The organism is Pseudarthrobacter sp. NPDC058196 (assembly GCF_042882685.1).
In the GTDB taxonomy this organism is placed as follows: Bacteria; Actinomycetota; Actinomycetes; order Actinomycetales; family Micrococcaceae; genus Arthrobacter.
Genome location: NZ_JBHVVN010000006.1, coordinates 1 through 56,572 on the forward strand (window position 1 = coordinate 1; position 56,572 = coordinate 56,572).

Here is a 56,572-nt window from a genome sequence, read left to right on the forward strand (position 1 = left end):
CGCGCGCCGCGCCCCCTCGCCCCCCCCAACTGGGGGGCGCCCCGGCACATAAGTGCGGGGACGCCCCCTTTGTTAACCCTGCTACAAGCTATGCCTGCGTGTTTTCCACTTTGCCGGCGAGCGTGTTCCAGCGGGCGGCGAGTCCCCATTTGGTGACGTTGATCATGGCTTCCACCACGATGTTGCCGCTCATCTTCGAGGCGCCCAGTTCGCGTTCGACGAAGGTGATGGGGCGTTCTTCGATCCGGAGGCCGAGTTTGGCGACGCGCCAGGCGAGATCCACCTGGAAGCCGTAGCCCACCGAATCGACCTGGTCAAGGTTGAGCTTTTCCAACGTGCTTCGGCGGAAGGCACGGTAGCCGCCGGTCACGTCCTTGATCCGGAGGCCGAGCATCAGCCGGGCGTAGGTGCTGCCCACGCGGGAAATTGCCTGCCGGTAGAGCGGCCAGTTGACCACGCTGCCGCCGGGGACCCAGCGGGAGCCCATGGCGAGGTCTGCGCCCTGCTCGATGGCTTCAAGGAGTTGCGGGAGCTGTTCGGGCTGGTGTGAGCCGTCGGCGTCCATTTCGACGAGGACGTCGTAGCCGGCTTCCAGTCCCCACTTGAATCCGGCGATGTAGGCCGCCCCAAGGCCTTCCTTGCCCTTGCGGTGCAGGACATGGACCTGGGAATCGTCAGCGGCGAAGCCGTCGGCCAGGGTGCCGGTACCATCGGGGCTGTTGTCATCGACCACCAGCACGTCCGACGCCGGAACAGCCGTCCGCAGGCGCTGGAGCGTCTTGGGCAGCGATTCCAGTTCGTTGTAGGTGGGAATGATCGTAAGGACGCGCACGAAGGGCCTTTCCTGGTGGAAGTGGTCGGAGCACCTGTTGCCGGGCTGGCCGGCGGCGGGCGCAACTCCCCATTATAGGGCGGAAGAATCCCGGCTCAGGAACGCAAGGCCGGGCTGGCAAACAGTTCGGCACCGTCTTTTACGGTTTGGAGGCACACGGGATCCGAACCCGTGTCCAGTGCCGGCAGCAGCGGGGTCCTGGCACGTGGATCTGTGCTCCACGATTGAACCCGCCCGTCAGCCACCTGGACCATGAGCTCTTCCACCTCCCACACCGCGAAACTTGCCGGGGCTCCGGGGACCAGTTGTCCGGCCATCGGGTTGGCGTGCCGGGCGGCCCTCCAGCCGGCCCGGGTGTGGCCCAGGAACGCGGCACGCGCGGAAATTCTTTCGTCCTGGTTGTGGTGTTCGACGCAGGCGCGGACACTGGACCAGGGACGCAGCGGCGTCACCGGGCTGTCGCTGCCAAAGCAGACGGGGACCCCCGCAGCGTAGAACGAGGCGAACGGATTCATGGACCGGCTCCGCTCCCCCACCCTTCGCTCATAGAGGCCGCCCGGTCCGCCCCAGGCTGCGTCGAACGACGGCTGGGCGCTCACGGTCACCGAATAGGAAGCCAGTTTTTCGACGGCCGCGGCATCCACCATTTCAACATGCTCAAAACGGTGGCCGGCGGCACGCACCCGCTGTGCGCCTACCTCTTGGGCGGCACGGTCAAGCGCCTCAAGTGCTACGTCCAGCCCGGCGTCGCCAATCACATGGAACCCGCCCTGGATACCGGCCAGCGAGCAGGCAGCGAGATGGGCTGCGGCCTGCTCGACGTCCAGGTACAACGCGCCGCGTTCGTGGCCCGCGTCGTTGTACCCGGCGCGGAGGGCGGCAGTCCGGGAGCCCAGCGATCCGTCAATATTCAGGTCCCCGGCGAGCCCGCGGATGGCACCACCAAACTGTGCAACGAGGGCACGGGCCTGCTCCTCGGAAGCTACTGCCTCACCCCAGTACGCCAGGATATCCGGAACCGGCCGGGCGGATGCATCCGGTGCGTTCCATGCTGCCGCGGTCCTGAGATCGTCGGCGCCGCCGATGTGGGGCGCACCCATCTCGGCGAGGGCCACGTACCCGTTGGCGGCGGCTTCGGCGAGGGCACGGGCCTGGTGCTGCTTCAGGGCCTCGGCCGGAAGCTTCCGCGTGGCCAGCCGCGCGGCCGCGTGGGCTGCCCGGATGACCCTGGCCCCGCCGTCGAACCCGTCCTGGCCCAGAAGGTCCGCGGACTGCGCCAGCGACGGTGAAACGAGCGCCGAGTGCACGTCAACCCTGGACAGGTAGACCGGCCTGCCGCCGGCCGCCCGCTCCAGTTCGTCCGCCGTGGGCAGCGTGGGGTCCGCCCACGTGGTCTCATCCCAGCCGTGCCCCAGCACGGGGCCTTCACCCCTTGCGCCGGCGACGGCGTCCAAGAGCGCCCGGGCAGACGTCGCTGAGCCAAGCTGCAGGGATTCCAGTGCGATGCCGGTTTCCGTCAGGTGCATGTGCGAGTCCACGAAGCCCGGCGTCACCAGTGCGCCGCGGAGGTCGATGATCTCCATGGAGCTGTCGGCGATGGACGTTGCCGCCTGTTCAGACCCAACCCAGGCGACGGTGTCGCCATCCACCAGCATGGCGGTAGCGAACGGGTCCGCCGCGGTGTAGACGGATCCGTTGCGGTACAGGACCGGGGCGGGACGGGCAGCAGCATCGGGGTGGGGCATGGTGGGCAGGACTCCTGGGGTGTGAACGGGCCGGCACGGGACGGCAGGATACGAGGATCAGAGAACGGACGAGTACGCGACGACGCCGCGGCGGATCAGGTTGATGGCTTCAACGCACAGCCGGGACAGGCGAGGATCCAGGCCGGGAATTTTGGCCAGCTGGTCAAGCAGGTCCACCACCTGCTTGACCCAACGGACAAAGTCGCCGGCGGCGAGGTCGGTCCCGCTCAGGACGTCCTGCAGATGCCGCCCGCGGGCCCACTTGTAAAGCGGCCAGACAAGTCCGAGTTCGGGCTCGCCGGTCAGCGGAAGCTTGTTCTCCTCCTCCACGTCCTCCAGGGCGGACCACTCCCTGACCACAATGTCCACGGACGTTTCCAGGGAGACGCTGGGCATCCGCGGCCGCAGGCCCCGGTCCTCCCGCTTGGCCTGGTAAACCAGCACACTGGCCAGCGCTGCCACCTCTGTGGCGTCAAGGTCATCGAAGGCGCCCAGCCGCAGGGACTGGGAGATGAGCAGGTCCTTCTCGCCGTAAATTCGGCGCAGCCGCTGCCCATCGGGACTGATGACCAGCCGGCCGTCACCTGTGTCTTCCAGGTAGCCGTAGGCTGACAGCACGTCGCAGACCCGGTCGAAGGTTTTGGCGATGGTGTTGGTGCGGCCCTGGATCTGGCGGACCAGGCCGTCCGTTTCCCGCCGCAGCTTCCACCAGCGCTCGGACCACCGCGCGTGGTCCTCCCGCTCGCTGCACCCGTGGCAAGGGTGCGCCCGGAGGGCACGCCGGAGATCCGCAATACGCTTCTCCTGGTTGGGCAGCGCCGCGCCCCGGCCGAAGTCGTGGTTCCGGTTTTGGCCGGGCGCGGGCGGGCGGTTCTCCCGCAGCGCATTCCGCGCCGATGAGGCGAGGTCCCGGCGTGACTTGGGCACTTTGGCGTTAAAGGACTTGGGGATGCGGATCCGGGTTACCGGCGCGATGGGACCTTCGAGGTCGTCCGTGCCGATCCTCCGGAGCTGGTTGTCCAGTGTGAGGACGGCCGGCCGCGGTTCGCGGCTGCCGTGGTCGGAGCTGAGGACGACGGCGGGTCCCGGCGCGCGTCCACCCGGAACGTTGACCACGTCGCCGGGCAGCAATCGGGCCAGCGAGTCGTCGCTGAGCGACTTCTGCACACGGGACTTGGTCCGGGACGTGGCGTTCTCGGCGTCGGACAGTTCCCTCCGAAGCCGGGCGTACTCGGTGAAGTCGCCCAGATGGCAGGTCATGGATTTGGCGTAGCCGGCGAGGGATTCTTCCCTGCTTCGGACCTGCCTGGCGAGACCCACCACGGAGCGGTCGGCCTGGAACTGGGCAAAAGACGATTCGAGGATTTCGCGGGCCCGGGACCGGCCAAACTGCGCTAGCAGGTTGATGCTCATGTTGTAGGTGGGCTGGAAACTCGAGTTCAGCGGGTAGGTGCGCCGGGAGGCGAGGCCGGCCACCGCCGTCGGGTCCGTCCCGGGCTGCCACAGCACCACGGCGTGGCCTTCGACGTCGATTCCGCGCCGTCCGGCGCGGCCGGTGAGCTGCGTGTATTCACCCGCGGTGATGTCCACGTGGGCCTCACCGTTGAACTTGTCCAGTTTCTCCAGCACCACCGAGCGCGCCGGCATGTTCACGCCCAAGGCGAGGGTCTCCGTGGCGAAGACAGCCTTGACCAGGCCGGCGGCAAAGAGTTTCTCCACCACCTCCTTGAAGGTGGGCAGCATTCCGGCGTGATGGGCGGCGAAGCCCCTGAGCAGTCCGTCCCGCCACGTCCAAAAGCCCAGTACATCGAGGTCGTCCGGTGGAATATCCTGCCCGGCTTCGTCAACCCGCTGCGCGATGATCCGCTGTTCGGTTTCCGTGGTGAGCCACAGGCCGGATGCGACGCATTGGGCGACTGCACCTTCACACCCCGCACGGGAAAAGATGAACGTGATGGCCGGCAGAAGGTCCATCCGGTCAAGGCTGGCGATCACTTGGGGACGGCTGGCCCGGCGCACCCCTGCGGGTTCGGCGCCACGGACCGGACGGTCGTCACCGCGCCGGCCTCGTTTTCCCGGGCCTTGGCGGCTCCGGAAGCTTTGCTGGATTTCGCGGCGCGCCACATCCAGCAGTTCAGGGTTGACGTCAAAGCCGCGGGCCTTGGCGTCCTCGCGGGCTTTGTCCTGCGCGGGCGCCTGGTCGTCCCCTTCCCCGCCGGGCAGGGCGATCTCGTCGAAGGTGGTTTCGCCGGCGAAAAGGTCCATGATCCGGCGGCCCACCATGACGTGCTGCCACAACGGTACGGGCCGGTGCTCGGACACGATAATGTCCGTGTCGCCGCGCACGGTGTCCAGCCACGCACCAAATTCTTCGGCGTTGGAGACCGTGGCGCTCAGGGAGGCAACCTGGACCTCGCTGGGCAGGTGGATGATGACTTCTTCCCAGACCGCCCCGCGGAACCGGTCGGCAAGGTAGTGCACCTCGTCCATGACCACGTAACCAAGGTCGTCGAGCGTGGCGGAGTCGGCGTACAGCATGTTCCGGAGGACCTCGGTGGTCATGACCACCACCTGCGCGTCGCCGTTGATGCTGGTGTCACCGGTGAGGAGCCCCACGTTGTCCGCGCCGTACTTGGTGGCGAGCTCGCTGAATTTCTGGTTGCTGAGCGCCTTGATGGGCGTGGTGTAGAAAGCCTTCAGGCCCCGTTGCAGGGCCAGGTAGATGGCAAACTCGCCAACGATGGTTTTGCCGGCGCCGGTGGGGGCTGCCACCAGGACTCCCCTGCCTTCCTGCAGGGAACGGCAGGCGTTCCGCTGGAAGTCGTCAAGCTCGAACTCGAGGGTCCGGGAAAACTGTCCGAGGTACGTGGCGCCCTCAGCCCTGCGTTCAGCGCTGGCACGATACCTTTCAGCGGGAGACAGTTCTTCGGAATCAGTGGGTCCGGTGGAGAACGACCCGGTGTTGGAAGCCATATCCCAAGCCTAGCGGCAGGCTAGAGCTTCTTGAGTTCACTGCTGGGGGTGGCTACGTCAGCGCTGGCCTCGGTTTCGGCAACCTGCTTGGCCTGACGGCGGTCTCGCCTCTTGTCATTCATGATGCAGATCCCGATGGCAGCAAAGAACAGTGCCAGCAGTGGTCCTGCGAGCATGAACATTGAGATGGCGTCCGCGCCCGGCGCGGCAATGGCTGCCAGGACGAACACGAGGAACACCGTGATGCGCCAAGCCTTGAGGATGGTGCGGCCGGAGACAAGGCCGGCCATGTTGACGCCGACCAGCACCACCGGGACCAGGAAGGCGAGGCCCAGCATCAGCACCATGCGCGTGACGAATTCGATATAGGTCCGGGCATCGATGACACTCGAGGAGCCTGCGGGGGTGAATTGCGTCAACGCGTGGACCACCTGCGGAACCACCAGCCAGCCCACCCAGATTCCGGCAAGGAACAGCGGGATGGCGGCGGCCATGTAGCCCAAGGTGTAGCGGCGTTCCTTGGATGTCAGGCCCGGTGTGATAAACGCCCAGAGCTGGTAGATCCAGATGGGGCTGGAAATTACCGCCCCGATGAGGAGCGACATCTGGAGCTTGAAGTCAAAGGGCGAGGCGATGGTTCCGAAGTTGATCGCTGCCAGGCCGCCGGTTTCATCTGAGATCCTGTTGACCGGTTCGGCCAGGGCCTTCAGCAGCGGATCGTAAAGTATCCAGCCCCCAATGCCGCCGATGACGACGCCGATGGCCGACTTGATCAGCCGGTTTTTCAGCTCCTTGAGGTGCTCCCACAGGGACATCCGTCCCTCGGGGTTGGCTTTACGGGCCCGCGACAGTGCCACGGGAGGTCAGGCGCGGGTCGACGGCGGAACGTCAGTGCCGTCTGTCGGCTCAGCGGGCTTCGCCTTGGGATGGTTCACGATGGTGCCTTCCACCGGGCCCGAGGGCTCGGAGGACTCGGCTTTGCCGTCGTTCTTCATTTCCTTGACCTCGGATTTGATGATCCGCATCGACTGGCCCAGGCTGCGGGCCATGGCCGGAAGTTTGGGGGCGGCGAAGAGAAGCAATGCTACAACGATGATAATGACGATTGGCCAGGGGCCATCAAAGAGTCTTCCCACGGGAAATCCTTTCCTCTAAATACATCCTACTTCTATGTGAAGTCGAGATCTCCGAGCGCCTGCGGCTGGCCCCGGTCCTTTTTGCGCTGCACTCGACGGCGGCGGCGTTCTTCCTGCCTGGCCGATTTGGATGCCTCGTAATCATGTCGCATCACGGCGGGTGAGGCAAAAACCGCCGAACCCGGCGCGACACGTGATGGATTGGCGGGCTCCTCCGGCAACCCTGCCGGGCCAAGGCTCCCCAGCCTTGCGGCGGCCTCGCCGAGGTCCTTTACCGTCGCCATGAACTGGCGGTAGAGGCGGATGCCCAACAGGACATAGAACAGCAGGGATACCGCAACAAGCGCTATCCAAATCAGGATCCAGGACCACCAAGGCATGCTGGAAGTCTATCCGCCGTAGGTTGCCAGCGACGCCGCGAGCCATTCGCTCGCCGCACCGGCAAGTTCCGCGGGCGCCAGGATCCTGGCCGTGCCCCCGTGCTGGGCCACGAACATGGGCAGCCACGCTGTGTTGCCAAACCTGATCTCGGCTACCAGGCCGCCGTCGGGCAATTCCGCGGTGCGCTCCGCGTAGTAGTCGTCCGCCAGGCCCCTCCCCTGCCGGGTGAGCTGGATGATCACTGTGGTGTCGTCGTCGTTGGGGGTGAAAAGTTTGGCAGGCACTCCGCCGCCGGGCGTGGCGTGGCCGCCGGCAGGTGCGCCATTGGGGTGCACCGCCTGCACGCGGTCCAGGCGGAAGTTCCGAAGCCCTGCCACACTGTGGCACCAGGCTTCGAGATACCAGGTGTTGTCCAGTGAATAGAGCCGAAGGGGGTCGACATCCCGGACCGTGACCGCGTCCCGCTGGGGCGACAGATACGTCAGCCGGAGTTGGGAGCGGGTTTCAATAGCCTGCCGGACGGTGGCATGGGTTTCGGCGTCTGCGGGTGCCACCTGCGGTCCTGCGATGGAGGCCGCCCGGAGGCCCTCCTCACCGGCTGCGGCGAGCAGCTTGAGGGTGACGGATTCCAAAGCCCCTCCGCCAGGCAGGTCGGGCAGGCCGTTGAGCGTTTCGAGGCCGGTCAGCAGTGCACAGGCTTCCTCCACGGTGAATCGGACGGGCCGCTTCAAGTCCAGATCCTGGGAAATGAAGACGTGGTCGTCTTCCCATTGGATATCAAGCAGGTCATCCGGATAACCCTCGGGCAGCCCGGAGCAGATGAGGATCTGGAGATCAGCCTCAAGCTCCTCGCGGGTGATCCCGAAATGCCTTGCGACATCCTGGATGTGCAGGCCCTGGTTGTGGACCAGGAAGGGGACCAGCTGGAGCATGCGCTTGAGCTGGTCCTCGGAGGTCCGCTTGCGGGCGGCCCGGGCGTGGACGTCGATGAACGTGTAAGCGGGGACGGGTGCGGCGTTGAAGGCGGCGGCGGCCTGAAGGCGGCGGCGCACGGCCGCGGCAAGGTCTTCCGGCTCGACCGCCCGGGCGTCCGGCCCGTAGGAGGCAAGTTCTTCGGCAAGCCCTTCCGGATCGCGGTACTCGAGGACAAGCCGGTCAAAGCCGTCGGCGGGCCCTCCGCCCGGCTCCTGCGTCGCGGCGCCTCCTGCACGGCTGCGCAAGGCGAGGAGGCGCCCCTTCCTGACGTCCACGACGGCGGTGCGCAGCGGCAGTTCCGGCAGCCGGTCCAGTTCGGCGCGGATACTGAAGTCCGCGGGCGGTGCGTACTGGTCTTTGGTCAGTATCGTGACGGCGCTGGTGAACCGCGAGAGGCGGAAATGCCGGGGCGCGTTGCGGGTCCGGTCGTACCCCATCAGGTACCACTGGCCAAAGCGGCTGCCAAGGCCCCACGGTTCCACCACGCGTTCTTCCTCCCTACCCGTGGTACCGGCCAGGTAGGTGAAGCTGACAGGATGCCTGGCATGCATGGCGGCCACTATGTCATCGAAGGCCTGCCCGGCAGGCTTGATCCGGGGCTGGACGCCGGCGGGCAGTCCAACGTCCGACAGCCGCCCGGAGGCCTGGATTTTGCGCAGTGCGCTCTGGGCCGCCGTGCCCAGGGCGGCCCGCTCCCAGAGCTGCGAGGCGAGCAGCAGGACGGTCCATTCCTCTGGTCCCAGCTGGACGTCGGGGAGGGTGTTGGATTCCTTGCCGATCCGGTAGCGCGTGGTGGCAGGGTCGTCTTCGCCCCAGCCGGCGTCGGTGAGGGTCTCGACATCGAAGCCCATGGCCCGCAGGTCGTTCTTGTCGCGCTCGAACATCCGGCCGAACGCGACGTCGTTGCCGGAGGCGTCGTGGTAGACCTTTTCCCGCAGTTCGCTGCGCCGCAGCCCATAGCGGGTGTTCAGGAGCGCGATCAACAGGTTGAGGAGTCGTTCAGTGCGGGAGACGGACACCTTGGCTACGTTACTAAACTCCTGCGCCTTAAACCGAAAGCGCGGCAGCACCGGGAAACATCCCTGTGCTGCCGCGCCTGCGGTTGGTGCGGTGTGCTGAAAGTCAGCGGACCCCGACGAGGTCCACGACGAAGATCAGTGCCTCGTTGGGCTTGATCGCTCCACCGGCTCCACGGGAGCCGTATGCCAGTTCTGAGGGGATCTCAAGGCGCCGCCGGCCGCCGACCTTCATGCCCAGCAGGCCCTGGTCCCAGCCCTGGATGACCTGGCCGACACCGACGCGGAAGTCCAGCGGTGCGCCGCGGCCCCATGAGGCGTCGAACTCTTCGCCGGTGGACCAGGCCACGCCGACGTAGTGGGTGGAGACGGTGTCGCCCGCCTGGGCTTCCCGGCCGTCGCCCTCAATGAGGTCGGTGATGACCAGTTCCGTGGGGACGTCGCCTTCCGGAAAATCGATCTCGGGTTTCTGGCGGTCGAATTCCCGCTGTCCAAACGACATGTTTGCTCCTCTGCGTGAGTGTTCTGGTGGGTGCCGCGAAAGGATGCGGCCTCCTTGTAAGTGTTGCTACTTGACCCCGAGGATGTCCACTACGAAGACAAGGTCACCCTTTGCCTGGCCCTTGCCGGCATCGCCGTAGGCCAGGTCCTTGGGAATGACAAGCAGGACGCGGGAGCCGACGGTCTTGCCGGCCAGGCCCTGGGTCCAGCCCTTGATGACACCGGTCAACGGGAAGGTTTCAGGCTGGCCGCGGTCGAAGCTGGAATCGAACTTGGTTCCGTCGGCGAGGTTGACGCCAACATAGTTCGCCGTCAGCCTGTCGGTTTCCTTGACGGTGGCGCCGGTGCCCTTGATCAGGTCCTGGGACACGAGTGCCGTGGGGGCAGCTGCACCTGCAACGTTGATTTCCGGCTTGCCGTCTTTTTCCGTCACGGTGGGAAGGCCGGGGGGCGGCGTCACGGTCTCGCCCTGGGCCTTGTCCAGGACGGGTGTGGAGTCGGCAGCGGAAATGACCTTGATGATCAGCAGCTGCGTGGGATCAGCTGCCGCGCTCGGGCTGGGGCTGGCGCCGTCGGACGGGCTGGGGCTGGCTGACGGGGCACTTTGCTGGCCCGGGACGGCCAAGGCCAGGCTGGATCCGACCTTTGCGCCAACGAACGCGTTGTAGATGACCGGGCTGCTGGTCTTGAGGTCGTCGGTCAGCTCGAGGCTCTCGGGGTCGCTGGGGAACGTGTCCTCCAGCTGGGATCCGTCCGTGCCGTTCAGGGCCAGGATGGAAATTTTGGCCACCTGGTTTGCCTTGACGGCGTCGCCGCTGCCTTGGGAAACGACCTTAATGGTCGGTTCGGTGACGGACAGGGGCTTGGCGAAGTCCACACCCGGGGCCTTCTTGTCGCCGTTGTCGGTCAGCTTGAGGGAGTCGAACTTTGCAGTCTCCCCGGCGGACTGGCTGGTGGGCTCAGGCTGTGAAGCTGTGCCTCCACAGGCGGTCAGCAGCAGCAGGCCGGGAAGGAGGATTGCTAGTAGTCGGCGCACGTAGGAAACTTTCGTCGGGGCAAGGTGGATACGACATTCCGCATGGCAGCGGACCGTGCCGTGGCAGGTCCCGTTAAAAGGACCTCATCCAGAATAGACCCTGAAGCTGGACGTCAGCCCATAGAGTCCAGCAGGGCATCCACGCGCTCATCCACGCTGCGGAACGGATCCTTGCAGAGAATCGTCTGGTGGGCGCGGTCGTTGAGCTTCAGGTGCACCCAGTCCACCGTGTAGTCCCGTCCCAGCTCCTGGGCCCGGCGGACAAAGTCGCCCCGCAGCTTGGCGCGCGTGGTCTGCGGCGGCGCGTCCACGGCTCCCTTGATGACGGTATCGTCAACGATCCGGCGCACGGCCCCGCGGGACTGCAGCAAATAGTAGATACCCCGGCTGCGGGAAATGTCGTGGTACGTCAGATCGAGCTGGGCAATGCGTGGCGCCTCCAGGCCCAGGCCATGGCGTTCACGGTAGTTGTCCATCAGCTTCTTCTTGATGGCCCAGTCTATTTCGGTGTCGATGCTCCTGGTATCGCCGGTTTCGATCGCGTGGAGGGTGCGTTCCCACAGGTCCAGGATTACCGGAACGTGCGGGTTGTGCGCGCCGTGCTCCTGGACGAAGGCGGTGACCTTGGTGAGGTACTCCTGCTGGATTTCAAGGGCCGTGAGCTGTCGCCCGTTGGCAAGCCGCACCAGTGCCCTGCCACTGAGGTCATGGGAAATTTCGCGGATGCTCCGGATCGGGTTTTCCATGCGCATGTCGCGCATGATCACCCCGGCTTCGATCATGCGCAGCACCAGGTCCACGGTGCCCACCTTCATCAGCGCCGTGGCCTCTGACATGTTCGAGTCCCCGACGATGACGTGGAGCCGCCGGTAGAACTCGGCATCCGCATGGGGCTCGTCGCGGGTGTTGATGATGGGTCGTGACCGGGTGGTGGCCGAGGAGACGCCCTCCCAAATGTGGTCGGCGCGCTGGGAAAACGCGTACGTGGCTCCGTGCGGCGTCTTCAGGATTTTTCCGGCCCCTGCGATGAGCTGGCGGGTCACGAGGAAGGGAATCAGGATCTCGGCGAGGCGGGAAAATTCTCCGCGCCGCGGGATGAGGTAGTTCTCGTGGCTGCCGTAGGAGTTGCCGGCCGAGTCCGTGTTGTTCTTGAACAAGTACACGGTGCCGTTGAAGCCCTCTGCCGCCAGCCGGGCCTGGGCCTCGTCCACGAGGTCGTCGAGGATCAGCTCACCCGCGCGGTCATGGGCGATCAGTTGGGCAAGGTCATCGCATTCGGCGGTGGCGTACTCGGGGTGGGATCCAACATCGAGGTAGAGCCGGGAACCGTTGGTGAGGAACACATTGGATGAGCGTCCCCAGCTGACCACCTTCCGGAAGAGGTACCGCGCCACCTCTTCCGGAGCAAGAGGCCTCGAATCGGGGCTTGAATACGAGATCCCGAATTCGGTTTCGATACCGAAGATTCTCTTGTCCATGTGGTCCTCCTAGGCCAGCAATGCCGTAATGTCCGCGTCGTTCAGCCTGCGGAAGGCGCGCCGTGACCCGCGGGAGCTTTCGGAAAGCCTGTCCAGGACCGCCACCTCGAGGGCGCTTGCGGGCAGCGGCGTGGCCGGTTGGTCCGTGTCCGCGGCAGGTGTCAGCCCTTTCAACGCCAGGCGGACGGCGTCGGCGAATCCCAAGGAGGCCTGCCAGCCGGCGTCGATGGCGGAGGAGACTTTCTCGGCCTGTCCACCCATGACGACAAAGCTGTGTTCGTCTGCGATCGAGCCGTCGAAGGTCAATCGGTACAGGTGGTCGTCGGCTTGGGTGGGGCCCACCTCGGCAACGGCAAGCTCCACCTCGAAGGGCTTTTGCTCGGCGGTGAAGACTGCTCCGAGGCTTTGGGCGTAGACGCTTGCCAGGCCGCGGGCGGTGACGTCCTCGCGGTCATAGGAGTAGCCGCGCACGTCGGCGTAGCGGACACCGGCCTGGCGGAGGCTCTCGAACTCGTTGTATTTGCCTACGGCGGCGAAGGCGATCTTGTCGTAGATTTCGCCGATCTTGTGCAGTGACGGGGAAGGGTTCTCGGCGACCAGGGCGATGCCGTCGGCGCAGCTGATCACCACCACCGAGCGGCCACGGGCGATGCCCTTCCGCGCGAAGTCTGCGCGGTCCTTCATCAGTTGTTCGGGTGAGACATAGAACTGCTGCGTCATCTCAGGCCTCCCGTCCGGCGATCGTGCGGGACTCGATGACGTTCCGCGAGGCGGCCGAGAGTTCGGCGTCCGGAACCCGGCGGGCACCTGTCCTGTCCACCGTATAGACCACCGGCCACAACTGCCGGACAGTATCCGGGCCACCGGTGGCGGAATCGTCATCGGCGGCGTCGTAGAGGGATTCCACGGCGACGGACAGCGCCTCGGCAGCGGTGAGGTTGGGGCGCCAAAGCTTCTTCAGGGCGCCGCGGGCGAAGACCGAGCCCGATCCCACCGTATGGTGTTCGTGTTCCTCATACCTGCCCCCGGTGACGTCATAGGAGAACAACCGGCCCACATTGGCGCTGGTATCGAAACCGGCGAACAGTGGCACCACCGCCAGGCCCTGCAATGCCATGGGCAGGTTGCCCCTGATCATGGCGCCCAACCGGTTGGCTTTTCCCTCAAGGCTGAGCTGGGTGCCCTCGATCTTTTCGTAGTGCTCAAGTTCCACCTGGAAGAGCCGGGTCAGGTCGATCGCAATGCCTGCGGTCCCCGCGATACCCAGGACCGAGAACCGGTCGGCGGGGAAGACTTTCTCAATGTGCCGGCTGGCGATGACATTTCCCATGGTGGCCCGCCGGTCGCCCGCCATCAGGACACCGTCGTTGTAGCTCAGGGCAACGATCGTGGTGGCGTGGGGAACCTGCACGGGGGCAGCCGCTGACGCACTACCGGAGAAGGACCGGCTAAAGGGCAATAGCTCGGGCCGGTCCCGCTGCAAATGCTCGGTAAAGGACGAGGTGGCGTTGGCGGCTACCTGGTTGGCGGTTGATTCCTGCACTCATCACTCCTTGAACGTGGTACTTCAACGTCGGTACAGATTCCGGCCGGCCGCGGCTTCCGCCACCCATCGGGTCCGGGTTACTGGCCGCCCTTTTGGACGAATGCCCGGACGAATTCTTCGGCGTTTGATTCCAGGACGCCGTCGATTTCATCCAGGAGGTCGTCCACGCCCTCTGTAGATGCCGACGCCTGCGCCTCGGGCGGTGCCGGGGGTGCCTCGGGAATGTCGTCTTCGACCTGGCTGTCGCGTGACTGCGGCTGCTGTTGCTCCTGGCCTGCCATTGGGTTCCCTCCTCGTGCTTCCGGCGGATCCGGCGGATCCTCCGATATCCCCATCCTGCCACGGGACGGGCATTCCAGCGCGGTTTACGCCGCAGGCGGAGTGCTGCTGTGTCCCAGCAGTTCTCCCAGGAACGGTCCGGCTTCCCGGTAGCGCTCGAATAACGCTCCGGTCAGCTCTTTGGTTCCCCGCAAGGGTTCCCGGGTGGGCACGCGTTGGAGCCGTCCGTAACCCGGTACGTCGAAGATCACCGAATCCCAGCTGGCGCCCACGACGTCTTTCCCGAAGCTGCTGATGCACTTTCCGCGGAAGAATGCCCGTGTGTCCTCCGGGGGCTCCGCCACGGCGGCGGCAATGGCCGCGTCGTCCACCACGCGCTGCATCCGGCCTCTGGCCAGCATGCGGTGGTACAGGCCTTTTTCAGGCCTGATGTCGGACCATTGCAGATCCACCAGGCCCAGCCGGGCATCACTCCATTCCAGTCCGTCCCGCTGGCGGTAGCCTTCCAGGAGGGAGAGCTTTGCCAGCCACTCCACCGACCCCGCGGCCGCCGTCCGGTCGTTGTCCAGCTGCGTCAGGACGGTGGCCCACCTTTCCAGGACGTCGTGGGTGTGGCCGTCGCCGTCCACGGCGTCACCCACACCGGTGTCCTGCGCAAGTTTGGCAGCGGCCTCGTGGTACATCCACTGAAGGTCCAGCGCCGTCACCCGGCGGCCGTCCAGCAGGCGGAGCTTTGCGGTCAGCGAGGTGTCGTGGCTGACCGTCTTCAGTGCGGTGACTGGCTCGTAGACCTCAATTTTAGGCGCCAGTCCGGCTTCGATCAGGCTGAGGACCAGGGCGGTGGTACCGAACTTGAGGTAGTTGGATACCTGGCTGAGGTTTGCATCCCCAATGATCACGTGCAGGCGCCGGTACTTGTCCGCTGTGGCGTGGGGCTCATCCCTTGTGTTAATGATGGGCCTGCGGATGGTGGTTTCCAGCCCCACTTCTGCCTCGAAAAAGTCGGCCCGCTGGCTGACCTGGAAGCCGGGGGCGGAACTGTCCTGGCCGAGTCCCAAGCGACCGGCTCCGCACACCACCTGCCGGCTGACGAAGAAGGGAGTCAGTCCGCGGACAATGTCGCCAAACGGCACGGACCGGGGCATGAGGTAGTTTTCATGCGACCCATAGGAAACGGACTTGTTATCGGTGTTGTTCTTGTAGAGATTGACCGGAGGCAGGGCAGGGTCAGCTGCGAGGCGCCGGACCGCGGCCAGGGCAACCAGGTCACCCGCGGCGTCCCAGGCCACAGCATCGCGCGGATTGGTCACCTCGGGGCTTGAGTACTCCGGGTGGGCATGGTCAACGTACAGCCGGGCCCCGTTGCCAAGGACCATATTCATTAGCAGGGACCCGGACTCGTCCTGGCCGTCGAGCTCAAGTTCCTCACGGCCGTAAGCCAGCGCTACGGACTCGGCGTCAAGCACGGGTGGCTGGTCGGTCAGCTGGCTGGGATGCGCCGATCCTCGGTCCACCGTCCAGCCCCGGGCATCATGCAGGGGTTCTTCGTCCGTATAGTCCCACCGGGTTTCCGCTCCCCCGGCGGCCCGCTGCCGGGTGACCTGGGCGTAGGCCTGGACAACGCGGGCACTCATCATGGTGGCGTTTGCCGAGGGTGCGGATGGAGCATGGATCCCGTATTCGGTTTCCGCTCCCATGACCCGCATGGCCCCGCCGGCTGGGAGGGCGTCCCCGACGGCGGGTCCTGGTGCACCCGTCATAGATACTGTCCCGTGGTGGGCATGGTTTCGATCGACTTTCCGGGCTCCTGCCCGGCCTTGCCCTGGACGATGGTGCGGATGTAGGTGATCCGTTCGCCCTTCTTCCCGGAGATGCGTGCCCAGTCGTCAGGATTGGTGGTGTTCGGCATGTCCTCGTGTTCGCGGAACTCATCCACGACGGCGCGCAGTAGGTGCTCGATCCGGAGTCCCTTCTGGTGCGAGGTCAACAAGTCCTTGATGGCGTACTTCTTGGCCCGGTCCACCACGTTCTGGACCACGGCGCCCGAGTTGAAGTCCTTGAAGTAGAGCATCTCGGTGTCACCGTTGGCGTAAGTGACTTCAAGGAACTCGTTGGACTTGTCCGTGGAGTACATGGCTTCTACGGTGCGCTGGACCATGGCGTCGACCGTCGCCTGGACGTCACCGTTGTGTTCGGCAAGGTCCGATTCGTGGAACGGCAGGTCAGGGGTGATGTATTTGTTGAAGATGTCGGCCGCGGCTTCCGCGTCCGGGCGCTGGATCTTGACCTTCACGTCCAGCCTGCCCGGCCGGAGGATCGCGGGGTCGATCATGTCTTCACGGTTGGACGCACCGATCACGATCACGTTGTCGAGGCGCTCCACGCCGTCGATCTCGCTCAGGAGCTGGGGCACGATGGTGGTCTCGACGTCGGATGAAATCCCGGTGCCGCGGGTACGGAACAGCGAGTCCATCTCGTCGAAGAACACCACCACGGGGCTGCCGTCGGAGGCCTTTTCCCGGGCGCGGGAAAAGATCAGCCGGATGTGCCGTTCCGTTTCGCCCACATATTTGTCGAGGAGTTCGGGCCCCTTGATGTTGAGGAAGTAGCTCTTGAGATCCACGTTCCCGGACCGTTCTGCCGCCCGGGCCGCGAGGGAATTGGCCACCGCCTTGGCAATCAGCGTTTTGCCGCAGCCGGGAGGACCGTAGAGCAGGATGCCCTTGGGAGCCTTCAGCCCGTGCTCCCGGTAGAGGTCCGGATGCAGGAACGGCAGTTCGACGGCGTCGCGGATCTGTTCAATCTGGGGTCCGAGGCCACCAATGTCCTCGTAGGTGATGTCCGGGACTTCCTCAAGGACCAGGTTCTCCACCTCGGAACGTGGAACCTTCTCCAGGGCATACCCGGTGCGTGAATCGATGGAGAGGGCATCACCGACCCGGAGTTTTTCGGCCAGGAGGGCACCGGACAGGCGGACAACGCGTTCTTCGTCCGCACGGCCCACCACCAGGGCGCGGTCGCGCCCCAGCATCTCCTTCAGCGTGGCCAGCTCGCCGGCCCGCTCATAACCGAGTCCGGCGACGATCAGGAGGGCCTCGTTGAGCAGTACTTCCTGCCCGACGGCCAACTGGTTGATGTTGACCAGCGGGCTGATGCCCACCCGCATCTTCCGCCCCGCGTTGAAGATGTCCGCTGATTCCTCGGTGGCGGCCTGTCCGCTGCTGCCCGGGGCAGGTTGCCGTTTGGGATTGAGCTGCAGGATGGTGCCGAAGCTGTACGGCGGTTGCCCTTCCTGGTCCAGGGCGTTCTTGAGCCGCAGGATTTCCGCTTTCGCGGTCTCAAGCATGGTGACCAGCTTGGTGTTGTTCTGGGTTGCCGCTGCGAGCTGGCGGTCGATGTGCCTGAGCTTGTCCCGAAGTATGTTGACCTGGCGGTCAGCAACCGAGAGGTCGTTGGCGGCAGACTGCTCTGCCGGTGTACGTCCGGAGTCCTGGTTTGGAGTCTCCATGATGTATCAGCCCCTTCCTGCGCTTCTGTTAAGACATTAGTCCCAAGAAGGCGGGTAGGGATGGAGACTCCCGAAATATGGACTAGTTCGTAACCTCGGGCGTATCCACGACGTTCGTGCCGGCAATGGCGTCCCGGGCGGCCCTGCGGAGTTTCTTGTCCGACACCGCACGCTCTCCTACGGCGCCGGGCGTCCAGGCATTGACGTCCTCTTCGTTGAATTCGGTCTTCGATGGACGGCGCTTTACGGAGATTCCGGTGACCCCGTCGGCGAGCCGGCGGGTGACCAGGAGGAAACCCGTGTGCGCCACCATGCGGTGGTCGGGGCGTACCGCCAGGCCTTCGAGGTGCCAGCCGCGGACCATTGACTCCCAGGCGTCGGGTTCCGTGAAGCGCCCGTCGGCACGGATGGCTTCGGCCATCCGGGAGAGCTGGGTGACGGTGGCAACGTAGTTGATCCACACTCCGCCGGGGGCGAGGACGGTGGCAACGGCGTCGAGGCATTCCCACGGTGCCAGCATGTCCAGGACCACCCTGTCGACGGAGCCGGGGGCTTCGGCCTTGACCACTTCCTCCTGGAAGTCGCCGAGTGAAATCTGCCACGCAGGGTGCGGTCCGCCGAAGATGGTCTCCACGTTGCCGCGCGCTATGTCGGCGAATTCCTCGCGGCGTTCGAAGGAGTGGAGGTAACCATTGTCGCCTACGGCACGCAGCAGGGAGATGGACAGGGCTCCTGAGCCGACGCCGGCTTCCACCACGCGGGCGCCGGGGAAGATGTCCGCCATCGTGACGATCTGGCCCGCGTCCTTGGGGTAGACGACGGCGGCGCCACGCGGCATGGAGAGGACGAAGTCGGAGAGCAGTGGGCGCAGTGTTTGGTATTGCTGGCCCACATTGTTCACGACGACGGAGCCATCCACCTGGCCGATGATCTCGTCGTGGTTGAGAAAGCCGCGGTGGGTGTGGAAGGCGCCGCCACGCTCCAGGGTGATGGTGTTCATCCGGCCGCGTTCGTCAGTCAGCTGGACGCGTTCGCCCTCTCGGAACGGGCCGCGGCGACGGGCGGCTCCCACCGGCTGCGAGCCGCTGGCGGCAACACCGGATTGTGCTGCGCCCTGGGCGTCGTTGACGGCAGTTTCGCTGCTCATGATTTTTCCTCGCTCCTGTAAACCTGATTGTGCCGCGCTCCCCTGGCCCCTCGGGGCACCAGTTGGCGTTGGCGGCGGCAATGCATGACCGGCAGGTAACTCTACCGGTTCTGGCCCTGAGGATAGCTATTGTTCCGCGGACGCTTGCCTGTGATGGTTGCGAGGACGGCTTCCTGCGTCAACAGTCCGGTGACCTGTCCGTTGTGGTCCACCACGGCATAGTGGCGGCCCTCAACCTGGGAAAGGAACTGGAGCAACTCCTGTCCCTTGGACCACTCCGGAACATAGGCGCCGTTTGCGAGAGGGAAGGAGACGGCATGGATCGGCGTCGAATCCGCCGCGGCTGCGGGGACGGCCTGAAGTGCCTCCGGGTCCACGACACCTTGGGGCCGTCCGTCCGGTCCGCAGACCACCACTGCCTTTCCGCCTCCTCCCGAGAGGCGGAGGGCGTCTCCGACGGTTGCGGTGGCGGGCAGGCCGGCAGCGGGCATGGACAATGCCGCGGCACTGACCAGTGGGAGCCTGCCGCGGAGTGTCCCTTGTTGGATGGATGCCGAGGCGCCCATCCACAGGAAGCCGCCAACGAGGATGGTGATCATCAGAAAGCTGAAGTCCGGGCGGTCACCGGCGAGGAAGGGGCGTACCAGGAACCAGTATGCGATGGCGATGACGATGATCCGGCCGCCCCAGCCGGCGGCCACGGTGCCCTTGGCCTGGCTGCCGGTGGCTTTCCAAACGATGGACTCGACCAGCCGGCCCCCGTCCAGCGGAAGGCCCGGAAGCACGTTGAAGACGCCGATCAGGAAGTTGGCCCACATGAAGATGTTCGTCAGGATCTCGGCGACGCTCCCGGTTGAAGGGTGGGGCAAGAGCACCCACGCGCCGCCGGCCAGGACGAAGTTGGCCGCCGGTCCGGCGAGGGCCACCAGCACTGATCGTCCCGGAGAAGCTGTGAAGCTCTCGAACTGGGTGTGGCCGCCCCAGAGGTTCAGGACGATTTTTTGGGTGGGCCAGCCATAGATTTTCGCGGTTAGGGCGTGGGCCAGTTCATGCACGAGCACAGAGATCAACAGCAGGACGGCATAGGCGAAAGCGACGATGTAGGCAGTGTTCCCGAGCATTGGGTACTCGCTGCGGAGCACAGGGCCGAAGACGACCACCGTGAAGGCTGCAATGACGAACCACGAGTAGGCCAGAACCACGGGGACGCCGGCGATCCGTCCCAGCGGGATACCTTCGCGTCGTCCGGGGGCCTCCTGGCCGGTGCCCGGCTTCGTGCTGTGGTCAGCCACGGGAATCACCCAAAGCGGGCGCCGGATGGCTTTGGCAACCCGCACCCACCAGCAGGGCTTCCAGCTCTCCCAGCGACCGGCCGGCCAGGGAGTCCCAGAGTTCGTAGCTCTCATGATCGGGCAGGGGAACGATGTGCGGGACTGCCACCGTCGCGACCCCGGAAGCAACCGCTGCAGCCACGCCCGGTACGGAATCTTCCAGCGCCACGCAATGGTGGATGCCGAGCTCGGGGTCAGTTTCCTGCAACAACTCCACTGCCGTCAGGTAGGCCTCCGGATGCGGCTTGCCCCGGGTCACGATGTCACCGGTCACCAGCACGTCGAAGTAGGGCCTCGGAAGGTTGGCGACCACCTCCCGGGCCAGTGGACCCTCGGACATGGTGACCAAGGCGCACCGGACCCCCGCCTGGTGGAGCTCTTCCAGGAGCTCACGGGCACCGGGGCGCCACGGCACTTGCTGCTGGACGCTGCTGATGACCTGAGCCGTCAGGGTGTCGATGATGTCGCGGATTTCCAGCTGCACGCCCGCCTGCTGCAGAAGCCCGGCAGAAAAACTCAGCGACTGCCCAACCAGCTGCATCGCCTGCTGGTGGCTCCAGGTTCCCCCGTGGGCCTCCACCAGGGCCCGTTCAGCGGCGATCCAGTAAGGCTCGGTATCCACGATGGTCCCGTCCATATCCCACAGGACGGCTTTGAGTGGTGAGCTGGCGGCAGGTATTGACATATGGCCAGTCTACGGGGCATGGCTGGGCGGAGGCTGTGGGCTACGCCCTTGGCGAATATGACGCGGCAGGGGTGCAACAGTGACGGGTTTACGGGGATTTGCGGCGCTTCAATCCATGCATGACCAAGCCCCTTGGACGTAGGGTGAAGAAATGAATAGCTTCGAGGGAGCCACGGCCGAAGAGGGTGCCGGACCCGAGCGGGAACGGTTCCTCCAGCCGGTGGCAGACGGACAGCGCGTAACGGTGATGCTTGCCGCCTTTGAAGGGTGGAACGACGCCGGCGAAGCGGCCAGCGATTCGTTGCGGTACCTGAACAAATTGTGGGGCGGCAAGAAAGTCGCGTCCATCGATGCTGACGAGTACTACGATTTTCAGTTCACGCGCCCCACAGTCCGCAGGAACGCCGCGGGCGAACGCAAGATCAAGTGGCCGTCTACCCGGATCTACAAAGCCAGCGCGCCAAACTCCAATGTGGATGTCATCTTTGTGCAGGGCACAGAGCCGTCCTATAAATGGCGCGCCTACACCGCTGAGCTGTTGGTCCATGCGGAAGCGTTGCACGTGGACTACGTGGTCTTGGTGGGCGCGCTCTTGGCCGATGTCCCGCACAGCCGCCCGATTCCGGTGAGCACATCGTCTGACGACGCCCCGCTCCGGGAGCGGATGAACCTGGAGGCTTCCCAATACGAAGGGCCCGTGGGCATTGTCGGCGTGCTGTCCGAGGTGTCCCTGCTGGCCGGCATTCCCACCGTGTCCTTGTGGGCTGCCGTGCCGCACTACGTGGCCCAGGCACCCTCGCCCAAGGCCCAACTCGCCCTCCTGCACCGGATCGAGGAACTCCTTCAGGTGCCCCTGGATACCCATGAACTGGCCGAGGAAGCAGACGCGTGGGAGCGCGGGGTGGACGAGCTGGCCACGGAGGACCCGGAGATCGCCGCGTACGTGCGCCAACTGGAGGAAGCCAAGGATACGGCGGATCTGCCCGAAGCGAGCGGCGAGTCCATTGCCCGGGAATTCGAGCGGTATTTGAAACGGCGGGGCCAGGACAGGGGCTGACACCTGATCGACGCGAAGAGGGCCTGGGCCGGAGGAATCCGGGCCAGGCCCTCTTTTGTGCCGCTCGAAGCAGGGTTCTTTACAGCTGGACGCCCAGGAGGGCGTCTACCGCGTCCTTCACCAGCGTGGCGTCGGCGGCGCTGGTGGCCGCGGCGCTGGCGGCAGCTCCGGCGTCGTTCGCTGACCGTGCCCACCGGGAAACTGCGGCAACCGCTGCCGGCGCGTTGAGGTCTGCTGCCAGCGCTTCGCGCATCTCGGCCAGAAGCGCCGTTGCGGACCCCGCGGGGGCATGCTGCAGGGCCTTCCGCCACGCCGCAAGGTCTGCCTTGGCTGCGGCGAACCCTTCGTCCGTCCAGGACCAGTCCGAACGGTAGTGGTGGGACAGGATGGCCAGCCGGATGGCGGAGGGGTCCTCCCCTGCGGCGCGCAGCCTGGAAACGAGCACCAGGTTGCCCTTGGACTTGCTCATCTTCTCGCCGTCCAGCCCCACCATGCCGGCGTGGGCGTAGTGCTTTGCCAGCGGGACTCCAGCCAGCGAGTATGCATGGCCGGCACCCATTTCGTGGTGCGGGAAGATCAGGTCGGAGCCGCCGCCCTGCACGGTAAAAGGCGACGGCAGGTATTTTTGCGCGATGACTGTGCATTCAATGTGCCAGCCTGGCCGCCCCGCGCCGAGGCTTCCGCCGGGCCAGCTTGGTTCGCCTTCCCGTGCCACCCGCCACAGCAACGGATCAAGGGCCTGCCGCTTGCCGGCACGCCCCGGGTCGCCGCCGCGTTCGGCGAAGAGCTCCAGCATGGCGCTTTCGCCCAGGTGGGAAATGGCTCCCAGCGCCCACGCGTCAGGCGCCGTTGACTGCTTGCCCGCTGCCTCGACGTCGTAGTAGACATCTCCGTCGGGTTCGCCGTTGGTGCCGTGCACCGTGTAGGCCAGACCCATGCTGACCAGGCGCTCCACTTCCGGCACGATGAGTCCGATCGACTCGACGGCGCCCACGTAGTGGTCCGGAGGGAGGACGTTGAGGGCTTCCATATCGGTCTGGAACAACTCCACCTGTTCGGCGGCGAGATCCCGCCAGTCCACTCCGGTGGCGGTGGCGCGCTCGAGCAGGGGGTCGTCCACGTCGGTGACGTTCTGGACATAGGACACCTCGCTGCCGGCGTCGCGCCACGAGCGGTTCAGCAGGTCGAAGGCGACATAGCTGGCGGCGTGACCCATGTGGGTTGCGTCGTAGGGGGTGATGCCGCAGACGTACATGGACGGCCTGGCATCCGGTTCGAGGGCCACTTCGCGGCCTGCCGCAGTGTCGAACAGCCGGATGGCGGGCATGTTTCCGGGCAGGGCAGGAACGGGGCGGGAAGTCCAGGATTTCACAGGTAAAGCCTAGTCCTAGGCGCTGATGACGTTGAAACCGAGCAGGAGGTAGAGGGCGAGGCCCAGGAAAATCCGGTACCAGACGAACAACCTGTAGCTGCGCGTGGAGACGAACTTCAGGAACCAGCCGATAATCACGTAGCCCACTACCAAGGCGATCACTGTGGCCAGCGCCGTCTCGGGCAGCCCGAACGGTCCCGTGATGCCTTCCTTGGTGACCACTTTGTAGAGCTGGTACAGCCCGCTGCCGAATACGGCGGGGATGGCGAGCAGGAAAGAGTACCGGGCAGCGGCCTCACGGGTATATCCCATCAGGAGTCCGGCGGTGATGGTGCCGCCGGAGCGGGATACGCCCGGAATCAGGGCCATGGCCTGAGCCAGGCCGTACAGAATGCCGTGCTTGTAGGTCAGGTGGGCCAGGTCCCGCTTCTGGGCACCGATGGCGTCCGCGACGGCCAGGATGAGGCCAAAGACAATAAGCATGGTGGCGACGATCCACATGCTCCGGAGAACCGATTCGATCTGGTCTTGGAAGAGCAGCCCCAGGACGATGATGGGCACGCTGCCCAGGATCACCAGCCAGCCCATGCGGGCGTCCGGATCCTGCCGGGGCACTTTGCCGGCCAGGGACCCTGCCCAGGCTTTGACGATGCGGACAATGTCACGCCAGAAGTAGATCAGCACGGCTGTTTCCGTACCCAGCTGGGTGATGGCCGTGAACGCGGCACCCGGATCCTGCGCGTTGGGAAGGAACTCCCCCACAATCCGCAGGTGTGCGCTCGATGAAATCGGTAGAAATTCGGTCAGTCCCTGCACTAGGCCCAGCAGGGCCGCTTCAAACCAGTTCACGCTAAGACCCTACGGCATGGCGGCGCCGCTTCTGCCCGTAAGCTTGCTGCTATGCAGCAGCGTTACGTCGGCAACAGTGGATTGCGAGTCTCAGCCCTTTCCCTGGGTACCCGGTCCTGGGGTGGGGATACTGACGAGCAGGACGCCTCCGAGTTGCTGCGGACCTTCCTTAATGCGGGCGGCCGGCACGTAGACACATCCGCTTCGTACGCCGGCGGGGGCTCCGAAGCGATCCTGGGTTCACTCCTGGGCGACGTGGTGTCCCGCACGGAGATTTCCATCTCCACCAAAGCGGGAATGACGACGCCGGATGGCCGCCGCGCCGTGGATACCTCCCGCAATGCGATGCTCACAGGACTGGACGCCAGCCTGGCCAGGCTGGGCACGGATTACGTGGACCTTTGGTTTGCCGAGGCGTGGGACGGGAACGTTCCCCTCGAGGAGACGCTGGCCGCGCTGGAGTTCGCCGTCCGGTCGGGGCGGGCGCGCTACGCCGGTATCTCCAATTTCAAGGGCTGGCAGGCGGCCAAAGCTGCGGCCATCAGCTCCGTTCCGCTCGTAGCCGCCCAGGCGGAATACTCGTTCCTTGACCGGTCCGCGGAGTTGGAACTGATGCCGGCCCTCGAAGACGCCGGTCTGGGCCTGATGGCCTGGGGCCCGCTGGGCAGGGGCGTCCTCACGGGTAAATACCGGGGGAGCATTCCGGCCGGTTCGCGCGGTGCCTCTGCGGGCGAAGCCGATTACGTGGAGCCCTATCTGGAGGAGAGGCCGTCCCGCATTGTGGACGCGGTGTGCATGGCAGCCAATGGATTGGGACGCACCCCCCACGACGTCTCGTTGTCCTGGCTGCTGTCACAGCGCGGCGTCGCCACCGTCGTTGTCGGGGCCCGCACCAACGTGCAGTTGAAGGAAATCCTCGACGCCCAGCTCACACCGTTGCCGCCCCAGATCGCCAGGGCGCTGGAAGACGTCTCCGCCTAGCGCCCCACCGCGGTGTGGTCGCCGGTTGGACAGGCTTGCCGTGGAGCTCTATTCGTCGACGATCTCCAGGTCTTCGTCGTCGTCCACGTCGGCTTCATCCTCGTCATCTTCATCGTCGAACACCTGCAACGGGGTCACTTCGTTGTAGGCCTCGTAGAGGGCGTCCTCGTAAACTTCGAAAGCATCTGCCACTGCAAAAAAGGCTGCCTCCACGGAGGGGTCACCGTCTCCGCGCCGGTTCGATGCTGCTATAAGGTGTTCTTCCAAAGCGGTGGTCAGGGACGAAAGCGCGACACGCGGATCGATGCTCATGACTTCACGTTAGCCGGAAAAGGACGAAAATGGAGAGCAAATGAAGGAACAATTTCTCACCAGCTCGGTCCAGCGGGAGCGGGATTATTTACGTCAGTACGAGTACCTCGTACTGACCCTGAGCCCTGATGATTCGTTGCCGGAGGCACGGCGCCGCCTGGTGGAACACTCCGAGTACGGCAAGTGGGAATTGGAGCGCAGCAAGCTGTACATGGGCGGCGGCAGGCGGTTTTGGCTTCGCCGCCGGGTGATGCAGGTTCAGCGGACCGTATAGGGCGTCCCTTGAGGATCCGACAGGAGCCGGACGCTCCGCGGCTGGATTAGTCCTCCAGCGGGCCAAGCCAGGCGTTGGCAACAGTGTTGTGGGCTGACTCATCGTCGGAGGGGTGGAACATGCCGGCAAGGACGTCCCGGTACAGCCGCTCCAGTTCGGAGCCCCTGAAGTAGCTGGAGCCGCCGCTGACCCGGATAGCCAGGTCCACCACCCGTCTGGCGGTTTCGGTCGCATTCACCTTGAGCCCCACCAGCTTGGGGAACCATTGGGACCCGTGATCGGCAAGGGCGTCAACGTCCGCGGCCACGGCGTCCAGCTGGGGGTAAAGCGCGTCCATGGCCATGGCAGCCTCCGCGACTTTCCAGCGGATGTCAGGGTCCTGGGCATAGCTGCGACCGCCGTTCTTGAAAGAAGTGCGCCGCTTTGCCGTCTCCACACCCACCGTCAGGGCACGCTCCCCCAGCCCCGTATAGACGGCGGCGAGGAGCGTTTCAAAGCAGGCGAAGATGGCGAAGATGAGGGGGTCGGCGTTGGGTCCCACCGGCAGCTTCCGGAAGATCCGGTCCGCCGGGACTGCTGCACCGTCCAGCACCGTGGTGGCGGACTGGCTGGCGCGCATGCCCAGCGTGTCCCAATCGTCAAGGATCCGGTAACCCGGCGATTTACGACGGATGAACCCATGGACCAGCTCGCCCTCGCCGTCCCTGGCCGCGGGGTCCTTGCCGAAGATCCCGAGCCGGGTCCAGGCGGGCGACAGGCTCGTGAAGATTTTGGTGCCGGTGAACGTGTACCCGCCGTCCGGGCCCGGCGCCGCCGTGGTCCGTGAGTCAAAGAGGACGGAGTCGTTGCCCGCTTCGGAGTTGCCGAACGCAAAAATTTCGCCCTGCGCAGCTTCCTCCAGGACGAAGGACAGGGAGTCGTCTCCCCGGGTTGCCAGGACATGTGCGACGCCGGTCCAGACCATGTGCATATTGACCGCCAGCGCGGTGGCGGGGGCAGCCGTTGCCAGCCTGCGCTGGCACTGCGCCGCCGCCCGGAGCCCAAGGCCCGGACCGCCGTCGGACGCCGGCACGAAAAGCTTCAGGTACCCCGCCGCCGCCAACTCCTGCAAGTCCTCGTGGAAGAAGGCATTGTCCCGGTCGTAGCCGGCGGCGCGTCCCCGGACGCGCTCCAGGAGAGCGTCCGGCAGCAGCTGTTCCGGAGTCACGGCCGGCCCCTAGTAATTGGTCAGCAGGGTGTTCAACACCCGTGCGCCGAATTTGAGGGAGTCGGCCGGCACCCGCTCATCCACCCCGTGGAACATTCCGGTGAAGTCGAGCTCGTCCGGAAGCATCAGCGGGGCGAACCCGTAACCGGTGATTCCCAGCCGGCTGAGCGACTTGTTGTCCGTGCCACCGGAAAGCGTGTAGGGCAACACTTTGGCCCCCGGGTCCTCCTTGTGGAGGGCATCGATCATGGAATCCACCAGGTTGCCGGCGAAGGGAACCTCCAGTGAGACGTCGTTGTGGACATAGCTGACGTCTACGCCGGTGCCGGCGAGCTCGCGGACGATCTCCAGGACCTGCTGCTCCTGGCCAGGGAGTGTGCGGCAGTCAACAAGGGCTTCGGCCGACTCCGGGATGACGTTGTGCTTGTAACCGCCCTTCAGGAGGGTGGGGTTGGTGGTGTTCTGCAGGGTGGCGCCGACGAAACGGGCCACGGTGCCAAGCTGGTCCAGCAGGAGGTCCGGATTGTCGGCGTCGAACTCCACACCGGTGAGTTCGGTCACGCCGTCAAGGAACTGGCGGGTGGTGGGGGTGAGCTCGATGGGCCACTTGTATTCGCCGATGCGCGTGACAGCCGCGGCCAGGCGGGTGATCGCGTTGTCCGTGTTGATCTGCGAGCCGTGGCCGGCCCGGCCATGCGCCACGAGCCGAAGCCAGGAGATCCCCTTCTCGGCGGTTTGCAGCAGGTAGGTGCGCTGGCCGCCGATGGTGGCGGAGAAGCCGCCCACCTCCGAGATTGCCTCCGTGGCGCCCTCGAAGAGTTCGGGACGGTTGTCCACGGCGTACCGGGCGCCGTAGGCGCCGCCGGCTTCCTCATCCGCGAAGAACGCGAAGATAATGTCCCGCTTGGGCTTCCTGCCGTCCCGGGCGAAGCTGCGCATGACGGACAGGATCATGGCATCCATGTCCTTCATGTCGACGGCGCCGCGTCCCCAGATGAGTCCGTCCTTCAGTTCCGCGCCGAACGGGTCCACTGACCACTGGTCACGCAGTGCGGGGACGACGTCCAAGTGGCCGTGCACCACCAGGGCGCTTGCGGAGGGGTCCTCCCCCGCCATCCGGGTCACAACACTGGCGCGGCCGGGGGCGGATTCGAAGATCTCGGCGTCCAGCCCCACTTCTTCGATCAGCCCTGCAGTGTATTCGGCGGCCGCCCGCTCTCCCGGCCCCGACCCGTCACCGTAGTTGGACGTGTCGATCCGGATGAGTTCCTGGCAGATCCGGACAACTTCATCCTCGGGCAGGACGTCAGGCATTGATAACTCCTTGGTAGGGAATGACTGGGTGGCACGAGCTGAATCGCTGTCCTCAGCCTACCCATTCGGCCCGATTCGTTCTTCCCGAAAAGTCATGTTAGAGTTTTTCTCGCTGCTTCGGAGAGGCGCGAAACGCTGAAAGGCGGGACGGCTTCCCGAAATACCACCTGCGCGGGTGGCGGAATGGCAGACGCGCTAGCTTGAGGTGCTAGTCCTCGAAAGGGGGTGGGGGTTCAAGTCCCCCTCCGCGCACAATGGGAAGCCCCGGAAAATCGCTGATTTTCCGGGGCTTTTCTGTATTCAAATAAACCCCGCGGCCTCCCCGGGTTCTTACGTCGGCCGCCCGCCGCCAATCCCACCGAGAAGAGCAAGCCATGACTACCAGTACCGTCCTCGTCGCCGGGGCCACCGGTGACCTCGGCCAACGCATCGTTCGCGAGCTCCTCCGCCACGACACGCTCATCAGGGTCCTGACCCGCCCCGGGACCGGGAGTGCGCACGGAATCTACGGCGGGGCGGACCGCGTGGAGATTCACGAGGCCGCCTACAACGATCGGGCAGGCCTCTTTTCCGCGCTGTCCGGTGTCGACACGGTTATCTCGGCTGTGAGCGGGGCGCGTCCGGTTATCGTTGACGCGCAAAGGGCGCTCCTGGCAGCCGCCGTCGAGGCAGGCGTGGCACGGTTCATCCCGTCGGACTACTCTGCGGACTACCGTCGGGTCACTCCCGGCAGCAACCGCAACTTCGAGCTCCGCCGTGACTTCGCCGCGGAACTCGACGCCGCTCCCCTCCGCGTGACATCAGTCCTGAACGGCGCCTTTGCGGACATGCTCACCGGGCAGGCACCCATGATCCTGTTCGCCCGCCGCAGGGTCCTCTACTGGTCCTCACCAGACCAAATCCTCGACTTCACCACCAAGGATGACGTCGCACGCGTTGTCGCGCTTGTCGCGCTCGACCCGGACGCGCCCCGGGTTGTCGAAGTGGCCGGTGACCGTGTCACTGCCCGCACCGTTGCCCGGGCCATGACCGAACTCACAGGGACGCGCTTTTCGCTGCAGTGGGCCGGCACCACCGGGACCCTGTCGGCGATGGGCAGGATTGGCCGGCGTTTCTCGAAGGACAAGGACGGAACCTTTCCCGCCTGGCAGGGCATGCAGTATTTCTTCAGCATGTTCAGCGGCGAGGCCGAACTCCGCCACGTCGACAACCACCGGTACGGGCCACACAAATGGACCTCGGTCCGCGATGTCCTCCAAGGACACCTGACGCGGACAACGGCCGATCGCTGAGCCCGCTCGCTGATGGCCGCGGGCAACAGTCAGCGCGCCAGACCCGAACCAGTCCGGGGCAAACCCCGGAAGGGCTTGCGGACTCGATCCTAAGCATGCTTATGATGTTTGCAGCCGAATGCGAACGGCTACCAACCGGAGGAGGAACCACTATGGGACTGGGCGACAAGATTGATAACGCTGCCGAGAAGGCAGGCGGCAAGGCCAAGGAAGCCGCAGGCACGGCCACGGGCGATGAAAGCCTGCGGACCGAAGGCCAGGCAGACCAAGCCAAAGGTGATCTGAAGCAGGCCGGAGAAAAGGTCAAGGACGCTTTTAAGCACTAACAGTGTGATCAGGAAGGGCGCGCCCGGCGAACGGGGCGCGCCTTTTCTGTGCGCCGGTGCTTCTGCGGCCGGCACCTGCGGCCGGCACCTGGGGTCGCGTCCTCCTTTCGGCCGCCCCACGCGGATGCGATCGACGAGGGTGAAGGCCAGTAGGAAGATCGCTCCCGCGAACGGGATCAGTCCCAACAGGATCAGCCAGCCGCTCTTGTTGCTGTCATGCCGGCGGCGCACCGTCAATGCAAGCGACGGAACGATGGTGGCCGGGCCCCGGATCATACCCAGGATCAGTCCAACGACGGCACCGGGACCCAGCTGGGGGGTGCTGCTGTAAGTCGAAGTGGACGCAACGATGCCGGAGCTGACGATGATATTCGGGACAGTGCCGACGATTACGGCGACGAGCGTCCGCCACCAATATTCGCTTCTGCCGGCCCGGCCGGAGAAGGCTGCATATTTCTTGAAGAACCGTTTGACGGCCGCCGGGAACGGGCATCCTGCGCAGGGGTAACAATTATCCCAATTTCCCCTGAGGCAACAGGTAAGAGTTGCTCCCGGAGATTCCGCGGCGAACCGCGTCCGTAGGCTAGTTTGGGAACGAAGCGGCCTGCCCCCGGGCCCGACAAGGAGCGCCGATTGGACAACATCGCCCGCAAGTGGTTCTTGAGCAGGTCCGAGCGCGGAAATCCCGCCAGTGCCGTGCAGGCGGGGAACGATGGATCACCATCGTGGTCGGAGGGAAACCTGGTGCGGCCCTTGATCCATGGGGCATCCTACTTTTCAAGGTTGTACGAGGAGTTGTCGGTACTCCAGGCCGGTGACCGGGTGTGGTTCACGGATTGGCGCGGGGATGCCGATGAGCGGCTGTCCGCTGACGGCCCAACGATTGGTGCGGTGCTGGCGGGGCTGGCCCGTGCAGGGGTGGAAGTCCGTGGACTCGTCTGGCGCTCCCATGGAGAACGGGTGTCGGCCCCCATCAGCGGACGCTCCAATGAACTGCTCAGCCGGCAAATCAACGATGCCGGCGGCGAAGCGCTGCTGGACCAGCGAGTCCCGCTCTTCGGTTCCCATCACCAGAAACTCGTGGTCATCCGCCGTCGCGACGATCCATCGACGGACGTCGCTTTCGTCGGCGGGCTGGACCTCTCACACAGCCGCCGGGACGACGCCCGCCATGGCGGCGACCCGCAAGCGGTGAAGATGGACCCCAAGTACGGTCAGCAGCCTCCCTGGCACGATGCCGCGCTGGAGCTGCGTGGCCCCGTGGTGGCTGATGTCCTGGCGGTCTTCGCTGAACGCTGGAACGATCCCCACCCCTTGGACCGGCACACGCCATACCGCATGCTGCTGCAGCGCCTGGCCCGGATGCCCCGTCACCCCAGGCCACTTCCCGCCGCTGCCCCTCCCCCGCCTCCGGCGGGCCCGCACGCGGTGCAGCTGCTGCGTACCTATGGCCGGAAGCACCCACCCTTTCCGTTCGCTCCCGGCGGCGAGCGCAGCATTGCCCGCGCCTACGCGAAAGCCTTCTCCCAGGCCCGTTCCCTCATCTACATCGAAGACCAGTACTTGTGGTCAAGGGATGTCGCGGCGGGAATCGCATCGGCGTTGGAGCGCAATCCTTCGCTCCAGGTGATTGTCGTCGTCCCGCGGTATCCGGACTCTGATGGTCGGTTGGGCGGACCGCCCAGGCGGTTGGGCCAACTGCGCGCAGTCGCCATGCTCCGGCGGGCCGCGCCGGACCGGGTCGGCGTGTTCGACCTGGAGAACAGCGACGGCACGCCCATTTATGTCCACGCCAAAATCTGCATCATCGACGACACCTGGTTTACCTGCGGGTCGGACAACTTCAACCGCCGGTCCTGGACCACTGACAGCGAGCTCACATGCGCCGTCGTCGATACCTCCCGCCAGGAAAGCGGCGGCCCCTCCGAAGCCTACGAAACTGCCGCACCCGGGCCCTTGGCCAGGGAGCTGCGGATCCAGCTCTGGGCCGAGCACCTGGGCCTGGACCCCGAAGACCCGCGGCTCCTCGCGCGGACGGCCGGCCTGGACCTCTGGAACAGCACTGCCGATGCGCTTGCGCAGTGGCACCGGGACGGGCGCCGCGCGGCCCGGCCTGCCGGACAGGTGCGGCGCCACACCATAGAACCCCTGCCGCCCCTCCACCGGCTCTGGGCCGATCCCCTGTACCGGCTTGTCGTGGACCCGGACGGCCGGCCGCGCTCCCTCCGCGGTACAGACCGGTTCTAGGCGCAAAGACCGGGCCGGGTTCCGCGCCACCCAAACCCGCAAAGCCATAGGTGCCAGAGGGCGGCACGGGGCACGGAGTGGCCGCGGTAAGTTGGAGCGGTAACTGCAGCCGAGCGCGGATTGGGAGAAGGCATGAAAGCCATCGTGTACGAAGAAACGGGCCCATCGTCGGTCTTGCAGCTCCGCGAGAGGCCACTGGTGGAGCCCGGCGAGGGCGAGGTCCGGATTCGTTTGCTGGTGTCCGGAGTGAACCCTACAGACTGGAAGTCCCGCTCCGGCGGCGGGAGCAGGAAGCTTGACGCGCCCAAGGTTCCCAACCAGGACGGAGCCGGGGTGATCGATGCCGTAGGTTCCGGGGTGGCCGGGCATGGCGTCGGGGACCGGGTCTGGCTCTGGGATGTCGCGTGGGGTGGCAACGAAGGCACCGCGCAGGAGTACGTCACCGTGCCGGCCGTGAATGTTGTGCCTCTCCCGGACGGAGAGTCCTTTGACGCCGGCGCCTCGCTGGGCATTCCTGCACTGACTGCCCACCGGGCCCTCACCTCGAGCGAAGGCGGACCGGCCCGGCTCTCCCCCGGAGCCCTGGCCGGACGGACCGTCCTTGTCACCGGCGGAGCGGGAGCAGTGGGACACGCAGCCATCCAATTGGCACGATGGGCCGGGGCAACCGTCATCAGCACCGTCAGCGGCGACCACAAAGCGGAACTGGCCCGGCGGGCCGGAGCAGGCACGATCATCAATTACCGGACCGACGACGTGGTGCGTGCTGTCCGCGAGGTGTCCCCGGACGGTGTGGATACCATCGTGGACGTTAACGCTCCGGCGAACATCCAGGCAGGCCTGGAGATGCTCAAGCCGGGCGGGACGGTCGCCATCTACGCCGCAAACCCCGGAGAGTCACTCACCGTGCCCATCCGCGAAAGCATGAGCAAGAACGTGCGGCTGCAATTTATCCTCACCTACACGGTGACCGACGAGCAGAAGCGGAGCGCTGTGGCTGCTGTCTCAGAAGCGCTGGAGGCCGGTGCGCTTCGGGTCGGCGACGACTACGGGCTGCCGCTGTCCCGCTTCCGCCTCGAGGAGACCGCAGCCGCCCATGACGCCGTTGAACGGGGCATCATTGGAAAGGTGCTTATCGACGTCGCGCAGTGACCTGCGGGGACCGGCGGTACCGATGCCGATGCCGATGCCGATGGGGAAACTACTGCGAGAGCCGGTCCCTCGCCGCATGCTCAACAAGCACCGGTATGAACGCGCGCACCCTTCCGGTATCAAGCATGCTGTGCTCCTGCTGCACCACGTCCTCGATTTGCTCCCTGGACAGCGCTGGAAACCTCACCGCCAGCCGGTCCACCACTTCGCCGAGGGCCCGCAACTCTTCGCTTACTCCCATCGGGAAAGTGTCAGCGGTCCGGGCGAACCTCGTCAAGACTTGACTATCCAGGCAGCGTTGCCGCTGATTGCGGTGGCCCCAGGGCCGAAAGGACGTCCGACGGCGGGCGCCGATCCAGGCTGAACAGCCTCGCCGCCGGGGCCCGTGGCCGTCAGTGCGGATGCAGCCTGCGGGGACGGGAATGGCGGTGGACGCGCGAACCCGCCACGGCCGGACGGTACTCGATCCGACGTTTCTCCGTCCGGATATCACGCCGTTCCTGCCGCCGGGCTTTGCGTTCCGGACGGTCAATGGCGGACAGGATGGTCAGCGTTACCGCCATCCACAGGAAGGCGGTTACTAACACCAAGGCGATCTCCAGCTCAGTGCTCATAGTCTCAATTTTAGGGCCCGACGGTTCAGGCTGACCCTGCGCAGATCCACATCAAAGCCGCCTCAATCCACAAGGACCGCGGTACTTCCTGTTGGGGAATACGGGCCTGATGCTGTACGTTTCATACCCGACAGCCAATCAAAGAAAAGAGAAGCACCTAAAGTGGCAACCGATTACGATGAACTGCGTTCCGACGTCAAGGAATCGCAGGACAACTCACTTGAGCAGCTCCAGTCAGCAAATGCTCCCGACGCCCGCAGTGTTGTGCAGGAGTTGGACGAGGCTGACGGGCTGGACGGCGCCGGCGTCCCTGGCGGCGAATTCGTCGCTGAGGAGCTCGTAGTCCAGGTCATTCCGCAGGCAGAGGACGAATTCACCTGCTACTCCTGCTTCCTGGTCCGGCACCGGTCCCAGATTGCGCGCCAGAAAGACGGCCACAGCTACTGCACCGAGTGCGAAGGCTAGGAAGCCACAGTTCCGGCTGAAAAGCCTGGAACCTCGTGAAAACCATCCGGAAGGCACGCCGCAAATGGCGTGCCTTCCGGTTTTAAGCGTTCGCCCAGGCAAGGTGGGTAACGTGCGGTCAAGTACTTACGACGACGACCCCGCAGCCAGGAGGCAGCGTTGGACAGCCCAGCTGGCGTATGGAACACCTTCGCGGCGGCCTTTTCCCAGGCCGCCGTGCCAAATATCACTTGGGTGGAGATGCTGCTGTCCCTGGCAGCAGCCACGGCGCTGTCCATCCCGCGCCGTTCGTGGCGCTACTTCGGGCTCCTGGCCACCGCCACCCACGAACTGGGCCACGCGGTTGCCGCCGTGACCTCGGGCCAACGGCTGTCCGGGATCCGGCTCCGCCTGGACCACTCCGGAACAACCACGGCCTACAGCAGGAGCCGCCTGGCTGCTGCGTGGTCGTGTTTCTGGGGCTATCCGGTCCCGGCCCTCGTTGGTGCGGCTTTCGTGTGGTGCGGAGTCACCGGGTGGGGCGCCGCAGCCATGGCGGCAAGCGTGGTGGTCCTGGCCGCGTCACTGCTTTTCCTCCGTAACCTTGCCGGGTTCCTCATCACGCTTCCCGCCATAGCCGGCGCCGCTGCCCTCTCTTTCCTGGCCCCGGCCTCGGTTGCCGGACATGCCGCCGTCATCTTCGGCCTTGCCTTGCTCGTGGCCGCGGTCCGGGACCTGGCCAAACTCACCCACGTCCACCTCCGGCGTCGCGACCGCCTGCAAAGTTCAGACGCCTACCTGCTGTACCGCGCCACCTCCGTGCCGTCCGCCGTCTGGATCACGATCTTCAGCGTCGTCGTGGCCGGCTCCTGGCTTGCGGCCTGGCTGCCCGTCTCCCGGATCCTCCTTGGCGCCGCATGATGGTTGAGCCGGCGCATACGCTATTGACATGAGCCAGGAAACCGACAGCACTCCCACAGCAACGGACGAGACCACCGAGCACAGCACCCGCGGCGCTTATGTGACCGGTGGTGCCGAGTTCACCCGTGATACCAACTACATCGAGGACCGCATTACCAGGGATGCCACACCCGGCCGCAACGGAGAACCCGGTTGGCCCGTGGAACCGGGACGGTACCGGCTCATTGCCGCCAGGGCTTGCCCTTGGGCCAACCGGACCGTCATAGTCCGCAGGCTCCTTGGCCTCGAAGACGCCATCTCCCTGGGCCAGCCCGGGCCCACCCATGATGCCAGGTCCTGGACCTTCGACCTCGACCCCGGCGGCGTTGACCCTGTTCTGGGTATTGAGCGCATCCAGGATGCCTATTTCAAGCGTTTCCCAAGCTATCCGCGGGGTATCACCGTCCCCGCCATCGTGGACATCGCAACCGGCGAAGTCGTGACCAACAACTTTCCTCAGATGACCCTCGACTTCTCGACCGAGTGGGTGGATTTCCACCGGCCGGGAGCACCCAAGCTCTACCCGGAGCACCTCCGCGGGGAAATCGACCAGGTCAACAAGCGCGTCTTCACCGAAGTCAACAACGGCGTCTACCGCTGCGGTTTCGCCGGCTCGCAGGAGGCCTACGACGCCGCGTATGACCGGCTCTGGACGGCTCTGGACTGGCTCGAAGAGCGGCTCTCAAGCCAGCGGTACCTCGTGGGGGACACTATCACCGAAGCCGACGTCAGGCTCTTCACCACCCTGGCCCGCTTCGACGCCGTCTATCACGGCCACTTCAAGTGCAACCGGCAAAAGCTCAACGAGATGCCTGCACTTTGGGGCTATGCCCGGGACCTGTTCCAAACTCCGGGCTTCGGTGACACCACCGACTTCGTCCAGATCAAGCAGCACTACTACGTCGTCCACGAAGACATCAACCCCACCGGGATCGTTCCGAAGGGGCCGGATCTGGCCGGCTGGCTGACCCCGCACGGCCGCGAAGCGCTCGGCGGGCGGCCTTTCGGAGACGGCACGCCGCCGGGACCGGTGCGGCCAGGCGAAGAAGTGGCAGCCGGGCACGGAGCCGGGAGCTAGGCGCAAAAACCGGGCAGGAAATCGCTTTCCCCTATGCTGGGAGGCATGCAGACTTCCTTAGGCTTCGTGGCCCCCGGATACCAGAACGTGCTGGCATTGTTCGAGTCGCTGCTTGCCGGGGACCCGCTGTACAGTGCGCAGCTGGCGGCTTACCAGGGTTCCCGGCAGGTGGTCCGGCTGACCGGTGGCCCGGACATGGCGCCGGACACCCTGACGGGGGCGTACTCCTGCTCCAAGGGCGTGGGTGCTATGGTCATCGCCCTGCTGGTCCAGGACGGGCTCCTCGATCTGGACCGAACGGTGGCCCACTACTGGCCGGAATTCGCCGTCCACGGCAAGGACAGGCTGCTGGTCCGTGAAGCACTGTCCCATCAGGCCGGACTGCTGGGAATCGACGGCGGCTTCGGGCTCACGGAGTTCACCACTCCCGAAGCGGCGGCGCGGCTCGCCGCGTCACCTCCCCTTTGGGAGCCGGGGCGGCAGTTCGGGCACCACGCCCTCACCATTGGAATTCTGATGGAGGAACTGTGCCGCCGCACCGCAGGCGAGCCGTTGCAGGCTATCTATGACCGCAGGATCCGGGCGCCCCACGGCGTGGACTTCTTCCTCGGCCTGCCGGAAGAACTGGAACCGCGGTACCGGGACGTCCTCTACCAGGACGCCCCGGACCAGGGGTGGGTCGACCCGCTAAGCCTGGAGGGCCTTAACGGCAACGCACCCGTCAGCACCATCATGGAGCTGCCGAACCTCCGCGCAGTCCGCGCAGCAGGCATGTCCGCGGCCGGTGGGGTGGGATCGGCTGACGGGCTGGCCCGCCTCTATGCCGCTGCAACGACCGGCGTCGACGGCGGCCGACCCTTCCTCGCCGCCCCAACCATCGAGGCAATGTCCCGGGAACAGGTGTGGGGCCTCGACCGGTCTTCGGGGCTCGACAATGCGTTCGCCGTCGTCTTCATGAAACCGCACCCGTCCAGGAACTTCGGCAGCCACCGCGCCTTCGGCCATGAGGGAGCCAATGCTGCCCTTGGCTTTGCAGATCCCTCCTACGACCTTGGCTTCGGTTATGTCCCCCGCCGCCAGGAGGAGGGGCGCACTCCGGGCAGGGCCCATCGGCTGGCCACCGAAGTGCGTCGTTGCGCGGCCGGCTTGTCCTGAGGGAGCCCCGGCCCTACTGTGGCCGGATGGGCAATACTCAAGCACGACCGGATGCACGGTGGGCTCGGGGGACCCAACTTCTCAAACAAGCGGTGGAAGGAATTTCCGCTGCCTTCGCAGCACAACGCCTTCAGTTGGCAGCCAAAGCAGCGCTCGCGGCAGGCCTGGCCTTCACGATCGCGCCGCTGATGCCGGGAGCGGCGTCGCACTACACGTACTATGCGCCGCTGGGCGCCCTTGTGGCCATGTACCACAACGTAGCCGGCTCCGTACGGAACGGACTCCAGGCCATCGCAGGGTTGGCGGTGGGGATCGGTTTGGCGTTTATCCTGGTCAGCATTTCCGACCCCTCCCCCCTGACGGTGGCTCTCTTCATGGGCGTCGGAGTGCTGTTGGGCGGCCTTCCCGGCATTGGTTCCGGCAGTGACTGGATTCCCACGGCTGCGCTCCTGGTCCTGTTGGTCGGCGGCAGGAACGCCGAGGACTTCTCTTACGGATACCTCCTGCAAATGGCGGCCGGAGTGGCAGTGGGCATCGCCGTGAACTTCCTGATCTTTCCACCACTGCACCTGAACGCGGCCGCCAGCAGCCTGGCCGAGCTCAGGCGTGCCCTTGGCAGGCAACTGACCGACATGGGTGCGGCCCTCACGGAGAAATGGCCGCCGGAACACCAGGAGTGGTCGCGCAGGTCAGAGGAGTTGTCCGACGCGGCGAGATCGGTGCGGCATCTGGTCAAGGAAGCTGACGCCAGCCGGCGCGCCAACCCGCGACGAAAGCTGCACCCAAGGGACATCGACCAGGACTACCGCGAGTTGCAGAACCTGGAGCAGGTGACCTTCCATATCCAGGACATGACCGATGTCCTTTCCGATGTGATTTGGAACAGCGACCTGCCGTATGAGATCCCCTTGGAGGACACCGAACCGCTGGCCGATGCCATCACGGCGACCGGAGAGTTGCTGTCCACCGATGACGAGGGTGAAGACAACGGCCGCCAGGAGCGCTATGCCGCGGCCAACGCGGCAGTGGAAGCCTGCATGGCCGCCACCACCGCCAGGCAGGCGGAGAAGGGAACGGTCCCCGCCTCCGAATCGGTCCTCCTGAGCCTCCACCGCATCCTGCGCACCGTCAGGCCAAAGGACTGAACCACCCGGCGCACCTCAGCGCCTAAACCGCTGAAACTGTGCCGCTGAAGTGGCGCCGGCCCGATCGTGGATTCCATGCCACATAGCGCGAATGTTTCCAGGCGCCGGAGGAGGCCTGGTCCGTACTGATCTCCAGGGCCACCCGGCATGGCAGGAAGACCGGCGCCTCAAACTCCACGTCCCAGCTGAAGGAGTCACCGCGGGCAGGACCGACGTCGGCAAGCGCACGCGAAGCGAGGTACATCCCGTGGGCTATCGACCGGCGCATCCCCAGCGCCTTGGCCGAGAGCACGCTCAGGTGGATGGGATTGAAGTCCCCTGACACGGCGGCGTACGCGCGGCCTGTATCCACCCCCAGGTGCCACAGGGCGGTCGGTGCCGGGGCAGCGAAGTCCGGTTTCTGCGCGGCGGCGGACGGTTTGTCGATGCCGGGGAGGAACAAACCCTTGGCCAGGTAACTGGAAACGCCGCGCCAGTGAATGTCCGGCGAGCCGGCGCGGCGCACCTCGGCCACCACGTCCACCTGCGTGCCTGCCCGGTGGCCTCGAAGGTTTTCCACCCGGGCGGTCATGTCAAGGACGTCCGTGAAGACCAGCGGCGTTCTCTGCTCAACGCTGTTGCGCAGGTGGATCATCCCCAGCAGTGGCAGCGGGAAGTCGTCCCGGTTCATGACGCTCATGGCCAAAGGAAAGGCCAGGGCATGGATGAAGCCGGCCGGCAGGACGTCGCTGGCCGTCTCTCCGATCAGGTGCTGGTATGCCGTGAGGTTTCCAACGTCCACGGTGACGCCCCTGACTTCGTGGCTCTCAGCCGGAAGATCGGCGGAGTCATGCGTTCCCAGGAGCCGGCGGCGTGCTGCCTGGGCGGCGGCGTTGACGTACAGCTTGGACAGCGACGGCATCTCTGCCAGGATCACTGGTTGCTGGAGTGTCATGCCCCCACCAGGTTCTGCCCGCACACCCGCAGCACCTCCCCGTTGATTCCGCCCGCCGCGTCGCTGGCCAGGAAGGCAATGGTTTCCGCCACGTCCCTGGGGAGGCCGCCCTGTTGCAGCGAGTTGAGCCTGCGTGCCACTTCACGGACGGCAAAGGGGATCCGCGCAGTCATCTCGGTTTCAATAAACCCGGGCGCCACGGCGTTGATGGTGCCGCCATTGGCGGCAACCAGCGGCGCGGTGGCCCGTACCATTCCCATCACGCCGCCTTTGGAGGCGGCGTAGTTGGTTTGACCCCTGTTGCCGGCGATCCCGCTGGTGGAGGCAACTGACACGATCCGCGGTGATGAGCGGAAGTGGTCCGAGGCGAGGAGGGCTTCGTTGATCCGGAGCTGGGCGGCGATGTTGATGTTGATGACCGAGTTCCACCGGGCATGGTCCATGTTGGCCAGCAGCTTGTCCCGGGTGATCCCTGCATTGTGCACCACGATATCCAGGCGTCCGTGCCGCTGCGCTGCATGCTCGAGGATCCGTGCGCCGGCGTCGGCGCCGCTGATGTCCAGTTGCAGCGCCGTACCCCGCACTTCGTTGGCCACGGCCGCCAGCTGGTCACCCGCCGACGGAATGTCGACCAGGACCAGTGCGGCGCCGTCGCGGTGCAGCGTCCGGGCAATCTCGGCGCCGATTCCCCTGGCGGCGCCGGTCACCACAGCGACCTTTCCCTCCAGCGGCCTGTCCGGGTTGGCGGAAAGCGCACCGTCCTGCGAGGAGACTTTGAGGAACTGTCCGTCAACGAATGCCGACCGGCCGGAAAGGAAGAACCTGATGGTGCCCAGTGCGCTGGGGCTCGTGGTGGTGGTGCCGTCCGCAAGGAGGACTCCGTTTGCCGTGGCGCCCGCCCGCAGCTCTTTGGCCAGGGAACGCAGGAAACCATCGACGCCTTGGCGGGCAGCCGCGGCCGCAGGGGATGTAACGTCCGCTGCGGGCCGGGACACCGTAATGATTCGGCCACCGGCTCGCAAGTCCCGCAACGAGCCTGCCGCGGACAGTACGGGCTGTTCCAGGTCCTCCGGATGTTCCAGCTCGTCAAGGACCAGGATGATGGCGCCCAGCTTTTCGGCCGGAACGGCATGCCTCCGGACATCGAGGTCCCACGACAACAGCTCGGTGGCGAGGCTGTCCGCCCCAAGGCTGTTTCCGATGACGACGACCGGGCCAACGACCAATGGTTGTCCTGGCTGGTAGCGGCGGAGCACTGCGGGCTGCGGGAGCCCGAGCTTCCTGGCCACGGTGCGGCCGGGACCGCTGTTGACCAGCTGGGTGTACGTATCCGTCATGACTGCCCCCTACACAGATTCCAGGATTGCGACGACGCCCTGGCCGCCGGCCGCGCACACAGACACCAGGCCGCGGGCGGGACGCCCCTCCAGGTCGGCCTTAGCATGCAGCATCTTGGCCAGTGAACCAACGATCCGTCCGCCGGTGGCCGCGAAGGGATGACCTGCGGCGAGCGATGATCCGTTGACGTTGAGGCGTGAACGGTCGATGCTGCCGAACGCGGCGTCGAGCCCGAGTCGGGTCCGGCAGAATTCCTCGTCCTCCCATGCGGCCAGCGTGCTGAGGACGGTGGCAGCGAAGGCTTCGTGGATTTCGAAAAAGTCGAAGTCTGCCAGGGTCAGGTTCTGCCGGGCCAGGAGCCGGGGCACTGCGAAGACGGGGGCCATCAGCAGGCCATCCTTGCCGTGCACAAAGTCCACTGCTGCTGCTTCGGCGTCCACCACGGCGGCCAGTTTGGGAAGGTCGCGGGCATCGGCCCATTCGTCGGAGGCAAGGAGGACGGTCGAGGCGCCGTCGGTTAGCGGGGTGGAGTTGCCCGCAGTCATGGTGGCCCCGGCGCCCAGGTTCCTGCCGAACACCGGCTTCAACGATGCCAGTTTTTCCAATGAGGTATCAGCGCGCAGGTTGGCGTCCCGCGTCAGTCCCCGGTAAGGAGTCAGCAGGTCATCGAAGAAACCTGAATCGTACGCGGCTGCGAGGTTCCGGTGACTGTTCAGTGCCAGTTCGTCCTGCGCTTCACGGGAAATCTGCCACTGCGCAGTGGTCAGTGCCTGGTGCTCTCCCATGGACAGGCCGGTGCGCGGTTCAGCGGTGCCGGGCGCCAGCGGCGCCAGGTCCTTTGGCCGGAGGCGGCTCAGGATCTGGAGCCGCTGCGGAAGTGTTTTGGCCCGGTGAAGGTCCAGGATGACCTCGCGAAGCCCCTCGCTGACCACCACCGGGGCATCAGAGGCTGAATCCACCCCACCGGCTATGGCCGAATCAATCTGTCCCAGCTTGATCTTGTTGGCCAGCCCCACCACGGTTTCCAACCCGGTGGCGCACGCCTGCTGGAGGTCGTACACCGGCGTTTCGGCGGAGAGTGCAGACCCAAGGACGGCTTCACGCGTGAGGTTGAAATCCCTGGAGTGCTTAAGGACGGCGCCCGCGGCAACCTGTCCGATTCGTTCGTCTTGGAGGCCGAACCGTGCGATCAGGCCATCCAGGGCTGCGGTCAGCATGTCCTGGTTGGAGGACTTTGCGTAAGCGCCGCCGGCGCGGGCAAAGGGAATCCTGTTGCCGCCAACAATCACCGCCCTGCGCGGCGCGGACACTGCTGCTCGAACTGATTCATCAGGTGCTGGCGTGGACTGTCCGTCGATGGACATGGGTGGCTCCTCTGCTCACATGCGGTTACCGATACCCAGCGTACCTGATACGCTGGGTATCGTGAACTTCCACAATTCCGGCCACCCGCTCACGGTTGAGCTGCCACCTGCCGCCAGTTCAGACGGCCGTTCCGCACGCTGGCAGAGCCACCGCGAAGAACGCCGCCGGGAGCTGATCAAGCAGGCCCGCAGGGCAGTCCATGCCCTCGGAAGCGACGCGTCCATGGAAGAGATCGCTACGGCCGCCGGAACCTCCAAATCGGTGTTCTACCGCTACTTCGGGGACAAAGCCGGCCTGCAACAGGCGGTGGGGGAAGTGGTCCTGAGCCAGATGCAGAACCGCATTAAGGAAGCAGCCCAGAGTGCCCTGACGCCGCGGGAGGGCCTGCTCGCGATGGTCTCGGCCTACCTGCAGATGGCGGACACCAGCCCCAGCGTCTATGCATTCGTCACCAGCTACGCCCCTGCCGAGTCCACGGGACAGTCGTCTCCGGCGACGGGGGCCGGCGCCCTGGGCCACTTCTTCGATGCCATTGCGGACATGATCGCCGCGCCCATGCGCTCCCACCTGGGTGAGGTGGGGGAAACCGTCATCGGGTTCTGGCCCCGGGCCGCGATCGGCCTGGTACGGAACGCCGGCGAGCAATGGCTCAGCACACCTGACTCCCCCACCAAGCCCAGCCAGGAAGCCATGGCCCGCCACATCACGGCGTGGCTCTGCGTTGGCATAGCCCCGGAACTCACCCCCGCCCCACCGACCACCAAGTTATCCGCCAAAGAAGGACTGTGACATGACTGACGTAGTGGACCGTACCGCCCGAAAAGGGCTCCGCTCCCCGGCAACCCCGGCAGCCAAACCCGTAGCCGACACCCCTGCACCCGCCGTCGACGTCGCGGCCTTGGGCCGGCAACTCCTGGGAAAGTGGGCCGATGTCCGGCTCCAGGCACGGGACCTGGCCGCACGGCCGGAACTGCACAAAGTTGAAGGCCTGACACATACGGACCACCGCGAGCGGGTATTCGGCCAGCTGAAATACCTCGTGGACAACAATGCCGTCCACCGTGCGTTCCCGGCAGAACTGGGCGGCTCTGACGACCACGGCGGAAACATCGCCGGGTTCGAGGAACTGGTGGTGGCGGATCCCTCACTGCAGATCAAGGCCGGGGTCCAATGGGGGCTGTTCGGGTCAGCCGTCATGCACCTGGGCACGGCTGAACACCACACCAAGTGGCTGCCGGGCATCATGAGCCTGGCCATCCCGGGCTGCTTCGCCATGACGGAGACAGGCCACGGCTCGGATGTCGCCAGCGTCGCCACCACGGCTACCTATGACCCCGCTACCGAAGAATTCATCATCCACACCCCGTTCCGTGCAGCGTGGAAGGACTACATCGGCAACGCTGCCAAGGACGGACTGGGAGCTGTGGTCTTCGCCCAGCTCATCACCCGGGGAGTCAACCACGGCGTCCACGCACTCTACGTCGACCTGCGGGACCCGGACACCAAGGAATTCCTGCCGGGCATCGGCGGCGAGGATGATGGCATCAAGGGCGGCCTGAACGGGATCGACAACGGCCGCCTGCACTTCACCAACGTCCGCGTCCCGCGCACCAACCTCCTGAACCGGTACGGCAACGTGGACGCCGACGGCACCTACACCTCCCCCATCGCGAGCCCCGGCCGCCGCTTCTTCACCATGCTGGGAACGCTGGTCCAGGGCCGGGTGTCACTGGACGGCGCCGCCGTTGCCGCCTCCAAGCTGGCGTTGAAGGCTGCCATCCAGTACGCCACCGAACGCCGCCAGTTCAACGCTTCCTCCCACACCGACGAGGAAGTCCTGCTCGACTACCAGCGGCACCAGCGAAGGCTTTTCACCCGGCTGGCCACCACATATGCTGCCGGTTTTGCCCACGAACAGCTGCTGCAAAAGTTCGACGACGTGTTCTCCGGCGCGCACGACACCGACGCGGACCGCCAAGACCTCGAAACCCTGGCGGCGGCATTGAAGCCGCTGAGCACCTGGCACGCCCTGGACACCCTGCAGGAGTGCCGTGAGGCATGCGGTGGTGCCGGGTTCCTGATCGAGAACCGGTTCGCCTCGCTCAGGGCCGACCTTGACGTCTATGCCACGTTTGAGGGCGACAACACCGTGCTGCTGCAGCTTGTGGCCAAGCGCCTGCTCGCTGACTATGCCAAGGAATTCCGGAACGTGGACTTCGGCGTGCTGGCCCGCTACGTGGTGAACCAGGCGGCCGGCGCTGCGGTCCACCGCACCGGCCTGCGCCAGGTGGCCCAGTTCGTAGCGGACACCGGGTCGGTCCAGAAGGCTGCGCTCGCCCTCCGCGACGAGGAGGGCCAGCGCGCGCTCCTGACCGACAGGGTGCAGACCATGGTGGCCGAGGCCGCTGCTGCACTCAAGGGCAGCAAACGGCTCCCGCAGGACAAGGGCGCCGCCCTGTTCAACAGGCACCAGAACGAACTCATTGACGCCGCCCAGGCACACGCCGAGCTGCTGCAGTGGGAGGCCTTCACGGAGGCGCTCCAGCAAGTGGCTGACCCGGGTACCCGGACAGTCCTGACCTGGCTGCGGGACCTCTTTGGCTTGTCCTTGATCGAGAAGAACCTGTCCTGGTACCTCATGAACGGCCGCCTCTCCATGCAGCGGGCGCGGACCGTGGGCGGGTACATCAACCGGCTGTTGGAGAAGATCCGTCCCCACGCCGTGGACCTGGTGGACGCGTTTGGCTACGGCGAGGACCATGTCCGCGCAGCCGTCGCCACGGGCGCCGAGAAGGCGCGCCAGGACGAGGCCCGCGCGCATTTCCGGAACGAGCGTGCCAGCGGCCAGGCTCCGGTTGACGAGAAGGTCCTCATCGCGAAGGCCGCGGCCGGCCGCAAGGGCTGAGACGCACGCACCGTCTCTTTGGAGGAAATGACGACGGCGCCGCTCCCCTTCCACGGGGGCGGCGCCGTCGTCGTTTCTGCTTGGGGACGCTCAGCTGGTGGCGGGCAGCACGGAGCGGTACACCTCAAGGGTGGTCTCGGTGATGGATTCCCAGGAGAAGTGCTTCTCGGCGCGCTCGCGGCCTGCCTGTCCCATGGCGCGGGCGCGCTCGGGGTCGGACACCACCTCGGTGAGGGCTGCGGCGAACTCCGTGACGAACTTCTCCGGATCCAGCGGCGTTCCGGTACCGTCCGTGACCTGCTCCAGGTCCACCAGGAGCCCGGTCCTGCCGTGATCCACCACCTCGGGGATACCTCCGGTGGCGCTGGCCACCACAGCTGCTCCGCAGGCCATCGCCTCGAGGTTCACGATTCCGAGGGGTTCGTAGATGGAGGGACACGCGAACGCTGTGGCGTGGCTGAGCACCTGGATCAGCTCATGCCGCGGCAGCATCCGTTCGATGAGGACCACGCCCGTGCGCTGCTTTTGCAGGTCCTCGATCAGGGCGGCGGTTTCCGCAGCCAGCTCGGGGGTGTCCGCCGCACCCAGGCACAGGACCAGCTGAACGTCGGCGGGAAGCTTCGCGGCAGCCCGCAGGAGGTAGGGGACGCCCTTTTGCCGCGTGTTTCTTCCCACAAAAACAACGCTCGGCTTGGCGGGATCGATGCCCAAGGCGCGGACGGCGTCGTCGTTGTCGTCACGCTGCCACAGCTCAACATCGATGCCGTTGTGGACCACCCGGACCTTCTCCGGGTCAACGTCGGGGTAGCTGCGCAGGATGTCCTGCCGCATACCCTCCGAAACGGCGATGATGCCGGCCGCAGCTTCGTACGCCGTCTTCTCCACCCAGGATGAAAGGGCGTAGCCGCCGCCGAGCTGCTCGGCCTTCCAGGGACGCAGCGGCTCGAGGCTGTGAGCACTGAGGACGTGCGGAATTCCGTGGAGCAGGGACGCCAGATGCCCTGCCATGTTGGCGTACCAGGTGTGCGAATGGACCACGTCGGCGCCTTGGACGTCCGGCACGATGCGGAGGTCCACGCCCAGGGTCTGGACCGCGGGGTTGGCCCCGCCGAGGTCCTCCGGCACCTGGTAGGACGTCACCGTCGCCCCGTGGTAGTCAGCGTCGCGCGGCGCCCCGAAAGCACGAACCTGCAGGTCAACATGCTTACTAAGCACCCTGCTCAATTCGGCGACGTGCACCCCGGCGCCACCGTAGATCTCCGGCGGAAACTCTTTAGTCACAATGTCTATACGCACAAGACCCAAGGTAGTCCTTCACGCATAACTGTTCTAGTGTGAAGGAGTCCGGGTGGACCGGACTGTCTTGGGAGTTACGAAGGCGTACAGGAGCGACCACCATGCCGTTAAATAAGAAAGTCCTGGCCATTGTCCTCGCAGGCGGCGAGGGAAACAGGCTGATGCCACTGACGGCAGACCGGGCCAAACCCGCCGTGCCCTTTGCCGGCAGCTACCGCCTTATCGATTTCGCGTTATCCAACCTTGTGAATTCCCGCTACCTGCAGATCGTCGTCCTGACCCAGTACAAGTCGCACAGCCTTGACCGCCACATCTCCGAGACCTGGCGCATGTCCACCCAGTTGGGCAACTACATCGCTTCCGTTCCCGCCCAGCAGCGCGTGGGCAAGAGCTGGTTCCTTGGCAGCGCCAATGCCATCTACCAATCCCTGAACCTCATCCATGACGCCAACCCCGACATCGTCGTCGTGGTCGGCGCGGACCACGTGTACCGCATGGACTTCGCCCAGATGGTGGCCCAGCACGTGCACAGCGGTGCCAAGGCCACAGTCGCCGCCGTCCGGCAGCCGCTGCACATGGCCGATCAATTCGGCGTCATCGAAGTGGACCAGAACGATTCCCAGAAGATCGCCGCGTTCGTCGAAAAGCCGGCAAGCACGCCGGGCCTGGCCGCGGACCCTTCCCAGTTCCTGGCCTCCATGGGCAACTACGTGTTCGACGCCGACGCCCTGGTGGCAGCCCTGCATGTGGATGCCGAGCGGCTGGACACCAAGCACGACATGGGCGGCGACATCATCCCCTACTTCGTCAACCGCGGCGAAGCCGGTGTCTACGACTTCACGCTCAACGACATTCCCGGCTCCACCGACCGAGACCGCACCTACTGGCGCGACGTGGGCACCATCGATTCCTTCTATGACGCCCACATGGACCTCATCTCCCCGATGCCGGTGTTCAACCTGTACAACTCCGAGTGGCCCATCTACACCCGGCAGAGCATCTCGCCGCCCGCGAAGTTCGTCCGGGGCGACAACAACACGGTCGGAACGGCCCTGGATTCCATCGTGGCCAGCGGCGTGGTCATCTCCGGCGGCATCGTTGAAGGCTCCGTCCTGTCCAACGATGTCTATGTGGCCACGAGCGCCAGGGTCACCGATTCGGTCCTGATGGACAAGGTGCAGGTTGGAGCGGGCGCCGTGATCAACCGCGCCATCCTGGACAAGAACGTCAAGGTGCCGGCAGGAGCCGCCATCGGCCTGGACCCGGACCTGGACCGGGCGCGTGGATTCAAGGTCACCGAATCCGGCATCACCGTCCTGGCCAAAGGCCAGGAAGTACCGGAACCCGGCGACGACGAACGGCAGCTGGCCGCCCAACACCTGGGGCTCATGCCCAACGCCGTCAAAGCTGCGGCGGACCAGTACCCCGAGGTCCGCGAGACCGTGGGCAAGGTTGCCGGGACGCACGCGGCGGCCGCGGCGCAGGCATCACCGGACGACGCCCGGGTGTCCTGACCGACTCCTGAGGGGAAGAACGTACGGCGCGGGCCGGAGCACCAGGACGGTGCTCCGGCCCGCGCCGTACGCTGTAAAATTTGACTAATGAGCTCCCCCGATCTGACCCCTGAGGAAATCCAGGCCTGCCTCAAGGTCCTGAATACGATCCACGCGTACGACGAGGAGCACCCCGACTACGTTTCGGTGCGCCGCGCCACCGGAAAGATGTTCAAGGCCGTCAAGCGCCACCGCAGGGTCACCAAGCGCGACTCCATTGCCGAAGCCGACCGGGCAGTCATCGCCCAGACCGCCACCGCTGCCCCGGACCGGATTGACGACGAAACCCGCGGCAACAAACTGGCTACGTCTGCCACCGGAAACATCGCCGGCCACCTCATCCGGTCACGCCCGTGCTACATCTGCAAGCAGCACTACACCCAGGTGGACGCCTTCTACCACCAGCTCTGCCCCGAATGCGCGGCCTTCAGCCACAGCAAACGCGACGCACGCACCGACCTCACCGGCCGGCGTGCGCTGCTCACCGGCGGCCGCGCCAAGATCGGGATGTACATCGCCCTCCGGCTGCTCCGGGACGGTGCCCATACCACCATCACCACCCGCTTCCCCAAGGACGCCGCACGCCGGTTCGCCGCCATGGAGGACAGCGCCGACTGGCTGCACCGGCTCCGGATCGTGGGCATCGACCTCCGTGATCCGGCCCAGGTGATGGCATTGACTGATTCGCTGGATGACGCCGGGCCGCTGGACATCATCATCAACAACGCGGCGCAGACCGTCCGGCGGTCAGGCAATGCCTACAAGCCGCTGGTGGATGCCGAGGATGAGCCGTTGCCCCCGGCCCTGGAATACGCCAACGGCGGTCCGGAGCTGCTGACCTTCGGCCACGCCCATGACAAGCACCCGCTGGCCTTGGCCGGCAGCGTCACAGAGCACCCGGTCCTGGCCGGCGATGCGATCACGTCGCTGGCCCTGTCCACCGGCTCGGCGTCACTGGAACGGATTGCGTCCGGGACGGCCATCGACGCCGGCGGGCTGGTTCCGGACCTGGCCACCATCAACAGCTGGACCCAGGTGGTGGACGAGGTGGATCCGCTGGAAATGCTCGAAGTCCAGCTCTGCAACGTCACGGCCCCGTTCCTGCTGGTCAGCCGCCTTCGAGGGGCCATGAAGCGGTCCACGGCGCGCCGGAAGTACATCGTGAACGTCTCCGCCATGGAAGGCCAGTTCTCACGGGCGTACAAGGGACCGGGACACCCGCACACCAACATGGCCAAGGCCGCGCTGAACATGATGACGCGCACCAGCGCCCAGGAAATGCTGGACACCGACGGCATCCTGATGACCGCCGTGGACACCGGGTGGATCACCGACGAGCGGCCCCACTTCACCAAGGTCCGGCTGATGGAGGAAGGGTTCCACGCTCCCCTGGACCTGGTGGACGGCGCCGCCCGGGTCTACGATCCGATCGTCATGGGCGAAAGCGGTGAGGACCAGTACGGTGTCTTCCTCAAGGATTACAAGCCCAGCCCCTGGTGATGGGCGTATGCTCACGGCATGAGCAACGAGTCATCTACCCAAGTGGAGAACCTGGAACACCACGATTGCTGGGCATTGCTGCGGACCGTCTCCGTGGGCAGGCTCGCCGTGCTGGCGGACGGGCGGCCGGATATTTTTCCGGTCAATTACACGGTGGACGGCGGCACGCTGGTGTTCCGCACCGGCCAGGGCACCAAGCTCTCCGCAGCCACCGGTGAGGATGCCGCCGTCGCTGTGGAGGCAGACGGCGTGGACCCGGACACAGGCCTGGCGTGGAGCGTGGTGATCAAGGGGACAGCCGCCCTGGTCAAAAGCACCGAAGAGGTCCTCGACACCTCCCGCCTCTACCTCTTTCCCTGGCAGGCAGGACGCAAGGATGCGTTCGTGCGCGTCACCCCGGACTCCATGACGGGACGCCGCTTCAAGGTCACCGATCCGATGACCTGGTGGACGCAAATCTCCAGTTCCGCCAGGACGGCACTGGAATAGGACGACGCCGGCCCATCCCCCGGCCGCAACGGCCGGGGGCGCCGTGGTCAGGCGAGCTGGGTGATCTCGACGCTCACGTTGAGGGCGGAGCCGCCACCGCCGGACAGGATGCCCTTGAGCGGAGGCACGTCGCGGTAGTCCCGGCCCCGCGCCACCGTGACGTGGAAGTCCCCGGCAGGCTTGTGGTTGGTGGGGTCCCAGCTGCGCCAGTCCCCGTCCCACCACTCCAGCCAGGCATGCGACTGCCCGGCGACAGTCTCGCCGATCCCGGCGCTGGACCGCGGGTGCAGGTATCCCGAAACATACCGGGCCGGAATGCCGCAGCTCCGCAGTGCACCGATGGCGAGGTGGGCCAGGTCCTGGCAGACGCCCTGGCGCTGGCCCCAGGCTTCTTCCGCGTTGGTGGTCACGGCGGTGGAGCCGGACATATACGTCATTTCGCCCCGCATCCAGGCAAAGACCGCCATGGCCGCCTCGTGCGGGTTCTTGCCGGCCACCACTCCGGGAACGATGCCCAGCACTTCTTCACCGGGGCCGCTCAGCCGGGACTGCGGCAGCCAGTCGCTGAATGTGTTCAGGGTGTCCGGCGATGCCAGGACATCCCAACCCACGATGTCCGCCTCGGTGGGGATCTTTTCGGCCCGGTGCACCTCGACGGTGATGTTGGAAACCACCTCAAGGTGCTCGTGCGGCATCTGCATGTCAAACGCCGTCACCCGGGTGCCCCAGTAGTCACGGTAGGTGCTGACGGCAGCCTGCGAAGGGGAGACCTTGACCACGGATTCCAGCACTACCTGCTGGGAGTCCGTCAGCGGCGTCATCCGGGCTTCGTTGTAGGACAGCGTCACCCGCTTGTTGTACTTGTAGGCCGTCCTGTGGACGATGCTCAACCGGGTCATGACACTTCTCCCACCCAGGCAAGTTCGTCCGCCTGATTGAAGTACTTACGGGAAATGGCATCCGAGGCCTGGGACACGGCCTTCTGCACCCGCTCCATGTGCTCGGGCAGTTCGGACATGAGATCATCCGTCCGGTGGAACTCGAGGAAGGTCCGGGCCTGGCCAACGATGCGGCGGGCGTCGTTGATGAACCCCACCCGCTGGGCTGACGGATCCAGCTTGGCCAGGCACTCGTCGGCATCGCGCAACGCGTAGACAATCGACCGCGGGAACAGCCGGTCCAGGAGCAGGAATTCGGCCGCGTGCTGGTCACCGAACGCCGCCCGCCGGGTACGCAGGAACGATTCGTAGGCGCCGGCGCAGCGGAGCATGTTGACCCAGGACATGCCCGCAGAGAGTACGTCGCGGGTGGACAGCATCCGCGCCGTCATGTCGGCGCGTTCCAGGGAACGGCCCAGAACCAGGAAGAGCCAGCTTTCGTCGTGGCTGACGGTGGTGTCGGCCAGGCCGCTGACCATGGCCGTCCGTTCCAGCGTCCAGTTGCAGAAGCGGTAAGTGCCCACCACGTCCTTGCGGTGCTGGCTGAGCCCGTAGTAGGTGGTGTTCAGGCTTTCCCACAGACCGGACGAGACGGTTTCCCGGGCACGGCGGGCGTTCTCCCGGGCTGCCCCGAGGGATCCGGCGATGGACGTGGCACTCGTCTTGTCATAGGCCAGCGCGTGCAGCAGCTCGGGCAGCCCAAAGTCTTCGCTCTGCGGCCGGGCTCCCATCACCGCCAGGAGTTCCTGGGCGACGCTCCGGCGTTCCTCCATGGGGAGGTGGTTCAGGCGTTCCAGGTGCACATCCAGGATGCGGGCGGTACCGTCCGCCCGCTCCACATAGCGGCCAATCCAAAACAAGGACTCGGCAATACGGCTAAGCATTCGCGGCTACCTCCTGCGCGTCCGGAACGTTGAAAGAAAAATGCCCGACGGCGGCCCGGCTCACTGCTGCTGCTCCGACTGGCGGTCGCGCCAGTTGCTTTCCACCGGCCACACGGAGACCCGTTCACGGACGGTGACGGACTGGCGGGGAACAGTTTCCACCGGCATTTGCGGTGAATCCGCCAGGACCCAGGTGTCCTTGGATCCGCCGCCCTGGCTTGAATTGACGATCAGGGATCCTTCCTTAAGCGCCACCCGGGTGAGCCCGCCGGGGAGCACCCAGACATTCTCGCCGTCGTTCACGGCAAAGGGCCTCAGGTCCACGTGCCGCGGGCCGAACTTGTCCCCGCCGAGTGTGGGGACGGTCGAAAGTTGCAGCACGGGTTGGGCGATCCAGCCGCGCGGATCTGCGATGACCCGCTGGCGGAGGGCGTCCAGTTCATCCTTGGAGGCGTCCGGGCCGATGACCAGGCCCTTGCCGCCGGACCCGTCCACCGGTTTGACCACCAGTTCGGCGAGGTTGTCCAGGGTGTACTCCCTGGCCTCCTTCTCCTCGAGGCGGAAGGTATCCACGTTCGCGATGATGGGTTCCTCGCTGAGGTAGTAGCGGATCAGGTCAGGGACGTAACTGTAAACCAGTTTGTCGTCCGCCACGCCATTGCCCACGGCGTTGGCGATGGTGACGCCGCCGGCGCGGGCGGCGTTGACCAGGCCGGGGCAGCCGAGCATGGAATCGGAGCGGAACTGCAGCGGGTCCAGGAAGTCGTCGTCGATCCGCTTGTAGATGACATCCACGCGCTGTTCGCCCGCGGTGGTGCGCATGTAGACGCGGTTGCCGCGGCAGATGAGGTCACGGCCTTCCACCAGTTCCACGCCCATGAGCCCGGCCAGGAGCGTGTGTTCAAAGTAGGCGCTGTTGAACACCCCGGGGGTGAGTACGACGACGGTGGGATCGTCGACTCCGGCCGGTGCGGTCTTGCGCAGGGCCGAGAGCAGCCGGCGGGGATACTCTTCGACGGGCCTGATGAGCTGCTGGCCGAAGGCTTCGGGCAGGCCCTTGGCCATAGCGCGGCGGTTCTCCAGGACATAGCTCACACCGGAGGGAACCCGGACGTTGTCTTCCAGGACGCGGAAGGTGCCGGCGGCGTCGCGGACGACGTCGATGCCGGAAATGTGGACCCGGACCCCGCCGGCGGGTTCAAAGCCGTGGACCTGGCGGTGGAAGTGTGCACTGGTGGTCACGAGCTGGCGCGGGATGACGCCGTCGGAGACGACCGTCATCTTGTCGTAGACGTCGTTCAGGAACGCCTCAAGGGCGCGGACGCGCTGGGCGACGCCGCGTTCCAGGACGCTCCACTCCGCTGCCGGGATGACACGGGGAACGATGTCCAGCGGAAAGGGCCGTTCCTCGCCCGCGTAGTCGAACGTGACACCGCGGTCCAGGAAGGTTCGGGCCATCGAGTCCGCGCGCGCACTCACGTCCGCCAGCGAGAGCTTCCGGAGGGCGTCCGCCACCTGCCCGTACGAGTCCCTGGCCTGCTGGCCGGGGGCGAACATCTCGTCGTAGGCCCCGGTGCGGCCCGCGGCCTCGGAGTAATCCTGGAATAGGTCTGACATGTCCAATAGCCAACCATCTTTTTGTTTCGAATTCATTACTGCCATCCATTCTGGCGTGTTGGCGCCGATGGCCCGGTTCGTACTTTACGGGCCTCTTCGGGCACAGTAGGTGAGTGCCAGTCAGCAGAAGCCTCCCAGCGCCGGGCCACGGCGGCTCCTGGCGCCCGCTGGTTCGGCTCATCGCAGGCTTCCTGACCGCCGCGGCCGCCGTTGCGGCCGCGTTCCTAGTGCACGGACTGGTCCCGGCGCTGCCGGCCATGACCGTGGCTGTGGTCCTCGGCGTCCTGGCCGCCAACCTGCCGGGAACGGGAGCCTGGACGGCGGGCCGCGCCCGGCCGGGCCTGGACTTCGCCGGCAAGCACCTGATGCGCGGCGGGATCGTGCTCCTGGGCCTGAAAGTCAGCGTCATGGACGTCCTCAGCCTGGGCTGGCCGGCGCTGGTCCTCATCGTGGGCGTCGTGGCTGCCAGCTTCGGCGGGACTTACGCGATCTCCCGACTTTTCCGCCTGCCGCCGGTGACATCGCTCCTGGTGGCCACGGGGTTCTCCATCTGCGGCGCCTCGGCGATCGGCGCCATGGCCGCCGTCCGCCGCATCCGGCACGCGGATACCGTCCTGCCGGTCGCCCTGGTGACCCTCTGCGGAACCCTGGCCATCGGTGTCCTTCCCCTGCTTTCCCATCCGTTGGGGCTTTCGGCAGCCGTCTTCGGCGCCTGGACGGGTGCCTCGGTGCACGACGTTGGCCAGGTGGTGGCCACGGCGCAAACCGCCGGCACCGCGGCGCTGGCGATCGCCGTCGTCGTCAAGCTCACCCGGGTCCTGCTGCTGGCCCCCGTTGCCGCGCTGGCGGGCGCACACCACCGCCGCGGCGCCCGGCCCCCGGCGGCCACGGACGGTTCGACGTCGACAAGGCCGCCGCTGGTGCCGTTGTTTGTCCTCGGGTTCGTTGCCATGGTGGCGCTGCGGTCAACGGGCTGGCTGGCCGCCGGCTGGCTCGAGGCCGGTGCCGCCGTCCAGGACATCCTCCTGGGCGCGGCCTTGTTCGGGCTGGGCTCCGCGGTGCGGATCCGCACCCTGCTGCATACGGGTGCGCAGGCGCTCCTGGCAGCCCTCGCCTCCTGGCTCCTGATTGCGGTGCTGGGCCTCGCGGCCGCCTTCGTTATCGCGGGCTGAGTCAATCAAACGGCACCATGATTAGATATCCGGGTGTCACATGAGAATCTGCAGCGCCGCGAAGCCGCTGAACGTTCAGTCCTGATCAGCACCACCAGTTACGACGTCTCGCTGGATGTGCGGCAAGCGGCGGATCCGGCCGTCGCAGGGTATACAAGCCGCAGCGTCATCAACTTCACGGCTTCAGAGCCCGGCGCCAGCACGTTCCTGGATTTCATTGGCAGCGAAGTGCACAGCGTGTTCCTCAACGGCAAGGGCCTGCCGGTGGCGGACATAGTGGATGGCGCCCGGATCCGGCTGGACAACCTGCGGGCCGAGAACCAGGTGACCGTTACCGGCACGGCGCTGTACAGCCGCTCGGGCGAAGGCATGCACCGGTTCGTGGACCCGGCCGACGGCCAGTGCTACCTCTACACCCAGTACGAGCCGGCCGACGCTCGCCGGGTCTTCGCCAACTTCGAGCAGCCGGACCTCAAAGCCACCTACACGTTCCATGTGACGGCGCCGGCCCACTGGCAGGTGGCATCCAACGGCGCCGAGGTGAACCGCACCCTGCTGACCAGCGATCCGGCCACAGCGCGGTGGGACTTTTCCACCACGCTGCCCATGTCCACGTACATCACCACCGTCCTTGCCGGCCCCTACTTCAAGGCAGAGGACCGCTGGAAGGCAACGCTCGACGACGGCACCCGGCTGGACGTGCCGCTGGCACTCTACTGCCGGGCGTCCATGGCGGCGTCCTTTGACCCGGAGGCGCTGTTCGGGCTGACCAAGGCAGGCCTGGACTTCTTCAACCGCCTCTTCGACTTCCCTTATCCGTGGGGGAAGTACGACCAGGCATTCGTGCCCGAGTACAACCTGGGCGCCATGGAAAATCCCGGCCTGGTCACCTTCACGGAAAGCTACGTCTTCACGTCCCGCGCCACGGATGCGCAGTACCAGGCCCGGGCCAACACCCTGATGCACGAGATGGCGCACATGTGGTTCGGCGACCTCGTGACCATGCAGTGGTGGGACGATCTCTGGCTCAAGGAGTCGTTCGCCGACTACATGGGCACCCTGGGCGTGGACCAGGCCACTGGCTGGGACACCGCCTGGGTCAACTTCGCCAACAAGCGCAAGGCTTGGGCCTATGTGCAGGACCAGCTCCCCACCACGCACCCGATCGTGGCGGACATCCCCGACCTCGAAGCCGCCAAGCAGAACTTCGACGGCATCACCTACGCCAAGGGCGCCTCGGTCCTGAAGCAGTTGGTGGCCTACGTCGGCTTTGACGCCTTCGTCGCCGGATCGCGGGAGTATTTCCGCAACCATGCCTACGGAAACACCACGCTGGCCGATCTCCTCGAGTCCCTGCAGGCCGCTTCCGGCCGGGATTTGACCGGTTGGGCCCGCCAGTGGCTGCAGACCTCCGGGATCTCCACCCTGTCCCTGCAGGTGGGCGCCGGGGGGTCCGACGACGGCTGGCTGGCAGGTGTGGAAATCGTCCAGGAGGCAGTGGACCCGGTCACCGGACGCGAAGAGCTGCGCCCGCACCGGCTTCGCATCGGCTCCTACGATTTCGACGGCAACGGCGCCCTGGTCCGGACCGGGAGCATCGAAACCGACGTGGCCGGCGCCAGGACGGAACTCCCCCAGCTTGCCGGCCAGCCACGGCCTGCCCTCATCCTGGTCAACGATGACGACCTGACGTACGCCAAGGTACGGCTGGACCCGGACTCCCTGGCCACCGTCCGCGCCTCCCTGGACCGGATCGCCGATCCCATGGCCCGCGCCCTCTGCTGGACGGCCTTGTGGAACTCTGCCCGCGACGCGCAAAGCCCTGCCGCCCTCTATGTTGACGCCGTAGCCGCGTTCGCGCGCGCCGAGACCGGAATCGGCGTGCTGTTGAACATCCTCGACAACGCGGCCACCGCCGTCGAACACTACGTCCCACCGGCAGCCAGGGACGCGGTCCGTGCGTCCTTCCTCGCCACCGCGGCAGCCGAACTGGACCGGGCCACGCCGGGTTCGGACCAGCAACTGGCCTGGGCGCGGACCTTGGCGGGCTTCAGCCGGCACGATCCCGCCATGCTCCCGCGGCTCCGCGGCCTGCTGGACGGCTCAGTTCCCGTGCCGGGCCTGACAGTCGACGCTGAACTGCGGTGGCAGCTGTGGCACGCGCTGGCGGCCAATGGACAGGCCACCGCTGCCGAGCTCGACGCCGAACTTGCCCGGGACACCACAGCCTCCG

At 65.8% G+C, this 56,572-nt stretch carries 51 protein-coding genes, 1 tRNA gene and 1 pseudogene (1 of these 53 cut by a window edge); 20 read left to right on the forward strand and 33 right to left on the reverse strand.

Annotated elements, in window-relative coordinates; genetic code table 11:
• Window positions 1–88: 88 nt before the first annotated feature.
• From ACFVVC_RS09655 to ACFVVC_RS09740, 18 genes are all read right to left on the reverse strand, one after another.
• Window positions 89–832 (reverse strand): polyprenol monophosphomannose synthase, encoded by a 744-nt coding sequence (locus tag ACFVVC_RS09655; RefSeq protein ID WP_387451946.1) that lies wholly within the window; start codon window positions 830–832, stop codon window positions 89–91.
• Window positions 833–927: 95 nt separating this feature from the next.
• Window positions 928–2,577, reverse strand: a complete 1,650-nt coding sequence (locus tag ACFVVC_RS09660) for an amidohydrolase (RefSeq protein WP_387451948.1) — start codon at window positions 2,575–2,577, stop codon at window positions 928–930.
• A gap of 57 nt (window positions 2,578–2,634) precedes the next feature.
• The gene (locus ACFVVC_RS09665; protein WP_387451951.1) at window positions 2,635–5,550 is read right to left on the reverse strand and encodes a DEAD/DEAH box helicase; all 2,916 of its coding nucleotides are present in this window, start codon (window positions 5,548–5,550) and stop codon (window positions 2,635–2,637) included.
• 20 nt (window positions 5,551–5,570) lie between these two features.
• Complete coding sequence (tatC, locus tag ACFVVC_RS09670) at window positions 5,571–6,365, reverse strand: twin-arginine translocase subunit TatC (protein ID WP_387452666.1); 795 nt, start codon at window positions 6,363–6,365, stop codon at window positions 5,571–5,573.
• 48 nt (window positions 6,366–6,413) lie between these two features.
• On the reverse strand, window positions 6,414–6,686 hold the full coding sequence (tatA, locus tag ACFVVC_RS09675) for a Sec-independent protein translocase subunit TatA (RefSeq protein WP_387451954.1): 273 nt from the start codon (window positions 6,684–6,686) through the stop codon (window positions 6,414–6,416).
• 32 nt (window positions 6,687–6,718) lie between these two features.
• The gene (locus ACFVVC_RS09680) at window positions 6,719–7,066 is read right to left on the reverse strand and encodes a hypothetical protein (protein ID WP_387451956.1); all 348 of its coding nucleotides are present in this window, start codon (window positions 7,064–7,066) and stop codon (window positions 6,719–6,721) included.
• A 9-nt stretch (window positions 7,067–7,075) separates the two neighbouring features.
• Complete coding sequence (locus ACFVVC_RS09685; RefSeq protein ID WP_387451959.1) at window positions 7,076–9,061, reverse strand: helix-turn-helix transcriptional regulator; 1,986 nt, start codon at window positions 9,059–9,061, stop codon at window positions 7,076–7,078.
• Between the two features lie 103 nt (window positions 9,062–9,164).
• Window positions 9,165–9,560 carry an FKBP-type peptidyl-prolyl cis-trans isomerase gene (locus ACFVVC_RS09690; protein ID WP_285243018.1) on the reverse strand — a complete coding sequence of 132 codons (396 nt, stop codon included), beginning with the start codon at window positions 9,558–9,560 and terminating at the stop codon, window positions 9,165–9,167.
• A 66-nt stretch (window positions 9,561–9,626) separates the two neighbouring features.
• The gene (locus ACFVVC_RS09695) at window positions 9,627–10,595 is read right to left on the reverse strand and encodes an FKBP-type peptidyl-prolyl cis-trans isomerase (RefSeq protein WP_387451962.1); all 969 of its coding nucleotides are present in this window, start codon (window positions 10,593–10,595) and stop codon (window positions 9,627–9,629) included.
• A gap of 113 nt (window positions 10,596–10,708) precedes the next feature.
• Window positions 10,709–12,073 carry a Pup--protein ligase gene (gene pafA / locus ACFVVC_RS09700; RefSeq protein WP_018761346.1) on the reverse strand — a complete coding sequence of 455 codons (1,365 nt, stop codon included), beginning with the start codon at window positions 12,071–12,073 and terminating at the stop codon, window positions 10,709–10,711.
• A 9-nt stretch (window positions 12,074–12,082) separates the two neighbouring features.
• Window positions 12,083–12,793, reverse strand: coding sequence for a proteasome subunit alpha (prcA, locus tag ACFVVC_RS09705; protein ID WP_285246099.1), 711 nt, complete (start codon window positions 12,791–12,793; stop codon window positions 12,083–12,085).
• 1 nt (window position 12,794) lies between these two features.
• Window positions 12,795–13,616 (reverse strand): proteasome subunit beta, encoded by an 822-nt coding sequence (prcB, locus tag ACFVVC_RS09710; RefSeq protein WP_387451967.1) that lies wholly within the window; start codon window positions 13,614–13,616, stop codon window positions 12,795–12,797.
• Window positions 13,617–13,696: 80 nt separating this feature from the next.
• Window positions 13,697–13,900 carry a ubiquitin-like protein Pup gene (locus ACFVVC_RS09715; RefSeq protein WP_018761343.1) on the reverse strand — a complete coding sequence of 68 codons (204 nt, stop codon included), beginning with the start codon at window positions 13,898–13,900 and terminating at the stop codon, window positions 13,697–13,699.
• An 84-nt stretch (window positions 13,901–13,984) separates the two neighbouring features.
• Entirely contained in the window at window positions 13,985–15,658 is a 1,674-nt protein-coding gene (gene dop, locus ACFVVC_RS09720) for a depupylase/deamidase Dop (protein ID WP_387451970.1), read from the reverse strand.
• The gene (gene arc, locus ACFVVC_RS09725) at window positions 15,655–17,406 is read right to left on the reverse strand and encodes a proteasome ATPase (RefSeq protein ID WP_387451973.1); all 1,752 of its coding nucleotides are present in this window, start codon (window positions 17,404–17,406) and stop codon (window positions 15,655–15,657) included. Before arc ends, dop begins: the two co-directional genes overlap by 4 nt.
• An 82-nt stretch (window positions 17,407–17,488) precedes the next feature.
• Entirely contained in the window at window positions 17,489–18,553 is a 1,065-nt protein-coding gene (locus tag ACFVVC_RS09730; protein WP_387451976.1) for a tRNA (adenine-N1)-methyltransferase, read from the reverse strand.
• Window positions 18,554–18,654: 101 nt separating this feature from the next.
• A complete protein-coding gene (locus ACFVVC_RS09735; RefSeq protein WP_387451979.1) occupies window positions 18,655–19,845 on the reverse strand; it encodes a site-2 protease family protein in 1,191 nt (396 codons plus the stop codon).
• Window positions 19,838–20,569, reverse strand: a complete 732-nt coding sequence (locus ACFVVC_RS09740) for an HAD family hydrolase (protein WP_387451982.1) — start codon at window positions 20,567–20,569, stop codon at window positions 19,838–19,840. Before ACFVVC_RS09740 ends, ACFVVC_RS09735 begins: the two co-directional genes overlap by 8 nt.
• A 151-nt stretch (window positions 20,570–20,720) precedes the next feature.
• On the opposite strand from ACFVVC_RS09740, the gene ACFVVC_RS09745 reads away from it, so the two are divergent.
• The gene (locus ACFVVC_RS09745) at window positions 20,721–21,626 is read left to right on the forward strand and encodes a PAC2 family protein (protein ID WP_387451985.1); all 906 of its coding nucleotides are present in this window, start codon (window positions 20,721–20,723) and stop codon (window positions 21,624–21,626) included.
• A gap of 79 nt (window positions 21,627–21,705) precedes the next feature.
• Here ACFVVC_RS09745 and mshC read toward each other — a convergent pair whose 3' ends face one another.
• Both mshC and ACFVVC_RS09755 read right to left on the reverse strand, forming a co-directional pair.
• Window positions 21,706–22,998 carry a cysteine--1-D-myo-inosityl 2-amino-2-deoxy-alpha-D-glucopyranoside ligase gene (mshC, locus tag ACFVVC_RS09750; RefSeq protein WP_387451988.1) on the reverse strand — a complete coding sequence of 431 codons (1,293 nt, stop codon included), beginning with the start codon at window positions 22,996–22,998 and terminating at the stop codon, window positions 21,706–21,708.
• A gap of 15 nt (window positions 22,999–23,013) precedes the next feature.
• Window positions 23,014–23,847 (reverse strand): undecaprenyl-diphosphate phosphatase, encoded by an 834-nt coding sequence (locus ACFVVC_RS09755; protein WP_387451991.1) that lies wholly within the window; start codon window positions 23,845–23,847, stop codon window positions 23,014–23,016.
• 51 nt (window positions 23,848–23,898) lie between these two features.
• Here ACFVVC_RS09755 and ACFVVC_RS09760 point away from each other — a divergent pair, with 51 nt between their 5' ends.
• Window positions 23,899–24,828 carry an aldo/keto reductase gene (locus tag ACFVVC_RS09760; protein WP_387451994.1) on the forward strand — a complete coding sequence of 310 codons (930 nt, stop codon included), beginning with the start codon at window positions 23,899–23,901 and terminating at the stop codon, window positions 24,826–24,828.
• Between the two features lie 48 nt (window positions 24,829–24,876).
• Here the strand turns inward: ACFVVC_RS09760 and ACFVVC_RS09765 are convergent, their stop codons facing one another.
• The gene (locus ACFVVC_RS09765) at window positions 24,877–25,140 is read right to left on the reverse strand and encodes a hypothetical protein (protein WP_285243032.1); all 264 of its coding nucleotides are present in this window, start codon (window positions 25,138–25,140) and stop codon (window positions 24,877–24,879) included.
• 40 nt (window positions 25,141–25,180) lie between these two features.
• On the opposite strand from ACFVVC_RS09765, the gene ACFVVC_RS09770 reads away from it, so the two are divergent.
• Complete coding sequence (locus ACFVVC_RS09770) at window positions 25,181–25,414, forward strand: DUF5703 family protein (protein WP_285246089.1); 234 nt, start codon at window positions 25,181–25,183, stop codon at window positions 25,412–25,414.
• Between the two features lie 46 nt (window positions 25,415–25,460).
• On the opposite strand, the gene ACFVVC_RS09775 is transcribed toward ACFVVC_RS09770, so the two are convergent.
• The gene (locus tag ACFVVC_RS09775) at window positions 25,461–26,621 is read right to left on the reverse strand and encodes an acyl-CoA dehydrogenase family protein (RefSeq protein WP_387451998.1); all 1,161 of its coding nucleotides are present in this window, start codon (window positions 26,619–26,621) and stop codon (window positions 25,461–25,463) included.
• A 9-nt stretch (window positions 26,622–26,630) separates the two neighbouring features.
• A complete protein-coding gene (locus ACFVVC_RS09780; RefSeq protein ID WP_387452001.1) occupies window positions 26,631–27,935 on the reverse strand; it encodes a M20/M25/M40 family metallo-hydrolase in 1,305 nt (434 codons plus the stop codon).
• Between the two features lie 169 nt (window positions 27,936–28,104).
• Between ACFVVC_RS09780 and ACFVVC_RS09785 the strand changes: the two genes are divergently transcribed.
• The 3 genes from ACFVVC_RS09785 (at window position 28,105) to ACFVVC_RS09795 (ending at window position 29,553) form a co-directional block, all read left to right on the forward strand.
• Window positions 28,105–28,187 (forward strand) — tRNA-Leu (locus tag ACFVVC_RS09785).
• Window positions 28,188–28,309: 122 nt separating this feature from the next.
• Complete coding sequence (locus tag ACFVVC_RS09790; RefSeq protein WP_387452004.1) at window positions 28,310–29,227, forward strand: NmrA family NAD(P)-binding protein; 918 nt, start codon at window positions 28,310–28,312, stop codon at window positions 29,225–29,227.
• Between the two features lie 152 nt (window positions 29,228–29,379).
• Window positions 29,380–29,553 carry a CsbD family protein gene (locus ACFVVC_RS09795; protein WP_308930957.1) on the forward strand — a complete coding sequence of 58 codons (174 nt, stop codon included), beginning with the start codon at window positions 29,380–29,382 and terminating at the stop codon, window positions 29,551–29,553.
• Window positions 29,554–29,694: 141 nt separating this feature from the next.
• Here the strand turns inward: ACFVVC_RS09795 and ACFVVC_RS09800 are convergent.
• Window positions 29,695–30,267, reverse strand: a pseudogene (locus ACFVVC_RS09800) (DUF805 domain-containing protein); the annotation flags it as partial.
• Between the two features lie 81 nt (window positions 30,268–30,348).
• Between ACFVVC_RS09800 and ACFVVC_RS09805 the strand changes: the two are divergent.
• Both ACFVVC_RS09805 and ACFVVC_RS09810 read left to right on the forward strand, forming a co-directional pair.
• Complete coding sequence (locus ACFVVC_RS09805) at window positions 30,349–31,800, forward strand: phospholipase D family protein (protein WP_387452008.1); 1,452 nt, start codon at window positions 30,349–30,351, stop codon at window positions 31,798–31,800.
• A 132-nt stretch (window positions 31,801–31,932) separates the two neighbouring features.
• Window positions 31,933–32,952: an NADPH:quinone reductase gene (locus tag ACFVVC_RS09810; RefSeq protein ID WP_387452011.1), complete on the forward strand. Its 1,020-nt coding sequence runs from the start codon at window positions 31,933–31,935 to the stop codon at window positions 32,950–32,952.
• A gap of 49 nt (window positions 32,953–33,001) precedes the next feature.
• On the opposite strand, the gene ACFVVC_RS09815 is transcribed toward ACFVVC_RS09810, so the two are convergent.
• Window positions 33,002–33,193, reverse strand: coding sequence for a three-helix bundle dimerization domain-containing protein (locus ACFVVC_RS09815; protein WP_387452014.1), 192 nt, complete (start codon window positions 33,191–33,193; stop codon window positions 33,002–33,004).
• Window positions 33,194–33,344: 151 nt separating this feature from the next.
• Window positions 33,345–33,566: a hypothetical protein gene (locus tag ACFVVC_RS09820; protein ID WP_387452017.1), complete on the reverse strand. Its 222-nt coding sequence runs from the start codon at window positions 33,564–33,566 to the stop codon at window positions 33,345–33,347.
• 162 nt (window positions 33,567–33,728) lie between these two features.
• Between ACFVVC_RS09820 and ACFVVC_RS09825 the strand changes: the two genes are divergently transcribed.
• The 5 genes from ACFVVC_RS09825 to ACFVVC_RS09845 all read left to right on the forward strand — a co-directional run bounded on the left by ACFVVC_RS09825 (window position 33,729) and on the right by ACFVVC_RS09845 (window position 38,348).
• On the forward strand, window positions 33,729–34,031 hold the full coding sequence (locus ACFVVC_RS09825) for a DUF4193 domain-containing protein (RefSeq protein ID WP_018761323.1): 303 nt from the start codon (window positions 33,729–33,731) through the stop codon (window positions 34,029–34,031).
• A gap of 159 nt (window positions 34,032–34,190) precedes the next feature.
• The gene (locus ACFVVC_RS09830) at window positions 34,191–34,931 is read left to right on the forward strand and encodes a M50 family metallopeptidase (RefSeq protein ID WP_387452019.1); all 741 of its coding nucleotides are present in this window, start codon (window positions 34,191–34,193) and stop codon (window positions 34,929–34,931) included.
• 28 nt (window positions 34,932–34,959) lie between these two features.
• Window positions 34,960–36,048: a glutathione S-transferase family protein gene (locus ACFVVC_RS09835; protein ID WP_387452022.1), complete on the forward strand. Its 1,089-nt coding sequence runs from the start codon at window positions 34,960–34,962 to the stop codon at window positions 36,046–36,048.
• Window positions 36,049–36,093: 45 nt separating this feature from the next.
• Window positions 36,094–37,203 carry a serine hydrolase domain-containing protein gene (locus ACFVVC_RS09840; RefSeq protein ID WP_387452025.1) on the forward strand — a complete coding sequence of 370 codons (1,110 nt, stop codon included), beginning with the start codon at window positions 36,094–36,096 and terminating at the stop codon, window positions 37,201–37,203.
• Window positions 37,204–37,295: 92 nt separating this feature from the next.
• Entirely contained in the window at window positions 37,296–38,348 is a 1,053-nt protein-coding gene (locus ACFVVC_RS09845) for an aromatic acid exporter family protein (RefSeq protein WP_387452028.1), read from the forward strand.
• Window positions 38,349–38,370: 22 nt separating this feature from the next.
• On the opposite strand, the gene ACFVVC_RS09850 is transcribed toward ACFVVC_RS09845, so the two are convergent.
• Genes ACFVVC_RS09850 through ACFVVC_RS09860 form a run of 3 tightly spaced genes read right to left on the reverse strand, consistent with a single transcriptional unit; the run spans window position 38,371 to window position 41,984 of the window.
• Window positions 38,371–39,282, reverse strand: coding sequence for a MaoC family dehydratase (locus ACFVVC_RS09850; protein WP_387452031.1), 912 nt, complete (start codon window positions 39,280–39,282; stop codon window positions 38,371–38,373).
• Window positions 39,279–40,619, reverse strand: a complete 1,341-nt coding sequence (locus ACFVVC_RS09855; protein ID WP_387452033.1) for a 3-oxoacyl-ACP reductase — start codon at window positions 40,617–40,619, stop codon at window positions 39,279–39,281. Before ACFVVC_RS09855 ends, ACFVVC_RS09850 begins: the two co-directional genes overlap by 4 nt.
• A gap of 9 nt (window positions 40,620–40,628) precedes the next feature.
• Entirely contained in the window at window positions 40,629–41,984 is a 1,356-nt protein-coding gene (locus tag ACFVVC_RS09860) for an acetyl-CoA C-acetyltransferase (RefSeq protein WP_387452035.1), read from the reverse strand.
• A 61-nt stretch (window positions 41,985–42,045) separates the two neighbouring features.
• Here ACFVVC_RS09860 and ACFVVC_RS09865 point away from each other — a divergent pair, with 61 nt between their 5' ends.
• Together ACFVVC_RS09865 and ACFVVC_RS09870 are read left to right on the forward strand one after the other, a co-directional pair.
• Window positions 42,046–42,774 (forward strand): TetR family transcriptional regulator, encoded by a 729-nt coding sequence (locus ACFVVC_RS09865; protein WP_387452038.1) that lies wholly within the window; start codon window positions 42,046–42,048, stop codon window positions 42,772–42,774.
• A 1-nt stretch (window position 42,775) separates the two neighbouring features.
• A complete protein-coding gene (locus tag ACFVVC_RS09870) occupies window positions 42,776–44,890 on the forward strand; it encodes an acyl-CoA dehydrogenase (RefSeq protein ID WP_387452042.1) in 2,115 nt (704 codons plus the stop codon).
• A 90-nt stretch (window positions 44,891–44,980) separates the two neighbouring features.
• On the opposite strand, the gene glgA is transcribed toward ACFVVC_RS09870, so the two are convergent.
• Window positions 44,981–46,186 carry a glycogen synthase gene (glgA, locus tag ACFVVC_RS09875; RefSeq protein WP_387452045.1) on the reverse strand — a complete coding sequence of 402 codons (1,206 nt, stop codon included), beginning with the start codon at window positions 46,184–46,186 and terminating at the stop codon, window positions 44,981–44,983.
• Between the two features lie 101 nt (window positions 46,187–46,287).
• Between glgA and glgC the strand changes: the two genes are divergently transcribed.
• The 3 genes from glgC to ACFVVC_RS09890 all read left to right on the forward strand — a co-directional run bounded on the left by glgC (window position 46,288) and on the right by ACFVVC_RS09890 (window position 49,728).
• Complete coding sequence (gene glgC / locus ACFVVC_RS09880; RefSeq protein ID WP_387452048.1) at window positions 46,288–47,700, forward strand: glucose-1-phosphate adenylyltransferase; 1,413 nt, start codon at window positions 46,288–46,290, stop codon at window positions 47,698–47,700.
• Between the two features lie 87 nt (window positions 47,701–47,787).
• Window positions 47,788–49,239 carry an SDR family NAD(P)-dependent oxidoreductase gene (locus ACFVVC_RS09885; protein WP_387452051.1) on the forward strand — a complete coding sequence of 484 codons (1,452 nt, stop codon included), beginning with the start codon at window positions 47,788–47,790 and terminating at the stop codon, window positions 49,237–49,239.
• A gap of 18 nt (window positions 49,240–49,257) precedes the next feature.
• Window positions 49,258–49,728, forward strand: coding sequence for a pyridoxamine 5'-phosphate oxidase family protein (locus ACFVVC_RS09890; RefSeq protein ID WP_387452053.1), 471 nt, complete (start codon window positions 49,258–49,260; stop codon window positions 49,726–49,728).
• 47 nt (window positions 49,729–49,775) lie between these two features.
• On the opposite strand, the gene ACFVVC_RS09895 is transcribed toward ACFVVC_RS09890, so the two are convergent.
• The 3 genes from ACFVVC_RS09895 to ACFVVC_RS09905 are packed head-to-tail and all read right to left on the reverse strand — an operon-like array spanning window position 49,776 to window position 53,167.
• Window positions 49,776–50,627 carry a transglutaminase N-terminal domain-containing protein gene (locus ACFVVC_RS09895; protein ID WP_387452056.1) on the reverse strand — a complete coding sequence of 284 codons (852 nt, stop codon included), beginning with the start codon at window positions 50,625–50,627 and terminating at the stop codon, window positions 49,776–49,778.
• On the reverse strand, window positions 50,624–51,550 hold the full coding sequence (locus tag ACFVVC_RS09900; protein WP_018761308.1) for an alpha-E domain-containing protein: 927 nt from the start codon (window positions 51,548–51,550) through the stop codon (window positions 50,624–50,626). Before ACFVVC_RS09900 ends, ACFVVC_RS09895 begins: the two co-directional genes overlap by 4 nt.
• A 60-nt stretch (window positions 51,551–51,610) precedes the next feature.
• Entirely contained in the window at window positions 51,611–53,167 is a 1,557-nt protein-coding gene (locus ACFVVC_RS09905) for a circularly permuted type 2 ATP-grasp protein (protein WP_387452060.1), read from the reverse strand.
• A gap of 113 nt (window positions 53,168–53,280) precedes the next feature.
• Between ACFVVC_RS09905 and ACFVVC_RS09910 the strand changes: the two genes are divergently transcribed.
• Together ACFVVC_RS09910 and pepN are read left to right on the forward strand one after the other, a co-directional pair.
• Entirely contained in the window at window positions 53,281–54,339 is a 1,059-nt protein-coding gene (locus ACFVVC_RS09910) for a YeiH family protein (RefSeq protein WP_387452062.1), read from the forward strand.
• A gap of 33 nt (window positions 54,340–54,372) precedes the next feature.
• On the forward strand, window positions 54,373–56,572 hold the 5' portion of the coding sequence (gene pepN / locus ACFVVC_RS09915) for an aminopeptidase N (RefSeq protein WP_387452065.1). 437 nt of this gene lie beyond the right edge of the window; the window shows 2,200 of its 2,637 coding nt (coding positions 1–2,200); it begins with the start codon at window positions 54,373–54,375; its stop codon lies off the right edge, out of view.

Bases quoted from the DNA above. Each gene is read 5' to 3' on its own strand.
- arc (WP_387451973.1), bottom strand. From the start codon at position 17,406: ATGGAGACTCCAAACCAGGACTCCGGACGTACACCGGCAGAGCAGTCT.
- ACFVVC_RS09905 (WP_387452060.1), bottom strand. From the start codon at position 53,167: ATGTCAGACCTATTCCAGGATTACTCCGAGGCCGCGGGCCGCACCGGG.
- ACFVVC_RS09730 (WP_387451976.1), bottom strand. From the start codon at position 18,553: ATGAGCAGCGAAACTGCCGTCAACGACGCCCAGGGCGCAGCACAATCC.
- ACFVVC_RS09850 (WP_387452031.1), bottom strand. From the start codon at position 39,282: ATGACACTCCAGCAACCAGTGATCCTGGCAGAGATGCCGTCGCTGTCC.
- ACFVVC_RS09840 (WP_387452025.1), top strand. From the start codon at position 36,094: ATGCAGACTTCCTTAGGCTTCGTGGCCCCCGGATACCAGAACGTGCTG.
- ACFVVC_RS09770 (WP_285246089.1), top strand. From the start codon at position 25,181: ATGAAGGAACAATTTCTCACCAGCTCGGTCCAGCGGGAGCGGGATTAT.
- ACFVVC_RS09740 (WP_387451982.1), bottom strand. From the start codon at position 20,569: ATGTCAATACCTGCCGCCAGCTCACCACTCAAAGCCGTCCTGTGGGAT.
- ACFVVC_RS09835 (WP_387452022.1), top strand. From the start codon at position 34,960: ATGAGCCAGGAAACCGACAGCACTCCCACAGCAACGGACGAGACCACC.
- ACFVVC_RS09815 (WP_387452014.1), bottom strand. From the start codon at position 33,193: ATGGGAGTAAGCGAAGAGTTGCGGGCCCTCGGCGAAGTGGTGGACCGG.
- ACFVVC_RS09900 (WP_018761308.1), bottom strand. From the start codon at position 51,550: ATGCTTAGCCGTATTGCCGAGTCCTTGTTTTGGATTGGCCGCTATGTG.
- ACFVVC_RS09780 (WP_387452001.1), bottom strand. From the start codon at position 27,935: ATGCCTGACGTCCTGCCCGAGGATGAAGTTGTCCGGATCTGCCAGGAA.
- ACFVVC_RS09810 (WP_387452011.1), top strand. From the start codon at position 31,933: ATGAAAGCCATCGTGTACGAAGAAACGGGCCCATCGTCGGTCTTGCAG.
- ACFVVC_RS09660 (WP_387451948.1), bottom strand. From the start codon at position 2,577: ATGCCCCACCCCGATGCTGCTGCCCGTCCCGCCCCGGTCCTGTACCGC.
- prcA (WP_285246099.1), bottom strand. From the start codon at position 12,793: ATGACGCAGCAGTTCTATGTCTCACCCGAACAACTGATGAAGGACCGC.
- ACFVVC_RS09890 (WP_387452053.1), top strand. From the start codon at position 49,258: ATGAGCAACGAGTCATCTACCCAAGTGGAGAACCTGGAACACCACGAT.
- glgC (WP_387452048.1), top strand. From the start codon at position 46,288: ATGCCGTTAAATAAGAAAGTCCTGGCCATTGTCCTCGCAGGCGGCGAG.
- ACFVVC_RS09855 (WP_387452033.1), bottom strand. From the start codon at position 40,619: ATGACGGATACGTACACCCAGCTGGTCAACAGCGGTCCCGGCCGCACC.
- ACFVVC_RS09715 (WP_018761343.1), bottom strand. From the start codon at position 13,900: ATGGCAGGCCAGGAGCAACAGCAGCCGCAGTCACGCGACAGCCAGGTC.
- ACFVVC_RS09680 (WP_387451956.1), bottom strand. From the start codon at position 7,066: ATGCCTTGGTGGTCCTGGATCCTGATTTGGATAGCGCTTGTTGCGGTA.
- ACFVVC_RS09760 (WP_387451994.1), top strand. From the start codon at position 23,899: ATGCAGCAGCGTTACGTCGGCAACAGTGGATTGCGAGTCTCAGCCCTT.
- pafA (WP_018761346.1), bottom strand. From the start codon at position 12,073: ATGGACAAGAGAATCTTCGGTATCGAAACCGAATTCGGGATCTCGTAT.
- ACFVVC_RS09790 (WP_387452004.1), top strand. From the start codon at position 28,310: ATGACTACCAGTACCGTCCTCGTCGCCGGGGCCACCGGTGACCTCGGC.
- ACFVVC_RS09745 (WP_387451985.1), top strand. From the start codon at position 20,721: ATGAATAGCTTCGAGGGAGCCACGGCCGAAGAGGGTGCCGGACCCGAG.
- ACFVVC_RS09820 (WP_387452017.1), bottom strand. From the start codon at position 33,566: ATGAGCACTGAGCTGGAGATCGCCTTGGTGTTAGTAACCGCCTTCCTG.
- tatC (WP_387452666.1), bottom strand. From the start codon at position 6,365: ATGTCCCTGTGGGAGCACCTCAAGGAGCTGAAAAACCGGCTGATCAAG.
- ACFVVC_RS09795 (WP_308930957.1), top strand. From the start codon at position 29,380: ATGGGACTGGGCGACAAGATTGATAACGCTGCCGAGAAGGCAGGCGGC.
- ACFVVC_RS09690 (WP_285243018.1), bottom strand. From the start codon at position 9,560: ATGTCGTTTGGACAGCGGGAATTCGACCGCCAGAAACCCGAGATCGAT.
- dop (WP_387451970.1), bottom strand. From the start codon at position 15,658: ATGACGGGTGCACCAGGACCCGCCGTCGGGGACGCCCTCCCAGCCGGC.
- ACFVVC_RS09860 (WP_387452035.1), bottom strand. From the start codon at position 41,984: ATGTCCATCGACGGACAGTCCACGCCAGCACCTGATGAATCAGTTCGA.
- ACFVVC_RS09870 (WP_387452042.1), top strand. From the start codon at position 42,776: ATGACTGACGTAGTGGACCGTACCGCCCGAAAAGGGCTCCGCTCCCCG.
- ACFVVC_RS09765 (WP_285243032.1), bottom strand. From the start codon at position 25,140: ATGAGCATCGATCCGCGTGTCGCGCTTTCGTCCCTGACCACCGCTTTG.
- ACFVVC_RS09895 (WP_387452056.1), bottom strand. From the start codon at position 50,627: ATGACCCGGTTGAGCATCGTCCACAGGACGGCCTACAAGTACAACAAG.
- ACFVVC_RS09885 (WP_387452051.1), top strand. From the start codon at position 47,788: ATGAGCTCCCCCGATCTGACCCCTGAGGAAATCCAGGCCTGCCTCAAG.
- ACFVVC_RS09665 (WP_387451951.1), bottom strand. From the start codon at position 5,550: ATGGCTTCCAACACCGGGTCGTTCTCCACCGGACCCACTGATTCCGAA.